Annotated in this window: 53 protein-coding genes and 4 pseudogenes (2 of these 57 cut by a window edge); 22 read left to right on the top strand and 35 right to left on the bottom strand. The window is 72.7% G+C overall.

The annotated features are described in order from the left end of the window. A protein-coding gene (locus ACZ4VT_RS17575; RefSeq protein ID WP_362804937.1) for a DJ-1/PfpI family protein crosses the window boundary here: on the bottom strand, positions 1-80 show its start. 487 nt of this gene lie to the left of the window's left edge; the window shows 80 of its 567 coding nt (coding positions 1-80); it begins with the start codon at positions 78-80; its stop codon lies beyond the left edge, outside the window. A 218-nt stretch (positions 81-298) separates the two neighbouring features. On the opposite strand from ACZ4VT_RS17575, the gene ACZ4VT_RS17570 reads away from it, so the two are divergent. Then, positions 299-1120 (top strand): endonuclease I family protein, encoded by an 822-nt coding sequence (locus tag ACZ4VT_RS17570; protein WP_467950551.1) that lies wholly within the window; start codon positions 299-301, stop codon positions 1118-1120. 100 nt (positions 1121-1220) lie between these two features. Here the strand turns inward: ACZ4VT_RS17570 and ACZ4VT_RS17565 are convergent, their stop codons facing one another. The 3 genes from ACZ4VT_RS17565 to ACZ4VT_RS17555 all read right to left on the bottom strand — a co-directional run bounded on the left by ACZ4VT_RS17565 (position 1221) and on the right by ACZ4VT_RS17555 (position 4651). Further along, the gene (locus tag ACZ4VT_RS17565; protein ID WP_467950634.1) at positions 1221-2843 is read right to left on the bottom strand and encodes a beta-N-acetylhexosaminidase; all 1623 of its coding nucleotides are present in this window, start codon (positions 2841-2843) and stop codon (positions 1221-1223) included. A gap of 91 nt (positions 2844-2934) precedes the next feature. Continuing rightward, positions 2935-3369: a GlcG/HbpS family heme-binding protein gene (locus ACZ4VT_RS17560; protein WP_467950549.1), complete on the bottom strand. Its 435-nt coding sequence runs from the start codon at positions 3367-3369 to the stop codon at positions 2935-2937. A 46-nt stretch (positions 3370-3415) separates the two neighbouring features. Further along, on the bottom strand, positions 3416-4651 hold the full coding sequence (locus ACZ4VT_RS17555; RefSeq protein ID WP_467950548.1) for an MFS transporter: 1236 nt from the start codon (positions 4649-4651) through the stop codon (positions 3416-3418). 188 nt (positions 4652-4839) lie between these two features. Here ACZ4VT_RS17555 and ACZ4VT_RS17550 point away from each other — a divergent pair, with 188 nt between their 5' ends. Next, on the top strand, positions 4840-5292 hold the full coding sequence (locus tag ACZ4VT_RS17550; RefSeq protein ID WP_351300388.1) for a MarR family winged helix-turn-helix transcriptional regulator: 453 nt from the start codon (positions 4840-4842) through the stop codon (positions 5290-5292). A 15-nt stretch (positions 5293-5307) separates the two neighbouring features. Here the strand turns inward: ACZ4VT_RS17550 and ACZ4VT_RS17545 are convergent, their stop codons facing one another. The 3 genes from ACZ4VT_RS17545 to ACZ4VT_RS17535 are packed head-to-tail and all read right to left on the bottom strand — an operon-like array spanning position 5308 to position 6988. Next, the gene (locus tag ACZ4VT_RS17545) at positions 5308-5853 is read right to left on the bottom strand and encodes a hypothetical protein (RefSeq protein WP_467950546.1); all 546 of its coding nucleotides are present in this window, start codon (positions 5851-5853) and stop codon (positions 5308-5310) included. Next, on the bottom strand, positions 5850-6524 hold the full coding sequence (locus ACZ4VT_RS17540; RefSeq protein WP_467950544.1) for an RNA polymerase sigma factor: 675 nt from the start codon (positions 6522-6524) through the stop codon (positions 5850-5852). The genes ACZ4VT_RS17545 and ACZ4VT_RS17540 overlap by 4 nt, the downstream gene beginning before the upstream one ends. Positions 6525-6532: 8 nt before the next feature. Continuing rightward, a complete protein-coding gene (locus ACZ4VT_RS17535; protein WP_467950543.1) occupies positions 6533-6988 on the bottom strand; it encodes an LAETG motif-containing sortase-dependent surface protein in 456 nt (151 codons plus the stop codon). Between the two features lie 116 nt (positions 6989-7104). Here ACZ4VT_RS17535 and ACZ4VT_RS17530 point away from each other — a divergent pair. Beyond that, positions 7105-7389: pseudogene (locus tag ACZ4VT_RS17530) on the top strand (AraC family ligand binding domain-containing protein); the annotation flags it as partial. 81 nt (positions 7390-7470) lie between these two features. Here the strand turns inward: ACZ4VT_RS17530 and ACZ4VT_RS17525 are convergent. After that, on the bottom strand, positions 7471-8100 hold the full coding sequence (locus tag ACZ4VT_RS17525; RefSeq protein ID WP_467950541.1) for a class I SAM-dependent methyltransferase: 630 nt from the start codon (positions 8098-8100) through the stop codon (positions 7471-7473). Between the two features lie 127 nt (positions 8101-8227). Between ACZ4VT_RS17525 and ACZ4VT_RS17520 the strand changes: the two genes are divergently transcribed. Continuing rightward, on the top strand, positions 8228-10048 hold the full coding sequence (locus tag ACZ4VT_RS17520; RefSeq protein ID WP_467950539.1) for a serine/threonine protein kinase: 1821 nt from the start codon (positions 8228-8230) through the stop codon (positions 10046-10048). Between the two features lie 149 nt (positions 10049-10197). Next, on the top strand, positions 10198-10464 hold the full coding sequence (locus ACZ4VT_RS17515) for a hypothetical protein (protein WP_467950537.1): 267 nt from the start codon (positions 10198-10200) through the stop codon (positions 10462-10464). Positions 10465-10546: 82 nt separating this feature from the next. Here ACZ4VT_RS17515 and ACZ4VT_RS17510 read toward each other — a convergent pair whose 3' ends face one another. From ACZ4VT_RS17510 to ACZ4VT_RS17485, 6 genes are all read right to left on the bottom strand, one after another. Next, on the bottom strand, positions 10547-10789 hold the full coding sequence (locus ACZ4VT_RS17510; protein WP_467950632.1) for a hypothetical protein: 243 nt from the start codon (positions 10787-10789) through the stop codon (positions 10547-10549). Next, on the bottom strand, positions 10786-11730 hold the full coding sequence (locus tag ACZ4VT_RS17505) for a carbohydrate ABC transporter permease (protein WP_467950535.1): 945 nt from the start codon (positions 11728-11730) through the stop codon (positions 10786-10788). The genes ACZ4VT_RS17510 and ACZ4VT_RS17505 overlap by 4 nt, the downstream gene beginning before the upstream one ends. Next, entirely contained in the window at positions 11727-13058 is a 1332-nt protein-coding gene (locus ACZ4VT_RS17500; protein ID WP_467950533.1) for a carbohydrate ABC transporter permease, read from the bottom strand. The genes ACZ4VT_RS17505 and ACZ4VT_RS17500 overlap by 4 nt, the downstream gene beginning before the upstream one ends. A gap of 10 nt (positions 13059-13068) precedes the next feature. Further along, on the bottom strand, positions 13069-14397 hold the full coding sequence (locus tag ACZ4VT_RS17495; RefSeq protein WP_467950531.1) for an ABC transporter substrate-binding protein: 1329 nt from the start codon (positions 14395-14397) through the stop codon (positions 13069-13071). 142 nt (positions 14398-14539) lie between these two features. Continuing rightward, complete coding sequence (locus ACZ4VT_RS17490) at positions 14540-16222, bottom strand: glycoside hydrolase family 13 protein (protein ID WP_467950529.1); 1683 nt, start codon at positions 16220-16222, stop codon at positions 14540-14542. Between the two features lie 217 nt (positions 16223-16439). After that, entirely contained in the window at positions 16440-17720 is a 1281-nt protein-coding gene (locus tag ACZ4VT_RS17485) for an ABC transporter substrate-binding protein (protein ID WP_467950527.1), read from the bottom strand. Between the two features lie 168 nt (positions 17721-17888). On the opposite strand from ACZ4VT_RS17485, the gene ACZ4VT_RS17480 reads away from it, so the two are divergent. From ACZ4VT_RS17480 to ACZ4VT_RS17470, 3 genes are read left to right on the top strand one after another with little or no spacing between them, the layout of a single operon-like run. Then, the gene (locus tag ACZ4VT_RS17480; protein ID WP_362804994.1) at positions 17889-18395 is read left to right on the top strand and encodes a PadR family transcriptional regulator; all 507 of its coding nucleotides are present in this window, start codon (positions 17889-17891) and stop codon (positions 18393-18395) included. Next, positions 18392-19177 carry an ABC transporter ATP-binding protein gene (locus ACZ4VT_RS17475; RefSeq protein WP_467950525.1) on the top strand — a complete coding sequence of 262 codons (786 nt, stop codon included), beginning with the start codon at positions 18392-18394 and terminating at the stop codon, positions 19175-19177. Before ACZ4VT_RS17480 ends, ACZ4VT_RS17475 begins: the two co-directional genes overlap by 4 nt. 2 nt (positions 19178-19179) lie before the next feature. Beyond that, on the top strand, positions 19180-21519 hold the full coding sequence (locus tag ACZ4VT_RS17470) for an ABC transporter permease (RefSeq protein WP_467950523.1): 2340 nt from the start codon (positions 19180-19182) through the stop codon (positions 21517-21519). A gap of 154 nt (positions 21520-21673) precedes the next feature. Here ACZ4VT_RS17470 and ACZ4VT_RS17465 read toward each other — a convergent pair whose 3' ends face one another. Together ACZ4VT_RS17465 and ACZ4VT_RS17460 are read right to left on the bottom strand one after the other, a co-directional pair. Further along, on the bottom strand, positions 21674-22048 hold the full coding sequence (locus ACZ4VT_RS17465) for a YbjQ family protein (protein WP_467950522.1): 375 nt from the start codon (positions 22046-22048) through the stop codon (positions 21674-21676). Between the two features lie 52 nt (positions 22049-22100). Next, positions 22101-22766: a response regulator gene (locus ACZ4VT_RS17460; protein ID WP_467950519.1), complete on the bottom strand. Its 666-nt coding sequence runs from the start codon at positions 22764-22766 to the stop codon at positions 22101-22103. A 375-nt stretch (positions 22767-23141) separates the two neighbouring features. On the opposite strand from ACZ4VT_RS17460, the gene ACZ4VT_RS17455 reads away from it, so the two are divergent. After that, complete coding sequence (locus tag ACZ4VT_RS17455; protein ID WP_467950518.1) at positions 23142-23600, top strand: hypothetical protein; 459 nt, start codon at positions 23142-23144, stop codon at positions 23598-23600. 7 nt (positions 23601-23607) lie between these two features. Here ACZ4VT_RS17455 and ACZ4VT_RS17450 read toward each other — a convergent pair whose 3' ends face one another. The 5 genes from ACZ4VT_RS17450 to ACZ4VT_RS17430 all read right to left on the bottom strand — a co-directional run bounded on the left by ACZ4VT_RS17450 (position 23608) and on the right by ACZ4VT_RS17430 (position 28836). Then, positions 23608-23958 (bottom strand): NYN domain-containing protein, encoded by a 351-nt coding sequence (locus tag ACZ4VT_RS17450; RefSeq protein WP_351585262.1) that lies wholly within the window; start codon positions 23956-23958, stop codon positions 23608-23610. 5 nt (positions 23959-23963) lie between these two features. Then, positions 23964-26279: a phosphatase domain-containing protein gene (locus ACZ4VT_RS17445; protein ID WP_467950515.1), complete on the bottom strand. Its 2316-nt coding sequence runs from the start codon at positions 26277-26279 to the stop codon at positions 23964-23966. 57 nt (positions 26280-26336) lie between these two features. Continuing rightward, positions 26337-27023 carry a Rossmann-fold NAD(P)-binding domain-containing protein gene (locus ACZ4VT_RS17440; RefSeq protein WP_467950512.1) on the bottom strand — a complete coding sequence of 229 codons (687 nt, stop codon included), beginning with the start codon at positions 27021-27023 and terminating at the stop codon, positions 26337-26339. A 19-nt stretch (positions 27024-27042) separates the two neighbouring features. Further along, a complete protein-coding gene (locus tag ACZ4VT_RS17435; RefSeq protein WP_467950510.1) occupies positions 27043-27477 on the bottom strand; it encodes a VOC family protein in 435 nt (144 codons plus the stop codon). 378 nt (positions 27478-27855) lie between these two features. Then, positions 27856-28836 (bottom strand): tellurite resistance/C4-dicarboxylate transporter family protein, encoded by a 981-nt coding sequence (locus tag ACZ4VT_RS17430; protein WP_467950508.1) that lies wholly within the window; start codon positions 28834-28836, stop codon positions 27856-27858. 1039 nt (positions 28837-29875) lie between these two features. Here ACZ4VT_RS17430 and ACZ4VT_RS17425 point away from each other — a divergent pair. Beyond that, entirely contained in the window at positions 29876-30331 is a 456-nt protein-coding gene (locus tag ACZ4VT_RS17425) for a DoxX family protein (protein ID WP_467950506.1), read from the top strand. A gap of 42 nt (positions 30332-30373) precedes the next feature. On the opposite strand, the gene ACZ4VT_RS17420 is transcribed toward ACZ4VT_RS17425, so the two are convergent. Together ACZ4VT_RS17420 and ACZ4VT_RS17415 are read right to left on the bottom strand one after the other, a co-directional pair. Next, positions 30374-31072: a response regulator gene (locus ACZ4VT_RS17420; protein WP_467950503.1), complete on the bottom strand. Its 699-nt coding sequence runs from the start codon at positions 31070-31072 to the stop codon at positions 30374-30376. After that, on the bottom strand, positions 31069-32433 hold the full coding sequence (locus ACZ4VT_RS17415; RefSeq protein ID WP_467950500.1) for a sensor histidine kinase: 1365 nt from the start codon (positions 32431-32433) through the stop codon (positions 31069-31071). The genes ACZ4VT_RS17420 and ACZ4VT_RS17415 overlap by 4 nt, the downstream gene beginning before the upstream one ends. A gap of 132 nt (positions 32434-32565) precedes the next feature. On the opposite strand from ACZ4VT_RS17415, the gene ACZ4VT_RS17410 reads away from it, so the two are divergent. Beyond that, entirely contained in the window at positions 32566-33513 is a 948-nt protein-coding gene (locus tag ACZ4VT_RS17410; RefSeq protein WP_467950497.1) for an ABC transporter ATP-binding protein, read from the top strand. Positions 33514-33517: 4 nt separating this feature from the next. Continuing rightward, positions 33518-34084 (top strand): YdeI/OmpD-associated family protein, encoded by a 567-nt coding sequence (locus ACZ4VT_RS17405; RefSeq protein ID WP_467950495.1) that lies wholly within the window; start codon positions 33518-33520, stop codon positions 34082-34084. 78 nt (positions 34085-34162) lie between these two features. Here ACZ4VT_RS17405 and ACZ4VT_RS17400 read toward each other — a convergent pair whose 3' ends face one another. Beyond that, positions 34163-34567 (bottom strand): DUF5997 family protein, encoded by a 405-nt coding sequence (locus ACZ4VT_RS17400; protein WP_467950493.1) that lies wholly within the window; start codon positions 34565-34567, stop codon positions 34163-34165. Between the two features lie 58 nt (positions 34568-34625). Here ACZ4VT_RS17400 and ACZ4VT_RS17395 point away from each other — a divergent pair, with 58 nt between their 5' ends. From ACZ4VT_RS17395 to ACZ4VT_RS17375, 5 genes and pseudogenes are all read left to right on the top strand, one after another. Then, positions 34626-35417, top strand: coding sequence for a LysR family substrate-binding domain-containing protein (locus ACZ4VT_RS17395; RefSeq protein ID WP_467950491.1), 792 nt, complete (start codon positions 34626-34628; stop codon positions 35415-35417). A 150-nt stretch (positions 35418-35567) separates the two neighbouring features. Continuing rightward, entirely contained in the window at positions 35568-36707 is a 1140-nt protein-coding gene (locus ACZ4VT_RS17390; RefSeq protein WP_467950489.1) for a PP2C family protein-serine/threonine phosphatase, read from the top strand. A 55-nt stretch (positions 36708-36762) separates the two neighbouring features. Next, positions 36763-37134 (top strand): VOC family protein, encoded by a 372-nt coding sequence (locus ACZ4VT_RS17385; protein WP_362805043.1) that lies wholly within the window; start codon positions 36763-36765, stop codon positions 37132-37134. A gap of 45 nt (positions 37135-37179) precedes the next feature. Next, a pseudogene (locus ACZ4VT_RS17380) lies at positions 37180-37870 on the top strand (HAD-IA family hydrolase). Between the two features lie 112 nt (positions 37871-37982). Further along, positions 37983-39479, top strand: a complete 1497-nt coding sequence (locus ACZ4VT_RS17375; RefSeq protein WP_467950487.1) for a glycoside hydrolase family 18 protein — start codon at positions 37983-37985, stop codon at positions 39477-39479. Positions 39480-39536: 57 nt separating this feature from the next. Here ACZ4VT_RS17375 and ACZ4VT_RS17370 read toward each other — a convergent pair whose 3' ends face one another. After that, positions 39537-40184, bottom strand: coding sequence for a hypothetical protein (locus ACZ4VT_RS17370; RefSeq protein ID WP_467950485.1), 648 nt, complete (start codon positions 40182-40184; stop codon positions 39537-39539). 270 nt (positions 40185-40454) lie between these two features. Here ACZ4VT_RS17370 and ACZ4VT_RS17365 point away from each other — a divergent pair. Next, positions 40455-41119 (top strand): annotated as a pseudogene (locus tag ACZ4VT_RS17365) (carbonic anhydrase). A 66-nt stretch (positions 41120-41185) separates the two neighbouring features. Here ACZ4VT_RS17365 and ACZ4VT_RS17360 read toward each other — a convergent pair. Next, positions 41186-41425 carry a chaplin gene (locus ACZ4VT_RS17360; protein WP_467950483.1) on the bottom strand — a complete coding sequence of 80 codons (240 nt, stop codon included), beginning with the start codon at positions 41423-41425 and terminating at the stop codon, positions 41186-41188. A gap of 297 nt (positions 41426-41722) precedes the next feature. Continuing rightward, complete coding sequence (locus ACZ4VT_RS17355; RefSeq protein ID WP_467950482.1) at positions 41723-42172, bottom strand: hypothetical protein; 450 nt, start codon at positions 42170-42172, stop codon at positions 41723-41725. Positions 42173-42317: 145 nt separating this feature from the next. Here ACZ4VT_RS17355 and ACZ4VT_RS17350 point away from each other — a divergent pair. Then, positions 42318-44721 (top strand): annotated as a pseudogene (locus ACZ4VT_RS17350) (polysaccharide lyase 8 family protein). Between the two features lie 185 nt (positions 44722-44906). On the opposite strand, the gene ACZ4VT_RS17345 reads toward ACZ4VT_RS17350, so the two are convergent. From ACZ4VT_RS17345 to ACZ4VT_RS17330, 4 genes are all read right to left on the bottom strand, one after another. Beyond that, positions 44907-45851: a carbohydrate ABC transporter permease gene (locus ACZ4VT_RS17345; protein WP_467950481.1), complete on the bottom strand. Its 945-nt coding sequence runs from the start codon at positions 45849-45851 to the stop codon at positions 44907-44909. Then, positions 45848-46798: a carbohydrate ABC transporter permease gene (locus ACZ4VT_RS17340; protein ID WP_467950479.1), complete on the bottom strand. Its 951-nt coding sequence runs from the start codon at positions 46796-46798 to the stop codon at positions 45848-45850. The genes ACZ4VT_RS17345 and ACZ4VT_RS17340 overlap by 4 nt, the downstream gene beginning before the upstream one ends. Before the next feature lie 217 nt (positions 46799-47015). Next, positions 47016-48320 carry an ABC transporter substrate-binding protein gene (locus ACZ4VT_RS17335; RefSeq protein WP_467950477.1) on the bottom strand — a complete coding sequence of 435 codons (1305 nt, stop codon included), beginning with the start codon at positions 48318-48320 and terminating at the stop codon, positions 47016-47018. A 118-nt stretch (positions 48321-48438) separates the two neighbouring features. Then, complete coding sequence (locus tag ACZ4VT_RS17330) at positions 48439-49455, bottom strand: hydroxyacid dehydrogenase (RefSeq protein ID WP_467950475.1); 1017 nt, start codon at positions 49453-49455, stop codon at positions 48439-48441. 205 nt (positions 49456-49660) lie between these two features. Between ACZ4VT_RS17330 and ACZ4VT_RS17325 the strand changes: the two genes are divergently transcribed. Continuing rightward, positions 49661-50578, top strand: coding sequence for an NUDIX hydrolase (locus ACZ4VT_RS17325; protein WP_467950474.1), 918 nt, complete (start codon positions 49661-49663; stop codon positions 50576-50578). 44 nt (positions 50579-50622) lie between these two features. Next, the gene (locus tag ACZ4VT_RS17320) at positions 50623-51132 is read left to right on the top strand and encodes an NUDIX hydrolase (RefSeq protein WP_467950472.1); all 510 of its coding nucleotides are present in this window, start codon (positions 50623-50625) and stop codon (positions 51130-51132) included. A gap of 4 nt (positions 51133-51136) precedes the next feature. Here the strand turns inward: ACZ4VT_RS17320 and ACZ4VT_RS17315 are convergent, their stop codons facing one another. Continuing rightward, positions 51137-51289 carry a hypothetical protein gene (locus ACZ4VT_RS17315; protein WP_467950471.1) on the bottom strand — a complete coding sequence of 51 codons (153 nt, stop codon included), beginning with the start codon at positions 51287-51289 and terminating at the stop codon, positions 51137-51139. A gap of 224 nt (positions 51290-51513) precedes the next feature. On the opposite strand from ACZ4VT_RS17315, the gene cpt reads away from it, so the two are divergent. Next, on the top strand, positions 51514-52047 hold the full coding sequence (gene cpt / locus ACZ4VT_RS17310) for a chloramphenicol phosphotransferase CPT (protein WP_467950469.1): 534 nt from the start codon (positions 51514-51516) through the stop codon (positions 52045-52047). A 37-nt stretch (positions 52048-52084) separates the two neighbouring features. On the opposite strand, the gene ACZ4VT_RS17305 is transcribed toward cpt, so the two are convergent. The 3 genes from ACZ4VT_RS17305 to ACZ4VT_RS17295 form a co-directional block, all read right to left on the bottom strand. Further along, positions 52085-52225, bottom strand: a complete 141-nt coding sequence (locus tag ACZ4VT_RS17305; protein ID WP_467950468.1) for a hypothetical protein — start codon at positions 52223-52225, stop codon at positions 52085-52087. Between the two features lie 175 nt (positions 52226-52400). Next, entirely contained in the window at positions 52401-54128 is a 1728-nt protein-coding gene (polX, locus tag ACZ4VT_RS17300; RefSeq protein WP_467950467.1) for a DNA polymerase/3'-5' exonuclease PolX, read from the bottom strand. Between the two features lie 60 nt (positions 54129-54188). Further along, positions 54189-54719, bottom strand: partial view of an aldehyde dehydrogenase family protein gene (locus ACZ4VT_RS17295; RefSeq protein WP_467950630.1) — the 3' end only. The gene runs 807 nt beyond the window's last position; only the last 531 of its 1338 coding nucleotides appear in the window; its start codon lies beyond the right edge, outside the window — the gene reads right to left on this strand; the stop codon is at positions 54189-54191.

Here is a 54719-nt window from a genome sequence, read left to right as displayed (position 1 = left end):
TCGCGCAGGCGCTGGTATGGATACAGGACCTCCAGCGATTCGGCCGCGTCGCCGGTCACGATGAGGATCTTCACTGCCATGGGCTGCTCCCGTTGGGGCTGGTCGTGGTCGCCGCGGCCCCGCCCGGGGCCACCGCTACCCTGCCCGCGGCGGACAGCCGGCACACACGAAGATCCCCCACTGTCGACACGTGGTTTTCACCTGTTCGGCACATGACAATGTGACCCTCGCTCTGCCACTGACACCCCGCCAATTCCCCGGGCGGGGACGGTGCGTATGGAGAGGTACCCCCCACCCGATGAGAATCTCGCGCCTGACCCCCTGGGCGGTCGCCCTCGCCGCCGCCGCCCTGTTCGCCGTACCGGCGGCCGCGTCCGCCGGCCGGCAGCGCACGGCCACTGCCGAGAACGCGACGGCCGCCGCCGCGGCGGACCCGTACGCGGACTACTACGCGAGCGCCCAGGGCAAGACCGGGGCCGCGCTGAAGACCGCCCTGCACAACATCGTCAAGAACCAGTCCAAGGTGAACTACGACGGGGTGTGGAACGCCCTGAAGGTCACCGACCAGGACCCGGCGAACCCCGACAACGTCATCCTCGTCTACTCGGGCCGCTCCCAGTCGAAGTCGACGAACGGCGGCGGGGTCAACGACTGGAACCGCGAGCACGTCTGGGCCAAGAGCCACGGCGACTTCGGCACCGCCACCGGCCCGGGCACCGACCTGCACCACCTGCGCCCGGAGGACGTGACCGTCAACAGCACCCGGGGCAACAAGGACTTCGACAAGGGCGGCAGCCCGGTCAGCGAGGCCCCCGGCAGCCTGACCGACGCCGACTCCTTCGAGCCGCGCGACGCGGTCAAGGGCGACGTGGCCCGGATGCTGCTCTACATGGCCGTCCGCTACGACGGGGGCGACGGCTTCGCCGACCTGGAGCTGAACGACAGGGTCAACAACGGCTCCGCGCCCCTGTTCGGCCGGCTCAGCCTGCTGAAGCAGTGGAACCAGACGGACCCGCCGGACGCCTTCGAGCAGCGCCGCAACCAGGTCATATTCGACACCTACCAGCACAACCGCAACCCGTTCATCGACCACCCGGAGTGGGTCAACTCCATCTGGTGACCCGGTGCGGCCGCCGTCTCGGCGGCCGCCCCCTCCGGCCGTCCCGTCAGGCTGTCCCGTCAGGCCGTCCCGTCAGGCCGTCCCGTCCGGCCGTCCCCGCTCAGAGCCGGTCGGCGAGGGCCTGGAAGCCGGACCAGGGCAGCTGGGGTGCGCGGGAGTCCCAGACCTTCTGGGAGAGCGCGGCCAGCGGCAGCCGGATGCCGTCCGCCACCTGGGCCTGGGTCTGGGCGCCGGACAGGTCGGCCCAGACGGCGAGGCGCCCGCCCAGGATCTGGTTCGCGTACGAGGCCGGGACGGCGGTGGTGCCGCGCAGGACCAGCGGGTTCCACTCCTCGTAGATCCGCCGGCCGGTGGGGTAGGTGAACTGGTTCGGCTCGCCGAGCACGTAGTACAGGTACTCGTCGTTGAGGTTCACCAGCTTGCGGCCCTCGCGCAGGTACTCCAGCGGCGGCCGGGCGCCGATCTCCTTGCCGGTCCAGTACTCGACCTGGATGTCCTTGGCCGCGCTCGTCACCCCGCCCGCGAAGAAGCCGTCGTTCCACGCCTTGAGCGCCTTGCCGGACGGGCGGACCACGTCGGCGCGGTCGTTGAGCCAGCCCGTGGCCAGGTCCTGCACGCGCGCCGAGGGGCCGTACCGCTGCTGGGCCGCGCGGGCGAGCTGCGGGAAGGAGGCCTGCGGGTCCCGGTAGACCAGCGCCTGGTACTCGTCTGCGCCCAGGTGCCAGGCCCCGCCGGGGAACAGCGGCTGGTACTCGCGCAGCAGTTCGTCGACGAGCTTCGCGGCCGCCGGGTTGGATATGTCCACCGCTCCCTTGACCGCCCTGCCCTGTACATCACGCAGTTGCAGGTCGGGGTGGGCGCGCAGCACCGCGCCGAGGTGTCCGGGCGAGTCGATCTCGGGAACCACCGTGATGTGCAGCCGGGCGGCGAGCGCCGTGATCTGGCGGACCTGCGCCTTGGTGAGGTGCGGATTCGAGACGATCTCGGGGTGGGTGTCGGACTGGATGCGGAAGGCCTGGTCGTCGGAGAAGTGCAGGCCGAGCTGGTTGAGTTTGAGGTCGGCCATCTCGCGCAGCCGGTCCTCTATCCAGTCGGGGGTGAAGTGCTTGCGCGCTATGTCGAGGTTGAGGCCGCGCTGGGGCTTGGCCGGGGCGTCGTTCACCGTGCCCTCGGGGGCCGAACCGGCGCTCTTCACCGCCTGCTTGAGGGTGCGGGTCCCGTAGAAGACCCCGGCCTCGTCGGGGCCCTTGATCCGGACCGTGCCGTCCTTCACGGTGAGGGTGTACGACTCGGGCTTGCCCGCCCCCTCCACGGAGAGCTCCACATCGCCCGCGCGCGGCGCCGTCGAGTCGCCGTACTTGAGGCCCAGTTCCCCGGCGAGCAGCTTGGCCTCGTCCGACAGGGCGGCGGCGTCGCCCTGCGCGACGACCACGCGGGCGTCGGGGGCGGGCTTCCAGCCGGGGCCTCGGGCGGGCACGTGCTCCCGTACGGCGGGGATGGTGCGCGGGGCCGTGGACAGGGCGTAGGACGGCGTCGGGGTGGGAGCGGGCGGCGGCGGGGCGGCATCCGTCGGCGCGGCCGCCGTCGTGGAGGAGCCGGGGGCGGCGGGGGCGCGCGCCTCGTCCGAGGCGGCCGTGCAGCCGGGGACGGCGAGGGTGACCAGCGCGGCGGCCGTTGCCGTCGCGATGGTCTGGACCCTCCTGTGAAGCCTCGGTTTCCGCATCATGCACCTGTGTCCCCCGTACCCAACCTGGCACGGGGGACACGGGCGCGCGACCCGGGGGCCTCAGACCAGAGCTCTCGGACTGGGCGTCTCAGACCAGGGCGTCGAGCGCCGCGGCGGCGAAGGCGTGGTCCTGCTCGGGGGCCGCGCCTCCGACGCCTATGGCGCCCACGAGCCGGCCGTCACGGTGGACGGGCAGCCCGCCCGCGATGAACAGCAGGGGCCGGTCCAGGGCCGTGGGCAGCGTGTGGAGGGGACCTCCGGGACGGACCGCTTCGACGAGGTCGGCGGTGGGCGCGTTCAGCTGGAGGGCCGTGTAGGCCTTGCGGGTACTGGTCTCGCCGGAGATCAGTACGGCCCTGTCGTCGCGCCGGAAGGCGAGCAGGTGGCCGCCGGCGTCGAGGACGGTGACGCTGACCGTGACACCGGCCGCTTCCGCGGCGGTCTTGGCGACGCCGACGAGCAGCTCGGCGTCCTCGGTGGTCAGGGCGGCGACGGCGGTGCGGGTGGGGGTGGGGGCGGACATGGTGGTTTCTCCTTGCGGGGGTCGCGTACGGGGAACAGGGGGTGGATCAGTGGCGGGCGGGTGCGGCGGCGGTCGCCTCGCGGGCCGCGGCGGACGCGACCACCCGGCCGGCGCCGGCGGCGGCAGCACGCCCGGTCGTACGGCGTTCCAGTGCGCCGGAGGCGAGGGCGAGCACCAGGGCGGAGGCGGCCAGCGCCGCGCCGACCCAGTTCGGGGCGGTCCAGCCGAGGCCGGCGGCGATCACGAGGCCGCCGAGCCAGGCGGCGAGCGCGTTGCCGAGGTTGAAGGCGCCGATGTTGACGGCGGAGGCCAGGGTGGGCGCCCCGGCGGCCTGGTCCAGGACCCGCTTCTGGAGCGGCGGCACGGTCGCGAAGCCGAGGGCGCCGATCAGCACCACGGTGACGGCGGCGCCGGCCTTGGTGTGGGCGGTGAGCGTGAAGACGGCCAGGGTGACGGCGAGCGCGCCGAGGGACACGTACAGCATCGGCATGAGCGCGCGGTCGGCGTACCGGCCGCCGATGAGGTTGCCGGCGACCATGCCCAGGCCGAAGAGGACGAGGAGCCAGGTGACGGAGGAGTCGGCGAAACCGGCGACGTTGGTCATCATCGGGGTGATGTAGGTGATCGCGGCGAAGACGCCGCCGAAGCCGAGGACGGTCATCGCCATCGCGAGCAGCACCTGGACGTTGCGGAAGGCGGCGAGTTCGCGGCGGATCCGTACGCCGCCCGCGGGCCGGGGAAGTTCGGGTACGAGCCGGGCGATGCCGAGCAGACCGGCGACACCCAGCGCGGCGACGATGAGGAAGGTGACGCGCCAGCCGAGGGTCTGCCCGACGAGGGTGCCGAGCGGGACGCCGACCACGTTGGCCACGGTCAGGCCGGTGAACATCATGGCGATGGCTCCGGCCTTCTTCTCGGGGGCGACGAGCTCGGCGGCGACGACCGCGCCGATGCCGAAGAAGGCGCCGTGGGCGAGGGAGGCGACGACGCGGCCGGCGAGCATGACGCCGAAGGAGGGGGCGAGTGCGGAGAGCACGTTGCCGGCGATGAAGAGGCCCATGAGAAGCATGAGCATGCGCTTGCGGGGGATGCGGGTGCCGAGCACGGTCATGAGCGGGGCGCCGAGGACGACGCCGAGGGCGTAGCCGGTGACCAGGAAGCCCGCCGTGGGGATCGAGACACCGTACGCGCCGGCGACCTCGGGGAGCAGGCCCATGATGACGAATTCGGTGGTGCCGATCCCGAAGGCCCCGACGGCGAGGGCGAGGAGTGCGAGAGGCATGGGGGGAGGTGCCCTTCAGGGGAGGGAGTGGTGCGGGGGCGGTCCGTCCGCCAGCACGGTTGCGGTCGCTGCTTACGTGCGTCCACATTAATTGCAGACGCGGGATATTTGCAAGCGCGGGCTATTGCAGGCGTGGCCTATCCTGGGAGTCACACCGCTCGCACGGCACGCTTCGACGGAGGAAGCCCATGACGGCCACGGACAGCGCGCTCACCGCCCTTTCCCAGGGCTGGTGCGCCCTCTCCCTCCTGCACGGGCGGATCGAGTCGCACATCGAGCGGGCCCTGCAGGCCGGGCACGGCCTGAGCGTGCGCGAGTACTCGCTCCTCGACGTCCTCAGCCGCCAGCACAACGGGCCGGGCGGGCACCTGCGGATGCACCAGGTCGCCGACTCGGTGGTGCTCAGCCAGAGCGCGACGACCCGCCTGGTCAGCAGGCTGGAGGACCGCGGCCTGCTGAACCGCTACCTCTGCGACACCGACCGCCGGGGCATCTACACCGACGTGAGCGAGGCGGGCCTGGCATTGCTGGCCGCGGCCCGGCCCACGAACGACACCGCGCTGCGCGAGGCCCTGGACGAGGCCGCGCGCAACCCGGAGCTCGCCCCGCTGGTGTCGGCCGTGGAGAACCTCCGCCGCTGAGCCGGGCGGGCTCCCCTAGCGCGGACCGCCGGTGGCCGGCGGTGAGGAGGTGGCCGCCCGGCCCGACGGGGTGGAGGGGACCGCCGACGGCGAGACCGACCCCGCGCCCTTCGGCGCGGCGGATGACGAAGGGCTGGGGCTCACGGACACGGCCGGTGGCGACGACGGCGACGGCTGCCCCTGGCTCCCCGACGCGTCCACGCCCGGGCTCGGCTCCGCCGGCCCGGCGGACCGCTGCGACGGCGACGGCGAGGACTCCGGCGACGGACGTGACGGGCCGGGGCCCGTGACCTTCGGCGGGGTGGCCGGCGGCGTCGGGCCGGGCGCCGGATCCGGGGCGAGCAGCAGGTAGCCGATCCCGGCGGCAGCGGCCGCGGCCAGCCCCGCCAGGGGCAGCGCGAACCGCCGCAGCCTTTCCACGGGCAGCCGCCTCACCTGCGGTCCGGGCGGATCCGCGGGGCGCAGCCGGCGGACGTCGATGCTGTCCGCGCGCGCGTCGAGGGCCTGCCGCAGCCGCCGCTCGACCGGGCGTTCGGCGAGGCGTTCGCCGTCTCGCGTCATATCCGTCCCTCCAGAATCCGTTCCAGCGCGTCCAGGCCGCGGCTCGCGTTGGACTTGACCGCTCCCCGGCTGATCCCGAGGGTGGCCGCGATCTCCGCCTCGCTGAGGTCGGCCCAGTACCGCAGCACCAGGACCTGCCGGCGGCGCGGTGTCAGCCGGCCGAGCGCGGTGAGTACCTCGCGGTGCGCCTCGTCCAGGACCACGTGGTCCTCGGCGGACGGTACGTCGACGGGCGGAGGCGGGGTCCAAGCCCGTACGGTGCGCCGGCGGCGCAGGACGGAGCGCGAGGTGTTGACGACGGCGGTGCGCAGGTAGCCGAGGGCGTTGTCGACCTCGGCTATCTGCTCCCCGTGACGCCGGTACAGGGCCGTGAAGGCGTCCTGGACCACGTCCTCGGCCGTGGCCAGGTCGTCGACGAGCAGCACCGCCAGCCGGACCATCCGCAGCCGGTGCGCGTGGTAGAGCTCCGTGACGGTGGGCGGCTGCGGCTCTCCGTGGCCGGCGCGCCCGTACGTGTGCGAGGACCCGTACGAGGGCCCGTACGGGTCCCCGTACGGGCGCGGGGAGGCCGGCGGGGCGGAACGCTCGCCGCGCAGCAACGACCACAGGCCCCGCCACGCCCGGCCGAAACCGGGCGTGAGGGGGCTGACGGGTGGTGCGAGGTGGAGCACGTAATTCCTCAGTTCGCGCGGCGCCGCACGGCGTACAGGGCTGCCGCGCCGGCGAGGACCAGGCCGGCGGCCCCCGCCCCCAGGGCCGTGGTGGTCGAAGAGGAGCCAGTATGCGCGAGCTCGGCGCCCTCGGCGGCGGGGCCCGGCTCGGACGGGGAGGCACTGGGCTTGGGACCGGCCGTTCCCGGGCTCGACGCGGAAACGCTGGGCGCGGCGCTGGGGGCCGCGCTCTTCGCCCCCGAACCCGCGCTCGGCGGGGCGCTGACCGAGGGAGAAGGCCTGGCCCCGCCCTCGCTGGGCGAGGCACTGGCCGGGACGCTGACCGCCGGAGCCGGCGCGGACGAGCTGCCGCTCGCGGCGGAGGCCGGTCCGGCGAGGGAGACGGCCACCGCGGCCGCGGCGGCGGTGACGGCCGCCCGGCGGACGGCCAGGGGGACGCGCTGGACACGCTTCAGGTTCTTCAAGGTGGTTCTCCACGGTCGGGTCGAGGGCACGGAACCGCGCCCTTCACCCCCGCACGACGCGCGACCCCCCGGGAGGTTGCCGCCGATCCGGAAAAAGTTCCCGGCCGGTTTCCGGCCTGGTCGTCACCCGCGGCCGGGGCTGGTTCAGCCACGGGGGCCGGCCGCCGCAGCCGGTGGCCGCGCCCGCGCTGCTGTGGCTGGTGCCGGGAGCGGAACACCCCTACGGACCCGATCCGCTGACCGGCTGGGACGAGTGCTTCGTGGACTTCGCCGGGGCCGCCGTGGCGGCGTACACCGGCCTGGGCTACCGCACTCCGGACCGCCCGCCGGTGCCGCTCGGCGGCACGGCCGGGGTGCAGCACGCCGTCGACGGGATCGTCCGGGCCGCCCGGCGCGGCGGACCGCTGCTGGCCGCCGCGTGGGCATGGCACCCGTGCGCTTCGGCGCCCAGCAGTCGGTGCGGGGGCCGGTCCGCTGACCGGTCACGGGCTCCGCCGCGCGTAGCAGAAGAGGTGCTCCTCGGGGCCGGCCAGCGGGTCGGCGGGGTGGAAGGGGGCGGTGTGGTGGTGCAGCACCTCCAGGCCCCGGTCGGCGAGCCGGGCCAGGTGGTCCGCCGTGGACAGGCTGCTGACCGTCACCTCGTGGCCCATCCATTCGATGTCCAGGCCCCGGATGTCCCCGGGCACGGTGGCCATCACGAAGTACCCGCCCGGCACGATCCAGGAGGCCATGCGGTCGAGTGCCCCGGCGACCTCCGGCTGGTCCATCACCAGGAGGGGGAAGAAGGCGCACACGGCGTCGAACCCGCCCGGTTCGGGTGTGTACGTCCGCACGTCGGCCTGTTCGAAGCGCGCTCCCGGGACCCGGGCGCGGGCCAGGGCGACCATGGCCGCCGAGACGTCGATGCCGGTCACGTCGCAGCCGGCCCGGACGAGCGACTCGGCGGTGGGCCGTCCGGTGCCGCTGCCCACGTCCAGCACGCGGGCTCCGCCGGGGAGCCGGGCGGTGAGCCAGTCGAGCGCCGCGAGCTGGCCGGGCACCCGCCCGAACGCCTCCTCGTAGCGCTCCCCCAGCGCGTCGAACACCTCTGCCGCCGACTTGCGTTGACTCATGGGTCCGCCCTCCGTCTCGGGGAGACCACCGTACCGGGCCCGGTACGGGGGGTGTTGGTGGACCGCCCGCGACCTCCGCTCCGGCACGTGACAGCATGCACCGTCCGCGTTACGCCCAAGGAGCACCGTGCAGAGCCTCACCGACGACGACCCGTCCCGCATATCCTCGTACCGGTTGCTCGGACGCCTCGGCGCCGGGGGCATGGGTACGGTCTACGCTGCTGCCACCCCGGACGGCTCGAAGGTGGCCGTGAAGGCCATGCACTCCGCGTTGGCCTCCGATGACGACCACCGGGCCCGGTTCGCCCGCGAGATGGACCTTCTCCGGCGCGTGCACGGCCCGTACGTGGCCGCCTTCGTCGACGGCGACGCCACGGCGTCGCGGCCCTGGCTCGCCTCGCAGTACGTTCCCGGCCCGACTCTGCGCGAGCGTCTGACCGCCTCCGGCCCACTGCCGGACGCCGTACTCCGCTCGCTGGCGGGCGCGACGGCGCATGCGCTCGCGGGTTTCCACTCCGCCGGAGTGGTCCACCGTGACATCAAGCCGGAGAACGTCATCCTCGCGCCGGCCGGTCCGAAGGTCCTGGACTTCGGCATCGCCCACCGTCTCGGCGCGCCCGCCATCACGGACCCCCACGCGCGGACCGGCACCCGCGGGTGGATGGCGCCCGAACAGTACACGGCCGCCGTCGCCAGTCCCGCCTCCGACGTGTTCGCGTGGGGGCTCCTGGTGGCCTACGCCGGCACGGGCCGGCACCCCTTCGACGACCGGGCCCGTGATACCGGCGCCACGGGCGGCGGCGAACCCGACCTGCTCGGCCTACCCGACGTGTTGCGCCGGTTGGTGGCATCGGCACTCTCGATGGAGCCGTCGCGGCGCCCGTCCGCGGCCCGGCTCGCCCACGCCATCGCGGAACCGGAACCCTGCGCGGACACCCTCGTCTTCCCGACCGTCGCGTACACCGCGGTCGAACCGCTCACGGAACCGCTCGCCGCCGCACTGGTCGACGTGGTGCGTGCCGGATGGGACGTACGGGAAGAGCCCGGGGAGGAAGAGGAACGGCAGGCCCCGACAGACCGATCAGAGCCGCCCCGTCCCCGGCCGGCCCTGCCGGTCCCGCCACGGGTGGTGGGGCCCGCCGTCCGGGAAGAGCGGGCCACAGCGTGGACGACGGTCGTCGGCGCCGTCGCGGTGGCCGCGACCGTCGTGGGCGTCGGGTTCTCGCCGCTGTGGGCGGGCGATGACGGTGAGCGGGCCGCCGCGCCGCCGGGCGCACGGGCCACGCCCCCGGCCCCGGCCCCGCCGCCCCTGACACCCACGCCGTCCGCGACCCCGACACCCACCCCGGCCGCCACCCCGACGCCATCCCAGTCGGCGAGCCCGTACCCGTCACTGGGCGGCATCCCCACGACCACGCCGGCGGCTGCCTTCTGGCTGCCCACCGCGGAGCAGTGGAAGGCGGCCGAGAGGATCGACCCGCTGCCCGAGGGTTCCGGGGAAAGACGCACCCGTGCCCAGGATTTCGCCATGACCATCGCCTACGACCGGAACCTCACCCCGTCCACCGGCGAGATCCGGATCCGCCTGGACCCTGCCACCGGCACCATCTTCGCCCTGGGCGCACCCTCGATGGGTATCCGCACCCCGGACGACACCAAGCCCGGCCACCTGCCGATGCCGATCTACGCGGGATCCTTTCTACGCGACTCGGTCACCGGAGGTTCCAAGTGGCTCGAACCGGGCTACGGGCAGGATGAGCCCACCCCTGCCACGACGGGGCCCAAGGTGTTCCGGCGGTACGCCGTCGGCTACTTGGGAGCCGACGGCGTACCCGTCTTCGTCTATGCGGGCGGGTTGGACGATCAGGGGAGCGAACTCGGATCGGGCCTCCTGGCTCCTTGGGACAAGGTACTGGCCGAGGCCGAGAAGCCGCTGATCACCGACTGAGGCACGTCCGGGACTCGACTGGGAGGGCCGCGGGGTCGGGGCAGGGGTGCTTCTTCACGGGCGGCAGCCGATGTCGAGTTCCGCGGCCGGGGTCCATGGCCGGCCGGCGACCTCGCCCGTGCGGTGGCGGCGTACCACTGGGTGTGCCAGTGGGTGGCGGCGTCGCCGTCGAGGACGTTGGCGGCGACGCCGTCCTCACCGGTGGTCTCCTGGCTGTCGACCGCCTTGACGCTCATCTGTCCTTGGGGGACGAGGAGTTGGCCGCCGCCGGCCGGTCTGAGGTCGTCCACGGTCAGGTCGTCGAGGATCAGGTCGGCCTCGTTGCGGGAGTTCTCGGGGATGACCTTCCGTACGCCGATCCAGGCGTCGGCGCCCGCGGTGAAGGCCGGGTGAAGACGGTGGACGTACGGGCCTGATCCCGGGCGGCGGCGGTCTCGGTGGTCCCGGAGCCGGTGACGAACCGGTAGTCGCCGCTGAAGCCGATCTCGTAGGAGGAGGTCACCTTGTACGAGTGGCCCGGGGTGAGCCGCAGGTCTGCGGGAGGGTGCGGTAGACGAGCCCGGGCCGCTCCTCGTGCGACTGGAGGGAGTTCCGGCCGCCGATCACGTCGTCGACGAGCTTGCCGTTCCAACCGGCTTGCGTGTACGGCGCGTTGCGCTGGGCGATGTGGGTGCGCGCCCGCCATACCGCCGGCCCAGGAGTGACCCTAAGGGGCCGGTGCCCGAAGGGTGCGGCGGCTATTTCACCGACCCCGCCATCACCCCCTGGACGAAGTGGCGTTGGAAGGCGAAGAAGACGATCAGCGGGACGACCAGGGACAGGAACGCCCCCGGCGCCAGGACGCCGATGTTGCTTCCGAACTGGCGCATCTGGGACTGCAGCGCGACCGTGAGCGGCTGGGACCCGCTGTCCGCGAAGAGCAGCGCCACGAGCATGTCGTTCCAGACCCAGAGGAACTGGAAGATGGCCAGGCTCGCGATGGCCGGGCGGCCGAGCGGCAGGACCAGCCGCGAGAAGATCCGCCACTCGCTGCCGCCGTCCATCCGGGCGGCTTCCAGCATTTCGCGCGGTATCTCGGCGAAGTAGTTGCGCAACAGGAAGATCGCGAACGGTAGACCGTAGGCGACGTGGAAGAGGACGACGCCCGCGACCGTGCCGAACAGCCCCATCGCGCCGAAGAGTTTGGCCACGGGCAGCAGCCCGATCTGCACGGGTACGACCAGGAGTCCGACGACCACCAGGAAGATGGCGTCCCGGCCGGGGAACTCCAGCCACGCGAAGGCGTATCCGGCGAGTGCCGCGATCGCGACCACCAGGGCGGTGGTGGGCACGGAGATGAGGACGGTGTTCCCGAAGGCCTCCGCAATGCCGGAGTCCTTCAGGAGGGCGCCGTAGTTGTCCAGGGACAACTGGGACGGGTCGGTGAGGGCGGTCCACCAGCCGTCGGAGGCGTTGTCGCCCTCGGAGCGCATGGAGGAGATGAGCAGGCCCGCCAGTGGAGTGATCCACACGAGGGCGACCAGGATGAGGGCACCCTGGACGAGGGAGTTGCTCAGCAGGCGCGCCAGCCGGTTTCCGCCCCGGCGCCGGAGCCCGGAACTCGGCGCGGACGGGTCGGGGATGGGGTGGACCGCTGCCGAAGGCCGGGGCGGTCGGCGCTCGATGGTGCCGTGGCTGCTCATGATCCACTCCTTCGGAAACGCCGGATGTTGAAGATCATCGCCGGGACGACCAGCAGGAGGAGCACCACGCTGAGCGCGCTGCCGAGTCCCTGGTCGTTGCCGCCGCCGAATGAGACCAGCCACATTCGGGTGGCCAGCACGTTCGCCTCTTCCTGGACCGGTCCGGGCGCGATGATGTAGACGAGGTCGAAGACCTTCATCACGTTGATCACCAGGGTCACGAAGACGACCGTGAGTACGGGTCCGAGCAGCGGCACGGTGATCTTGCGGAAGATCTGGCCCTCGGAGGCACCGTCCATGCGCGCGGCCTCCAGAGCGTCGCGTGGGATGGCCGCGAGGCCGGCGCCGATCAGGACCATCGCGAAGCCGGTCCACACCCACAGGTAGGCGCCGATGATGGCCGGTGTCACCAGCGCCGGGCCGAGCCAGTTAACCCCCTGGTACGGGGCCTCGAAGTTGGTCGCGGGGAGTCTGACGGTGTACGCACCCTCGGCCAGGCCTGCGAAGTGGAAGGACCCGTCGTCGACGGTGACGGCGGTCGCGGCCACCCGTCCGTCCCGTACGGCCTCGACCGTCATGCCGGGCAGACCGTTCTCACCCGGGTCGACCTTGCCCGGTGTGCCGGCGCCGCCGGGGGCGAAGTCGAGGTAGACGACACCGCCGATTCCGTCCGCTCGGGGCGCGTCTGTGGACGCGGCCTTCGCTCCGGTGGGCAGCGAGCCGGGTGGCACCCCGATGAGGCCGAGACTGACCGAGCGGCCGGGACGTACGACGTGCTCGGTGCTGTACGGGCCCCCGGCGCTGCCGGTCAGGCCTTGGCCCTCCCGGGCCCGGGCCGTCGGATAGGCAGCGGTGTCCTCGAAACCGTCGTGGACGCCGACCACGGCCGCGTTGAGCACGCCCCGGGCCGGGTCCTGTTCGTAGGCGAGCCGGAAGATGATGCCCGCGGCGAGGAACGACACGGCCATCGGGAGGAAGAGCACCAGCTTGAACGCGGTTGCCCAGCGCACCTTCTCAGTGAGCACGGCGAGCATCAGCCCGAGCCCGGTCAGCAGGGTCGGGGCGACGACGACCCACACGGCGCTGTTGCGGATCGCCTTGAGGGTGGCCGGGTCCTGCACGATCGCCGCGTAGTTCCCGGCTCCGACGAAGCGGTCGCCGTCGGCGTCGAAGAGGCTGCGGCCCAAGGAGAAGAGGACCGGGTAGGCGACCAGCGCGCCGAGGAGCAGCAGGGCCGGCAGGACGAAGAGGACCGCGAGGCGGCGCTTCCTTCGCTGGGCCCGGCGCCGCCCGTCGGCCGCGGCGCGGGCGGTCGGGGTGTAGGCCATGGAAGTCGCCTCAGTTCCCGTAGGCCTTGGCGGCCTCCGCCTCGAGCTGTGCGGCCGTGCCCTGCGGGGTCGACGGGTCGCGCAGGAAGTCCTGGAGGAGCTTCCACTCGCCGGCGCCCTTGGTGCCGCCGAACGCGGCCGGGGCCTGGTCCGACATGTCGAAGCGGATCGAGTCGCCTGCCGCGATGAGCGAGTTGGCGGTGCTGCGGGTGATGTCGTCGCCGTACGAGGCGATGTCGACCTCGTTGTTGGGGGACAGGAACCCGCCGGCGCCGGCCCAGACCTCCGCCGCCTCGGAGCCGGCGAGGAATTCGAGCAGCTTCATGCCGGCCTTGCTGTTCCTTCCGTCCTTGAGGACGACGGCCGCGTCACCGCCGCTGACGACCGGCGCCCTGCCGCCGTCGACCGAGGGGAACGGGAAGAACTTGGCGTCCGTTCCGAGCTTCTTGCCGAACTGGTCCTTGGCGACCCCGCCGACGAAGTCACCCTCGTAGACCATGCCCGCCTTGGGCTCGGGTCCGAAGACCTGCGCGACCGACGAGGGGAAGTCGGTACCCAGGGCCGTCTGGGCACCGCCGGCGACGAGCTGCTTGTCCTTGAACAGTTCACCGAGGGTGGTCAGCGCCCTGACGACGCTGTCGTCGGTCCACTTGAGCTTGTGCTGGGCGAGCTGGTCGTACTTCTCCGGCCCGGCCTGGGAGAGGTAGATGTTCTCGAACCAGTCGGTGAGGGTCCAGCCGTCCTCGCCGGCTATGGCGAAGGCCGGGCGGCCGGAGTCGGCGAGGGTGCGGCCGGCCTTCAGCATGTCGGTGTAGCTCTTGGGCTCGTTGACGCCGGCCTGCGCGAAGGCCTCGGGGGCGTACCAGACGGTGGACTTGTGGGCGGCCTTGAAGTAGAGCCCGTAGTACGTGCCGTCGACGGTGCCGTAGTTCCTCCACACCGGGGAGAGGGTGGAACCGGCGGTCTGCGCGGCCTGGTCGGACAGGGGCTGGAGCCAGCCCTTCTTTGCGAACTGCTGGAGCACGCCCACCTGGGGAACCATGACCAGGTCGGGCGCGTTGCCACCTTCGATCTTGCTTCCGACGAAGGTGGAGACGTTGTCGCCGGACGGTACGAAGACCGTCTTGGCGCCGGTCTTCTCGGTGAAGGCGTCCAGGACCTTCTTGAAGTTCTTCTGCTCGCTGCCGGTCCAGACGCCTGCCACGGTCACGGTCTGGCCGCTCAGTTCGCCGCCGCCGGCCGGTCCGGTGCTGGCGCAGGCGGTGGCCCCGAGGGCGAGGGCGAGGGCAGCCGATGCGGCGGCCGCGGTCCGGCGGGGCGTCTTGCTGGGTCGTCCCATGAGGGGTCCTTTCGTGGAAGTCCGGGGCCACGGGGGCATGTCCCGGATTCACTGGGAGGGGTCGCGTACGAGGAAGAGGGAGAGGAGAGGGGAGGAGGAGGTCAGGGGTGGGGGGCCGGATCCGGCATGGGATTCCGGGTGGTCACGGGCCGGGACACTCGGCCGTCCACCATGCGGCGGTCGCCGCGGGGAGCACCCCGTCGGGACAGGGGCCGCTGGTGAGCAGCGGAGTCCCGGGGACCGGGGCGGGCACCGGCTCCGTGCCGAAGTTCACCGCGCAGATCAGGCCGTCGCCGCGGGCGATCGCCAGCACCTGCGGTGGCGCGTCCAGCCAGCGCAGGGCGCCGTCGCCGAGCTGCGGCAGGCTGCGCCGCAGCTGGAGGCCGTCGCGGTAGAGGTGCCAGAAGGAACGGGTGTCGGCCAGGGCGCGGTCGGTGGCGTGCTCGGCGAACCACTCGGGCTGCGGCAGCCACGGTTTGGCGCCGGCCGCTTCCCGGGTGAAGCCGAACGGGGAGGCGTGCCCGGACCAGGGCAGGGGCACGCGGCAGCCGTCCCGGACGTGCTTGCGACTGCCCGTGCGATGGAAGATCGGGTCGGTGAGGACCTCGTCGGGCAGGTCGAGGACCTCGGGGAGGCCGAGTTCCTCGCCCTGGTAGATGTACGCGGCGCCGGGCAGCGCGAGCATCAGGAGGGCCGCGGCGCGGGCGCGGGCGGCTCCCAGCCCGCTGCCCTCCACCCCGGGCTCCCCCGCGTAGCGGGTGACGGTGCGGACCTGGTCGTGATTGTTGAGGACCCAGGTGACGGTGGAGCCGGTGCCCGCGATGTCGCGTACCGCTGCGGTGATCGTCGCGCGGAAGGCGTCGGCGTCCCAGGCGGCGCTGAGCAGGTCGAAGAAGAACGCCTGGTGCAGTTCGTCGGGGCGGACGTACTCGGCGTGTTCGCGTGCGGTGGGCACGGACACCTCCCCGACCAGCAGCCGCTCGCGACCGTCCCGGGCGGTGTACTCCTCGCAGACCGAGCGCCAGCGCCGCCACACGTCGTGGACCTCGGGCTGGTTCCAGGCCAGCTGGTTGACGGCGTCGCGGGCCCGCTCGTCGGCTCCGGGGTCGTCCGAGTCGGGCAGCTCGGGGTGCTTGAACAGTCCGGCGGCGACGTCGATGCGGAAGCCGTCGACCCCGCGGTTCAGCCAGAAGCGCAGCACGTGCTCGAACTCGTTTCCCACGGCGGGGTCGCGCCAGTTCAGGTCGGGCTGCTCGGGGGTGAAGAGGTGCAGGTACCACTCACCGGGGGTGCCGTCGGGCTCGGTGATCCGGCTCCAGGCGGGACCGCCGAACATGGCACGCCAGTTGTTGGGGGGCACCGACCCGTCCGGGCCGCGGCCGGGCGCGAAGTGAAAGCGGGAGCGCGGCGCGCTGCCCGGTCCCGCAGCGAGCGCGGCGCGAAACCACGGGTGCTCGCTGGAGCAGTGGTTGGGGACGATGTCGAGCAGCAGCTTGAGCCCGAGTCTGCCGGCGTCGGCCACCAACCGGTCGAATTCGGCGAGGTCACCGTAGACGGGGTCGACACCGCAGTAGTCGGCGACGTCGTAGCCGTGGTCGTGCTGCGGCGACGGGTAGAACGGGCTGAGCCAGATGCCGTCGACACCGAGCTTCCTCAGGTAGGGGAGCCCGGCCCGGACGCCGGCCAGGTCGCCGATGCCGTCCCCGGTGCTGTCGAGGAAGCTGCGGACGTAGACCTGGTAGATCACCGCATCGCGCCACCAGGGGGCGGATGCGCCGGCGGCGGGTGAGGGGTGGCCGGTGGCGGCCGGAAGGGTGCTGAGCATCTCGCGTCGACCTGTCTACTGAATGCGAGAGCGCCCCGGATCGGTGCGCTGTTATGCATGCATGTTAAGTAGCAGCGACTGGAAGGTGTCAACGATGTGTCCAAAAATAGCGAAAGAGTGGGGTAGTTTGCACTGAATTACCCGCATGCATGAAGAAGGGCCTATACTTAACATGTAAGTAGAGGCCCTGACAGGGTGGAGGAGCGGAGCGGTGCGATCAGCCCTTGCCGGAGAGGGTCCCGAGTTCGCGCGAGAGCCGCGCCGCCGCCTGCTCGGGCGTCTGGCGCAGGGCCATCAGGTCCTGCGCCACGGCCTGCACGGCGAGGCTCACCTGGTCGTAGCGCGGACTTTTCGGGCGTGGCACCGCCGACAGCACGCTCTGGCGCAGCGTGGGCAGATACGGATACGCCCGGATCAGCTCGGGATCCTCGTACAGCGCGGCGCGCACCGGCGGCAGCGCGCCCGTGGTGAGCACTTGGCGCTGGACGCGTTCACTGGTGAGGTAGGAGATCAGATCGGCCGCCGACGCCGGATGCCGCGCATGGCTGCTCACGGCGAGGTTGGAGCCACCCAGCACGCTGGTGCCGGGCCCGTCGGGGCCCGGCAGCGGCACCGCGCCGAACCTGCCCGCGACCTTCGACCCCGCGGCGCTCGCGTCCGCGTAGGCATAGGGCCAGTTCCGCAGGAAGAGCAGCCGACCGTCCTGGAAGGCCTGCCGCGACTCCTCCTCCTTGTAGCCGAGCGCCTCGTGGGCGATCCAGCCGTCCCGCACACCCTCCGCGAGGAACCGCAGTCCGGCGCGCGCCGCGTCGGAATCCACGGTCACCCTGTCGCCGTCGTCGCGCAGGATCGATCCACCCGCCGAGTGCACGGCCTCGGTGACGTTGACGGTGAGCCCCTCGTACGGCAGGAACTGGCCGGCATAGCCGTCCAATCCGTACTTCGGGGCGATCGTGCGTGCCTGGCGGACCAGGTCGTCCCAGGTGCGCGGCGGTTCCTCGCCCTCCCGGTCCAGGATGTCCCTGCGGTAGTAGAGCAGTCCCGCGTTGGTGACGTACGGGACCGCGTACAGCCGACCGTCGAAGGTCGCGGTGTCGACGACCGGCCGCAGGAAGGCGTCCAGGGGGAAGCGGTCACGCTGCAGCGGGGAGATCAATCCGGCCGCGGCGAACTCGGAGGTCCAGGCGACGTCGATGTTCAGTACGTCGAACCTGTCGCGCCCCGATCGCAGTTCGCTGATCATCTGGGCCCGCGTCTCGTCCGCCGAGTCGGGCAACTCGACGAGCGTGACGCGCTCGTCGGGATGGGCCTCGTTCCAGTCGTCCAGGAGCGGCGGGAGGTAGTCCGTCAGATCGCCCGCCGTCACGAGCGTCAGGGGGCCGCGGTCGCGCTCCCCGGGAGCTGCGCCCGCGTCGACGCGGACGCCGAACCCGCTGAATCCCGTCAGTACGACCGCCCCCACCAGGAGGGCTCTACCCGCGGCACGCATCCACCGCATAGATTCCTCCCAGTGCACGATCCGGCTGCGCCGCCGACCATCGTGGCCTATATATACCCGTTAGGCATGGGCGATACTAGACGCCCAGGCAGACGAGCCGGACGGCGGCACACATCGGCCCGCCGCCGAGTGAACCGTTGACTACGGAGCGGGAAGGAGGGGGAGCGAGTGCGGCTGGCGCTCCTTGCGCTCCTCACCCGTAGCCCTGCGCACGGTTACGAGCTGAAGCAGGACCTTGAGAAGCTCCTGGGCGCCGCGTACCCTCACCCCAACGTCGGCCAGATCTACGTCACCCTCGGCCGGCTGGAGAAGAGCGGCCTGATCGAGGGCGAGGACGTCGAGCAGTCGGGGCGGCCCAACAAGCGCACGTACAGGCTGACGGACGCCGGGCGCGAGGCCGCACTGGCATGGTTCGAGGACACCACCGAGGAGCCCCGGGTACGGGACGAGTTCTTCATGAAGCTCGCACTCGCACCGCAGTCGGGTCTGGCCGACCCTGTCGCACTGATCAACAAGCAGCGGCGGCAGTACCTCAACACCATGCGGGACCTGTCCAAGCTGGCCGCGGCCGAGGACCGCGACAACAAGATCTCCCAACTGCTGATCGAGGGCGCCATGCTGCACCTGCAGGCCGACCTCGACTGGCTGGAACGCTGCCAGGAGGAGCTGGAATGAGCGACGACGCCGGCACCACCGCTCCTGCCGTATCCGTCCAGCCCATCGTGCGCGCCGAGGGCCTGACCAAGACGCACCACGGCGAGGGCACGCCGGTGCATGCCGTGCGCGGGGTGGACCTGTCCGTCCAGCCAGGCGAGTTCGTCGCGGTCACTGGGCCGTCGGGAGCGGGCAAGTCCACGCTGCTGCACCTGATAGGCGGCCTCCAGCGCCCCGACAGCGGGAAGCTGTGGCTCGGCGGAGAGCGCGTGGACGAATACCGCGAGGCCCGCTGGGCGGTCCTTCGGCGCCGCAGCGTCGGCGTCGTCTTCCAGTTCTTCAACCTGGTCTCGAACCTCACCGTCGCCGACAACGTCGAACTGCCCGCCCTGCTCGCCGGAGCCTCCCCGAAGGCCGCCCGGGAGTCCCGCGCCGAACTGCTCGCCGAACTCGGCCTCGAAGGCCGGGAGCGGTCGATGCCCGGCGAGCTGTCCGGCGGCGAACAGCAGCGGGTCGCGCTCGCCCGCGCCCTGGTGAACCACCCCGCGCTGCTGCTCGCCGACGAACCGGCCGGCAGTCTCGACAGCAAGGGCACCCGCGAGGTTCTGCGGCTTCTCTCCCGGTTCCACCAGCGCGGTCAGACGATCATGATGGTCACCCATGACGCCCGGATGGCCAGCGCCGCCGACCGCGTCATCAGCTTCTTCGACGGGCGCATAGCCGACGACGCGCAGCTCGGCAGCGGGCGCCGGGGGCCGGCCCGCGGCGTGGCCGGCGTACTGGATCTGGAGCTGAAGGAGTGACCGTGCGGGCCACTCTTCGCTGGGCGCACGCCGACTTCCGCGCACACCGCGGCGAAGCCCTCTTCGTCGTGTTGGCCAGCGCCGGGATCATCGCCTCGCTCCTGCTGGCCGGCGCGCTGTTCAGCTACGCCGCCAACCCCTGGCAGCGTGTCTTCAACCAGTCCCACGGCGCGCACGTCTGGCTGCACACCCGGGCCGGGGCGGACACTGCCGCCCTGTCCCGCGTGGACGGGGTCGCAGCCGTCTCCGGGCCCTACCGCACGGCGGCGACCACGGTCGAGTCGCGTGGTGCTCGGGCCGGGGTGACGCTGCGTGCGGCCGCGCAGGCGCCCCCGGAGACCGGGCGGCCCCTCGTCACCACCGGCAGCTGGCTCCCCCGGCCGGACGAAACCGGCGGCGGTGCGGGGGTCGGCAACGGCGCCGTCGTACTGGAGGCCTCGGTCGCGCGCGCCCTGTGGGCGGAGCCGGGCGACACGGTACGGGTCACCGGCCCGGACGGCGCGCCGCACGCATTGCAGGTGAGCGGGATCGCCGAGGTGGCCGAGCCCCGCTACCACCCGGGGGGCGGGCCCGGCCTCGGCTGGGTGCTCTCCGGCACCCTCGACGACATTGCCCGCGGCGCGACCGGGCAGAGCGTGGGCCTGCGCCTGAAGGATCCGGACGACACCGACTTCACCGTCCAGCGTGCCGTGACCGTCCTCGGTGCCGACCGGGTCGCCCACGTCACGACGTGGCAGCAGGCGCGGGCGGAGGCGGGCGGCGACGACCGGCTGCTCGGGCAGATGTTCGCCGTCTTCGGGCTCGGTGCGCTGCTCGCGGCGGCGCTCGCCGCTGCCGGAGCGATCGGCGCCCGGGTCCGCGGCCAGCTCAGGGACATCGCGATCCTCAAGGCCGTCGGCTTCACCCCCGGCCAGGTGACCCGTGGCTTCCTCGTACAGCATCTGGCCTTCGCGCTCCTCGGCGTGGCCCTCGGCACGGCGGCGATCGCTCTGCTGGGCGCCCGGATACCCGGGCGGATCGGGCAGGCGGCGGCGGTGTGGCAGGACCTGCCCGGCCACACCGCGCTGATGATCGGCGTCCCCTGCGGCGCGGTGCTGCTGATCGCGGCCGCGACCGGGCTCTCGGCCTGGCGGGCCGGACGGGTCCCACCCGTGCCGGTGGCCCGCGCGGCGCTGCCGTCCGCCGCACCGATGACCGCGCTCGGCAGGCGGGCTCTCGGAGCACGCGTGCCTCCCGCCCTGGTCCTGGGATGGCGCGCGGCGTTCCCACGGCGCGGCCGGACGCTCGTACCCGTGGCCCGGCTCGCCCTGCCGCTCGTCCTCATCACGGTCGCGCTCGTCGCCTGGTCGACGCTGGACCAGTTCCGCAGCCGGCCCGCACAGATGGGGCTGCCCGCTGCACTGACCGTACGGGCCGGAGCGTCCCCGGGGCCGTCCGCAGCGGAACTGGAGAAGACCCTCGCGGCGACCCCGGGCATCGCCGCGGTCCACCCGGGCGCCGAGATGGCGGCGCTCGTGCCGGGGCAGACCGGCACGATCACGCTCCGAGGGCTGGGTACGACCCGGGACCCGTACCCCTCCAAGGTGGTGGAAGGGCGCGCGGTCGGCGGTCCGGACGAGGCAGTGGCCGGGCAGGGGCTGCTCGACCTCCTGGGGGTACGCGTCGGCGCGTGGGTGCGGATGACCGTCGAGGGACGGCCGCAGATCCTGCACGTCGTCGGCCGCACCATCGAACCCGAATCCGGGGGCCGGGTGATCACCACGACGATCGACGCACTGCGGGAGCGCGATCCAGGGCTGCGGCCCGACTACCACGCCCTCGTACTGCGCAAGGGCGCAGACCCCCGGGCGGTGAGCGCCGAACTCGCCGGGGCGGACGCCGGCATCCTGGAGGTCCGCGAGGCGTCGAACCCTGTCGACCGACTGGAACCGGCGCGCGGAGTGATCGCCGCCCTGATCGCGATCCTGGCACTGATCGGGCTGATCGAGCTGCTGACGCTGATCAGTACGGGCGTACGGGACCGCAGCCGGGATCTGCTCGCGCTGAAGGCGATCGGGCTGACGCCCCGACAGATCGGCTCGATGATCGTGACGGCCGCCGGACTGACCGCGCTGGCATCCGCCGTGGTGGGCACGACGGTGGGGGTGCTGTCGGGCCGATGGCTCGTGGACACGCAGGGCGCGTCGAGCGGAATCGGCGCGGGCATAGCCCAGCCACCCACGTGGCCGGTGTTGTTGACGGTGATCGCCGGGGCGGTGCTGGGCGCGGTGGCCGCGGCCGCGCTCCCGGCGGCCCGGGCGGGCCGGCGACGGCCGGCGGACTCGCTGAGCGAGACGCTCTGACCGCTCCGGGAGCCGGTACGTGCCCGATCCCCGAGAGAGGACCCGGCTCCCCGCCGCACCGGTACGCCCCGGCCTCCCGGGTCATCCCCTCGGTCCGCGTCACCGGGATGTCGCCGCCGGAGAGCCGATGATCGACAGGACCCTGTCCGGGGGGTCAGGCGGAGGCGGGGACGAGGACCACGGCCGTCCCGTACGCGCACACCTCGGTCCCTACGTCGGCGGCGTCGGTGACGTCGAAGCGCATCATGAGCACGGCGTTCGCGCCGCGCGCCTTCGCCTGCTCGATGAGCCGCTCCATGGCCTGGTTGCGGGTCTGCACCAGGGTCTTGGTGAGGCCCTTCAACTCGCCGCCGATCATCGACTTCAGGCCCGCGCCGATCTGGCTGCCCAGGTGGCGGGAGCGCACGGTGAGGCCGAAGACCTCGCCGATGACCTGCTCGACCCGGTAGCCGGGGACGTCGTTGGTCGTGACGACGAGGACGCCGGTCTCGTGTGCCCCGGCCCCGCCGCCGTAGTCTTCGATACCCATGGCCCCCACTCTCGCCCGGGCCGCCGCCGCCCGCATCCGGGGAGCCGCGCGGTCAGCGCATTCGGGCGGCGAGGCCGAACTCGTGGGCCACGACCACGGCCTGGGCGCGGCTGGACAGGGCCGGCTTGCTCATGCAGCGGTGGACGTGCGTCTTGACGGTGGCGGGGCTGAGGACGAGCCGTACGGCGATCTCGGCGTTGGGCAGACCGGCGCCGACCAGGGCGAGCACCTCGCGCTCGCGCGGGGTCAGTGTGTCCAGGCCGGGGTGCGGGGCGCGGGCGGCCGGGGCGGCGTAGGTGTCGATCAGTCCGCGCAGGGCCCGGGGGCTGAACAGCATCTCACCGGCGTGCACGGTGGAGATGGCGGCGAGCAGCCGCTCGGGCGGGGTGTCCTTGACGAGGAAGCCGCTGGCGCCGACCCGGAGCGCTCGGAAGACGTGCTCGTCGGAGTCGAAGGTGGTCAGCACGAGCACCTTGGGCCCGCCGTCCGCGGGGTCCTGGCGGCCGGCCAGGATCCGCTCGGTGGCGGCGATGCCGTCGGTGCCGGGCATCCGGATGTCCATGAGGACGACGTCGGGCCGGGCCTCGGCGGCGAGCCGGACCGCTTCCTCGCCGTCGCAGGCCTCGCCGACGACCTCGTAGCCGGGTGCGGCGGTCAGCAGCGCGGTCAGTCCGGACCGGATCAGGAACTGGTCGTCGACGACGAGTACGGACGGCATCCGCGTCACCCCCTCCCGCGGTAGATCATCGCCGTGTACACCCCTGGTTGTACAGCCTCGCCATCCAAGGGGGTAGGCCGGTCTCAACCCGTGGAGGGGCGCGGCCGGGAGCCGTCCGCCCGTAGATTTGCGTGCGCCGGTCCACCGGCCGGTGCCGGCCCTCCCCCCGGGGCCCCGCTGCGCGGCCGTGCCCGTTCGGGGGCGGGCACGGCTGCCGCGCCACGACAGGACAGATTGGTCATATCGGGCTAAAAGCCGGTGAGCCACCGGGGCTACGGCCTCCAGCCTCGTCATAGTCGTCCCTGGCAACCGCCTGGTTGCCGCCACCGCGCCGCGCGACGCGGCGGGCGGACGTCTTCGTAGAGGAGCCGGCTCATGCTGAAGCCCACCAGAACCATCCTCGCTCTCGCCACCGGAAGCCTGGTTCTCGGTCTGGTCGGAGCGGGCGCCGCCGTGGCGGACGACGGTGACAACGTGCCGCCGCGTGAGATCGTCGTCGGCGACGGCCAGCCCGGCACGTACCCGCACTACAAGCACGCCATCGGCAAGGTCGTCTCCAAGGGCCCGCTGAAGGTCCGCAGCAAGCCGACCACCAAGTCGCGGTCCGTCGGCCACGTGTACCCGCACAGCAAGCTCGAGATCGCGTGCAAGAAGTACGGCGAGAAGGTCGACGGGAACCGCGTCTGGTACCGCCTGTACGACGAGAAGAACGAGAACCACAACGAGAACCTGGACAACGGGATGGACGCCCCCAACCGCGCCGCCTACGAGAAGGAGCGCTGGGTCTCCGCCCGCTACGTCAAGAACCTCTCCGAGGTGAAGTACTGCCACTGACCCCGGGTCAGTCCGCCGGGCGTACGGTACGGGGTCCCACGCACTCCGCTCCGTACGCCCGGACCCGTTCGCGCAGTTCCCGGTCCGCCGTGACCACGACGCAGCCGCGGTCCGCGTGGGCCGCGGCCAGTTCCACGATCCGGTCGTCCCCGCTCCCGGGGGCCGCGTCCACGCGGACCCCGGGAACGGACTCGACGCCGCGGGCGGCGCCTTCGACGACGAGGATGATCTCCTCGTCCCCGCCGCGGCGGGCCAGGCGGTCCCGCAGCCGTTCGGCCGCGCCCCGCCGGTCCCGCCACCAGCCGTCGGGCACCGAGCCGACGACGTTCGCGCCGTCCACGATCAGGACGCCCGCCATGACGGCTAGAAGTCCCCGTAGTTGACCTGCCAGGTGGGCAGGCCCATCCGGCGCCAGACCGCGACCACCCGGTCCCGGTCGTCGAGCGAGACCCGTACCGCGTACCGGTGACGCACGTGGGCGTCGAACAGCTCCGCCTTCACCACGTCGTCGCGGCGCGTGTCGCCCGCCGCCCGCATCCACAGCTCGTCGTACGGCACCTGGTGGCGCCGCAGCCAGGACTCGGTCTGCGGACGGTGCTCCTCGCCGCGCCCCGACAGCAGCACGATCACATCGCCGTCGGCCCGCTTGAAGGCGTCCAGCGCGTGCCGGACCGACGCGTTGAGCAGGTCGAGCTCGCAGCGCGAGAAGTCGTACGGCCCGCGGTCACCGGTCAGGGCGAGCGTGCCGTCGATGTCGCACATCACCGCCGACGGCAGCGCCGGGTCGGGGACGTACGCGGTCACGGGCGGCACGGCCGCCGCGCCGGACGTCGTCCCGTTCAGCCACTCGGCCGTGAGCCGCCAGCCGCCCTTGCGGGCCTTCTCGTGCTTCTCGGCCAGGATCCGGATGATCTCCTCGCCGACCTGCCGTTCGCGGGCCGCGTCACGGCGCAGGCACTCCTCCAGCGGGACGTCGGTGAAGTCGTGCACGACGAAGGTCGCGAGCCCGCCGACGGCCGCCTTGAGCCGCTTCGGGATGTGCTTCGTCAGGTGCGTGTTGTCGACGACCACGTCGAAGCCGCCGTCCACGGCCGCGCGGACCGCCGCGTCCTGGACCTCCAGCACGGTCTGCTCGTGCGCCCAGGACCGGCCCCGCTCGGGGTCCGGCAGGTCGAACATGGCGCGCAGATCGTCCAGGTTGACGCGCCGCATCCGGCCGCCGGACTGCGCCTGGAGGGCGCGGGCCGCGGTGGTCTTGCCGGAGGCGGGCAGGCCGGTCATGAGGTGCACGACGGGCAGCGCCGCCTCCTCTGCCCCGCCCTCGGCCTCCTGCGGACCCGTCTCCCGCACGACGGTGTGCCGCGCGGGCTGCCGGACGGCGGGGGCCGGGTCCACCGGACGGGCCGCGGCCGGTACGACGGCGCGCGGCGCGACACCGGGCGAGGGCCGGCCCGTGCCCTCCGGCTCCTCCCGGCCGTCCCCGTCGGTGGTGTACGAGTCGGCCACCTCCGGCCGTACGTGGCGCCAGGTGGTGAGCTCCGTCGTCCGGCCGTCGAGCCGCAGGAACATCGCCGGGCGGACCTCCCGGTCCGGCAGTTCCTTGACGGCGCGGGCGAAGGCGCCCCGGTCGGCGGCCAGGTGCACCAGGCCCGCGTAGGCCTCGTCGATGGCGCGCTCGTGCGCCGCGGCCCGCTCCTCCAGGCGGGTGATCACCTCGCGCACCCAGGCGTCGAACTCGTCGGGCACCTGCTCCAGCAGCGCGTTCAGCGGCTTGCCGCCCGAGGCCTCGACCTCGGCGACGGTGCAGTTCAGCGCCTGCGCGAGCCGGTTGACCGGCAGGCCGGCGAACCGCTGGATGCCGTGACCGCGCCAGATGTCCCGCTCGTTGACCCCGGTGAGCACCCCGTGGAGGCGCACGTACTCGGACAGCTTGGCCTTGGCGCGCACACCGGAGGCGAAGCGCAGGACGAAGCCCTCGGCGTCGGTGCCGGTGGCCGCGGCGCCGCCGGGCATGGTGTTGGACTCGGTCAGCGCGATCAGCTCGTCGAGGGGCATGGCGGGCCACACCTTGACGACGGAGCCGATGCCCTCCCAGTGCGGCGCGGCCTCGGCGAGCGGGACTTCGGTGCCGTCCGCGCCGAAGGCCGCGAGGAGGACGAGGTCCCGGCGGTCGCCGTAGTTCACGACGATGCGGTTCTGCGGGTAGAGGATCTCCGCGAGGTACGTGACGCCCGGGCGCAGCGCGGAGGTGTCCTTGCCGTCGAGGCGCCGCTGGGCCCAGGTCGCCTGGGAGCTGATGAAGGAACCCTTGGAGGCGACCCGCCAGCGGCCCGCGTAGTGGAAGACGACCGCGAGGCTGCCGTCGACCTTGTCGTACACCTCGAACGGCTCGTCGGGGAGCGCGGGCGCGTACGGCATTCCCGCCTCGTGCTCGCCGACGTTGAAGAACTTCGGCAGCGGCAGGGCGACGATCGCACCGGTGGTGTCGTCGGCGACGAGTCCGCGGCAGCGCGTGGTGACCTCGTCCCAGACGCGCTCGTACTGGGCCGTCCGCGTGTACGTGTAGATGGACAGCGGCAGCTCGGGGTGCGACTTGCGGGTCACGTACCCGGCGTCGATCGAGGCCGCCAGCGCCTGGGCGGGCAGCAGGTCATGCAGAGTCAGGGTCTCCTGGCTCATGGGTTCCTCCCGGATTGAGATGGCCCATTCTCACCTGCGGGAGGGTCCGGCCGGTACTCAGTTCTGGCTGGCCGGGGCAGCGCCGAGGCGGTTGATGTCGGCGGGGCGCAGGATGTGGCCGGGCACCGCGGTGCCGGGGGTGGCGACGGCGATCATGGCACGGCCGAGGGTGTCGGAGGTGATGACGAGGTTCGGCGCGACCCGCCGCAGCAGCGGGACCAGGGGTGCGGTGACCGCGTAGAGCACGCGGTAGAGCCGGGTCTTGGAGGGCACGCCGCGCACCGGCTGGACGATGCCGGGGCGGAACATGTAGGCCCGGAAGGGCAGTTCCAGGAGGTCGTTCTCGGTCTTCCCCTTGACCCGGGCCCACATGGAACGGCCCCGCTCGGTGCTGTCCGTGCCCTCGCCGGAGACGTAGACGAAGGTCAGGCCGGGGTTGGCGGCGGCCAGCGGCCGGGCCACGGCGAGCGTCAGGTCGTGGGTGACGCGCCGGTACTCGTCCTCCTTCTTGCCGACGGAGGAGACCCCGAGGCAGAAGAGGCAGGCGTCGTACGCGGCCGCGTCGACCTCCGCGGCGGCCAGGTCGGACGGGTCCGCCTGGACGCGCTCGCGCAGCTTGGGGTGACTCACGCCGAGCGCGGTGCGTCCGATGACCAGGACGCTCTCGACGGAGTCGTCGCGCAGACACTCGCGCAGGACGCCCCGGCCGATCATGCCGGTCGCGCCGAAGAGGATGACGTTCACGGAGGCAGCCTAGGCGGGTCTAGTGGGAGACGCAGAGCTCGTTGCCCTCGGGGTCGGCGAGTGTCGTCCAGGTGCTGGGGCCCTGGTTGCCTTCGTGGAGGTGCCGGGCGCCCTTGGCGATGAGGCGTTCGACGACGGCCCGCGGGTCGTCTTCGCCGGTGCGGACGTCGAGGTGGACCCGGTTCTTGACCGTCTTGGGTTCGGTGATGAACTGGAAGAGGATGCGGGGGGCGCGGTGCAACCCCTCCGGGTGGCGGATGCCCGTGCCCGCCTTCCAGACGAGGACGCCGCGGTGGGTGGTGGTGTCCGCGTCGGTCGCCTGCCCCTCTTCGACCATGCGGCGGATGAACTTCTCGTCGCTGGGCTCCACTTCCCACCCGAGGGCGTCCGCCCACCAGTCGGCGAGCTCGTGCGGGTGGGCCGAGTCGATGGTCACCTGGAATGTGTACGCCATGCCGGGGACCCTACTGAGGGCCCACCGCGGCCGCCACCGGAACGGGCTCGTGGTACGAGGCCACGGCGGGCTGCCCGGTGCAGTTGGCTGCACAGGTCGAGCCAGGACGGGGTGTCGGAACGCGCCGCGAGGTGGGCCACCGGGTCGAGGCCCGGCTCGCGGGCCTCGGCCCTGTCCGGACGGTCCTCGCGGGCCCGCGACGTCCGGCACGGCACCTCGCCGCGCTGTCGGAGCGCGCGAGTACGGCCACGTACGAGCTGCGCTCCTCCGCCTCGCGATGCACCGCACCGGACCCCGCGGCTGTTGACGCGGTTCATCGTGTTGTTCGCGACCACCGAGCCGCGTTCCAGGTCGTGCGCGGACAGAGGTGAGGCGACGTCATCGGGCCGTTGTCCCCGGGCCGGGCGGGCGCCGGGAGCCCAGGCGGGCGTTGAGGTGGGAGACGAGCAGCGCGGCGAAGGTCAGCAGCCAGGCGCCCACGGCGATCCACAGCAGGACCTCGCCCAGGGGGCGCAGCCAGGCGATGCCGGCCGGGTCGGCCACCGAGAGGCAGGCCACGGAGGTCATGCCGAGCGGGACGACGGTGGCCCAGCGCCGGATGTCGTAGCGCGGCCGCGGGTGGCGCAGTTCGGCGATGAGGAGGACGACGTACCAGACGAGGGACAGGGCGAGGACGGCCAGGGTGACGTCGAGGAGGACCGTGTGCACCGAACCCGTCCACACGGGTGACGCCGTGAGTTTGGATCCGGCCAGGGCGGAGATGGAGAGCGCCCCGCCCGCGACCCAGTGGTCGCCCGCGCCGCCCACCACTTCGCGGAGGTCGAAGCGCAGGAAGGCGACCGCGTAGAGCACCAACCCGAGGCAGAAGGCGGCCAGCGCCGCCCAGGCCAGCCAGTCGTAGCCACCGGCGGCAGCGAGGGTCGCCGCGAGGACGGCCAGGCCCTGGGTGGCCACGCAGCCAAGGAACGCCACCCCCGGCATCCGCCGCCCCCAATGCCGTACGACGTTGACCAGCAGCCCGGGCCAGAGCGCCGCGGCGAGCGCGAACAGGGCGGCAGCCACGGTCTGCCAGCCGAGCATGGAGAGCCGGGTGCCGATGACACTGGTGGCGGCGATGGCCGTCAGCGCGGCCGGGGTGTCGGCATCGGCGCGGAACCGCCCGCGGTCGCCCAGCAGCCGGGCCGTGAAGTCGGCGGCGAGCACGAGCCACAGGGCGCCGGCGAGCACGAGGGCGACCAACGAGGACGGCTCGTGCCCGGTCAGGTGCAGGCCGACGGAGATGATGCCCGCCGCCATGACGGCGGCTCCCGCCGCCGGCGGGAGTCCGGTCCACCAACCGCTGCCGGGAGGGATGCTCACCCCTCCAGCGGACCGCACCGCTCCGCGCGGCGCCAGCGGACGGGGCCGACCGGCTCGCAGCCGGCTCAAACCCTTTGCACGCAGATCAACGGAGCCTGCACGCGATGCACATGCGGGGGCGCGGGCCGGTCCTAGGCTCGGGGAGGACGTGGACCTGCCGGTCCGTCACAAGGGAGCGGACCGGCAGGCCCCGATCGCCCCCCGCCGCGGCCCGCCGCCAGGGCTCCGCCCCGAGGCTGAAAGACCGGGGCTCCGCCCCGCACCCCGCTCCTCAAACGCCGGAGGGGCTGGATTGTGCGGGCGGGGCTGGAGCGGTGCGGCAAGGCTGAATGGTGCCGGCGGGATCGGGCCGTGCGGCTCAAAGATCGGGGCTCCGCCCCGCACCCCGCGCCTCAAACGCCGGCGAGGCTGAATGGTGCGGCGGAGGCTGGATGGTGCGGCGAGGCTGGAGAGGGTTCGGCGGGGTTGGGCGGTGCGCCTCAAAGACCGGGGCTCCGCCCCGGACCCCGCGCCTCAAACGCCGGCGGGGCTGGATGGTGCGGCGGAGGCTGAATATGGTGCGGCGAGCTGGATGGTGCCGAGGGGTCGCAGGGGCTGGGGTAGCAGCCGGGCCGGTTGGGGCGGGGTCGGGTGTGTGCCGGGGTGTCCCCGCAGGGCGCCGAACACAACAAGGCCGATCTCTCCGACCCCCCCCGACACGTTCGGCGCCCGAGGAGACACCCCGGCGCGCGCCCGACCCCGGCACAACCGGCCCCCACCCCGACCCCGCCCGAGCAGCGCAGCCACCCGGCGCCCGACCCCGGCACAACCGGCCACCCCCGCACTCCGGCCCAAGCGGCGCAGCCAACCCGCGCCCGGCCCCGGCACAACCGGCCCCCACCCCGACCCCGCCCGAGCGGCGCAGCCAACCGGCGGCGCAGCCAACCGGCCGGAACTCGCGCTTGCCAGGCCACTTAGGCGTACCTAACCTTTGGCTCGCTCCGCTTGAGCGTATCGGCACGACTTCGGGACCCGTCCCCAACCGAAGGAGCCTCCCCCCATGAACGCACGTCTCCACCACGCCCAGCCCTACGCCATCGGCCTCTTCCGGTTCGTCGTCGGACTGCTGTTCGCCTCGCACGGCGCCGCCTCGCTCTTCGGCGTCCTCGGCGGCGCGCACGGCGGCGGCACGGTCGCCACCGGCACCTGGCCGGGGTGGTACGCCGCCGCGATCCAGCTGGTCGCCGGCGTCCTGGTCCTGCTGGGCCTCGGCACCCGGTCGGCCGCCTTCGTCGCCTCCGGTTCGATGGCGTACGCCTACTTCACCGTGCACCAGCCCAGTGCGCTCTGGCCGCTGCAGAACGGCGGCGAGGCCTCCGCGATGTTCTGCTGGGCCTTCCTCCTGCTGGTCTTCACCGGTCCCGGCGCCCTCGCCCTGGACGGGCTGTTCGCCTCCCGCCCGGCCACGTCCTCCGGACGCCGGGACGAAGCCCGCGCGGGGACCGTCACCGCCTGAGGAGTCGTTTCCCCGCCACCCGCTCCGGCGCCCGGCGGCCCCTCATCGGGGCGCCGCGACCAGCCCCATCTCGTAGGCGGTGATGACGAGTTGGACCCGGTCCCGGGCGCCGAGCTTGGTGAACAGCCGCGACACGTGCGATTTGGCCGTGGCGGCCGAGATGAACAGCTCCTCGGCTATCTCGCCGTTCGAGCGGCCCCGCCCCACCAGGGTGAGGACCTCCCGTTCCCGCTCGGTGATGCCGGCGACGGACCGCAGCGCCGGCTCCGGCGCCGCGGGCCCCGGCCGTCGGACGAAGTCCGCGATCAGCCGGCGCGTCACACCCGGCGCGATCAGGGCGTCTCCGGCGGCGACGACCCTGATCGCCGCGAGGATCTCCTCCAGCGCCATGTCCTTCACGGCGAACCCGCTCGCGCCGGCGCGCAGCGCCCCGTAGACGTGGTCGTCCTCGTCGAAGGTGGTCAGGACGAGGATCCTGACGGAGTCGGTCCCGGCCGTGCCGGCGCCCTCGGTGATCAGCCGGGTGGCCTCGATCCCGTCCATGCCCGGCATCCGGATGTCCATCACCACCACGTCGGGGCGCAGTTCCGCGGCGAGGCGCACCGCCTCCGAGCCGGTACCGGCCTCGCCGACGACCTCCAGGTCGGCGGTGTCCGCGATCAGTACGCGCAGGCCGGAGCGGACCAACGGCTGGTCGTCCACGAGCAGTACGCGGACCGGCCGCGCGGGAGCCCCGGTCATCGGGCCTCACCCTCGCCCTCGGCCACCGCTGCCGGCGCGCTGACCGGCACCGAAACCTGCGCCGGCACCGACACGGGCGCGGGCGCCGACACGGGCAGCGGCAGGGCCGCCTCGACCCGGAACCCACCGCCGGGACGGGCCCCGGCACTGAACCGGCCGTGCAGCAGACTCACCCGCTCGCGCATCCCGGTGATGCCGAATCCCGTGCTCCCGATGCCCTCGGGCGTTCCACGCCCGTCGTCGACGACCTCCACGGTCAGCTCCTCTTCCCCGTATCCGATGGTGACCCGGCAGTGCCCGGTGCCGGCGTGGCGCGCCACGTTGGTCAGCGCCTCCTGCACGATGCGGTACGCCGACAGGTCGATGTCCGCGGGGAGTTGGCGCTCCTCCCCCTCCCGCCGTACGTCGACCCGCACTCCGGCGGCCGCGGTCGTGGCCACCAGGGCGCCGAGCTCCGCGAGTCCGGGGGCGGGGCCGAGCGGTGCCTGCTCGTGGGGCCCGTCCGGCTGCGCCTGGCGGAGCGCGACCAGCGTACGACGAAGGCCCGACAGGGTCTCGCGGCTGATGGACTCGATGGCCCGCAGGGCGGCGCGGGCCTCGGCCGGCTGTGTCTCGATGACCCGGCTGCCCATGCCGGCCTGGATGGCGATCACGCCGACGCTGTGGGCGACCATGTCGTGCAACTCGCGTGCGATGCGCAGTCGTTCCGCGGTCACCGCCTCGGAGACCTCCTTCGTCCGCAGTTCCACGGTGTGCTCCCGGCGCTCGCGGAACCGCAGCCCGGTCATGTAGACGGCGCCCAGGGACAGGGAGCCGATCAGGCCGGTGCTCATCATGTCGTAGGGCCCGACCGACAGCAGTCCGACGGCCGGGAGTTCGATGGCGACCACCATGGCGGTGGCGGCGAGCCTGTCCCGCCGGGAGCGCGTGGCGACGATGTAGCCGAGCACGAGGTCCGACGCCATGAACACCAGGAACCGGCCCGGGCTGTGGTCCCTGGCGGCGCCCGCGACGAGCGCGCCCCCGAGGAGCGTCAGCGTCAGCGCCACCAGGGGCCGGCGTCGCAGGAGTCCGACGAGCGGGGTCACGGCGAGCAGCAGCACCGCCCCGAGGAGCGGTCCGGCCGCGTACGGGACGCCGCCGATCAGCAGGCCCGGGACGAGGGCGTAGAGGAGGGCCCCGCCCCATGCCGCGAGGGCCGATGCCGGCTCCGGCGCGGTGCCGTCGGCGCCCTGCGCGTGCCGGCCGCCCCGCACGTGCTGTGCGCCCTGCGCGTGCTGGCCGCCCCGCACACGCTGGTCGGCGCTCTCGGCGCTCTCGGCGCGCTTCGTACGTTTCGCGTTCCTGGGTGGGATGTCCATGCCGCGACGGTAACCAGCGGGCCCACCTGGGGACATCGGCCCCCGGGCTTACACCCCAGGGTGGTGGCTCCCCCGCCCTTGCCGCCCACAGCCCGATGCCCGCGCGCCGGGTCTCCCGGCAGGGTGAGTCGTGTGATCGAGGTCAAGGAACTCACCAAGATGCACGACGGCAGGCCCGCCGTCGACCGGCTGTCCCTCACGGCCGGGCCGGGGACGGTCACGGCGGTCCTCGGCCCCGCCGGGGCCGGCAAGACCAGCGCGCTGCGCCTGATCCTGGGGCTGGACTCCCCCACCGCGGGCACGGTCACCGTGTGCGGGGTCCCGCCGCGCGGCCGACCGCGGAGCCCGCACCAGGTCGGGGCCCTGCCCGAGCCGGCCGCCCTGCGGGGCCGGCGCACCGCGAGGGCGTTCCTGCGGGCTCTGGCCCGCGAGCACGGCATCGGGTCCGGCCGGGTGGCCGAGGTCCTGGCGGAGACGGGCCTGTCGCGGGAGCCGCGGCGGCGCGTGGCGACGTACTCCCCGGCGATGCGGCAGCGGCTGCGCATCGCCGCCGCGCTGCTCGGGGATCCGCCCGTGCTGCTGCTGGACGAGCCGCTGGCCGGTCTGGACGCCGAGGGGGTGCGGTGGGCCCGCGGGCTGCTGCGCGCGCTGGCCGCGGAGGGCCGTACGGTCGCGATCACCGGCGAGCGCGCCGCGGAGGCGGCGGACACCGCCGACCGGATCGTCGTCCTCGGGCGGGGCCGGGTGGTCGTCGCGCAGTCCGCGGACGAGTTCGCCGCGCGGTGCGCCGCGGCCCGGGTCGTCGTCGGCACTCCGCGCTGCGCCGAGCTGGCCGCCGTACTGACGGGCGAGGGCGCCACGGTCGTCCGGGCCCGCCGGTCGGGGGCCGGGCGGCTCGCCGTGACCGGCATGACGGCGGAACGCGTCGGCGCGCTCGCCACCGAGCACGGCATCGTGGTGCTCGAACTCGACACCCGCAGGGCCTCGTTGGAGGAGGTACTGGACGAGCTCGCGGCCGGCGCCCGGGGGTCCGGCCGCCCCGGCGAGGACGATCAGGGGCCGGGTCGGGAGATAGCCTGAGCGCATGGACGAACTGGGCGGGGTGGAGATCGTCGGCTTCGCGGACGGCGAGGCGTTCGAGGGCTGGCTGGCCGGGCACCACACGCGGCAAGAGGGCGTGTGGATCAAGGTGGCCAAAAAGAACTCCGGCATCCCGTCGGTCACCGACGACGAGTTGGTCGACATCGGGCTGTGCTACGGCTGGATCTCCGGTCAGCGGCGCTCCCTCGACGAGCGCCACTACCTGCAGAAGTACGTGCCGCGCCGCGCCAAGAGCCTGTGGTCCCGGGTGAACGTGGACAAGGTGGCGGCGCTGACGGCCGCGGGGCGGATGCGCGAACCGGGGCTGGCCGAGGTGCGCAGGGCGCGGGCGGACGGGCGGTGGGCGAGCGCCTACGCGTCGCAGAAGACGGCGACGGTGCCGCCCGACCTCGCCGCGGCCCTCGACGCGCACCCCGAGGCCCGGAAGGCGTTCGAGGCGCTGGACAGGACCGGGCGCTACCAGCTGATCCTGCCGCTGCTCCAGGCCCTCACGCCGGAAAGCAGGAAGGCCCGGCTCGGCAAGGCCCTGCGCACCCTGACCGCGGGCTAGGGGAATCCTCCACGGAAAAAGGCGTCAGGCCCGGCGTCCCAGGGGGAAGCCGGGCCTGACGGAAGCCGGAGCCGAAGGTCAGGACTCCTGTCCGCGGGCCTTCTCGGCCCGCTCCGCGTTCTTCTCCTTGATCCGGACCGATTCCTTGCGGACCTCGGCCTGGGTGGCGCGCTCCTTCTGCAGCCACTCGGGAGATTCCTGCTTCAGGGCTTCGATCTGCTCGGTGGTGAGGGGCTCGGTGACTCCTCCGCGGGCGAGGCCGGCGATGGACACGCCCAGCTTGGCCGCGACCACCGGCCGGGGGTGCGGACCGTTGCGGCGCAGCTCCTGCAGCCACTCGGGCGGATCGGCCTGGAGCGCACTCAATTCGTTGCGCGAGACGACACCCTCCTGGAACTCGGCGGGGGTGGCCTCGAGGTACACGCCCAGCTTCTTCGCCGCGGTCGCGGGCTTCATCGTCTGGGTGTTCTGGTGCGACGTCATGGTGTCAAGAGTATCGAGCGTGTGCGCTACCTCCGACCACGACGGGTAACCTGGCGGGGTGACAGGCTCGGAAGTACCCCATTCGTTCCGGCTCGCTTATGTCCCCGGGGTGACACCTGGCAAGTGGGTGCGGATCTGGAACGAGCGACTGCCGGATGTCCCGCTGACCCTTGTCGCGGTGTCCCCCGGCGAGGCGTTCGGCGTACTGCGGGAGGGCGGCGCCGACGCGGGATTCGTCCGGCTGCCGGTCGACCGTACGGACCTCAGCGCCATCCCGCTGTACACCGAGACCACGGTGGTGGTGATCCCCAAGGACCACCTGATGGCGGCGACCGAAGAGGTGTCCACCGAGGACCTGGCCGACGAGATCGTGCTGCATCCCCTCGACGACAGCCTCGTGTGGGAGCAGCTGCCGGGACGGCCCGCGATCGAGCGCCCCGCGACGACGGCGGACGCGATCGAGCTGGTGGCGGCCGGGATCGGCGTGCTGGTCGTGCCGCAGTCGCTGGCCCGTCTGCACCACCGCAAGGACCTCACCTACCGGCCGGTCCCGGACGCGCCCGAGTCTCGCGTCGCGCTGTCGTGGCCGCAGGAGGAGACCACCGATCTGGTGGAGGAGTTCATCGGGATCGTCCGCGGCCGGACGGTGAACAGCACGCGAGGGCGCCCGCCGACGCCGCCGCAGCCCAAGGCGAGGCGCAAGCGCCCCGAGACGGGCTCCGGCGCTGGCTCCGGCGCCCAGCGGAAGACCGCGTCCGGCAAGGCCACGGGCAAGAACCCCCGGGGCGGTTCCGGCGGTGCCAAGGCGGGCAAGGGCGGCAAGAGCGGCAAGCCCCGCCGTCGGCCGTAGGCCAGGCGAGGACCGGAACGGCAGGGGAGGCGGCAGGCGAGGGCCCGGAAAGGTCTGCCACGGCCGGTCCGCCCGGCCTGGTCCGAACGACCGGCCTGGGACCGGCCTGGCCTGGGGGATCCGGATCGCCTCGCGGTGTATGCAGGTGGGATGGATCTCCGGCCGGCACACCCCCTTCACCACCGAGCCCACCACCGAGCCCTGCGGGTAAGCCACGCACAGCTGGCGGTCCCGTTCGCGCTGATCGCCCTCGTGACGCTGGTCGACGTCCTCGCTCCGCCGGACGTTCACCTCGGGCCGTTCCTGGTCGCCGCACCGGCATTGACGGCCTCGTTCGCGGGGCCCTGGATGACGGGCTTCGTGGGCCTGGGCGCGGTGCTGGCCCAGGTGGTCGTCGCGATGGTGCGCACCAGCCTGACCGATCTGAACCACACCTTCCAGATCATCGCACTCATCATGATCTCGGGGTTCGTGACCTTCTTCGCCCACCTGCGCGAGGTGCACGAGAAGGAGCTGGTCCAGCTGCGCTCGGTGGCGGAGACCGCCCAGGAGGTGGTCCTGCGGCCGCTCCGCGACCGGATGGGGCCGCTGAGCCTGGCTTCCGTGTACCTCGCGGCGGCGGCCGAGGCCCAGATCGGTGGCGACCTGTACGCGGCCGCCCGTACGGCCGTGGGGACGCGGCTGATCATCGGTGACGTCCGCGGCAAGGGCCTGGAGGCGGTCGGGGACGCCGCGCTCGTGCTCGGCGCCTTCCGGGCCGCCGCCCACCAGGAGGCCGAGCTGCCGGGCCTGGTGAACTACCTGGAGGCGGCGGTCTCCCCGGACCTGGACGGCTCGGAGGACGACGGCCGCGGCGGCGTGCCGGGCGAGGACGGCGAGAGCTTCGTGACCGCGGCCGTCCTGGACGTCCCCGACGGGGAACCGGTGCTGCACCTGGTGAGCTGTGGCCATCCGCCGCCGCTCCTGCTGCCCCGCTCCGGCGGGGTGGTGCGCCTGGAGGTGTCCCAGCCCGGACCGCCCCTGGGCCTCGCCGGGCTCGTGGCCGTGCCCGTCACGGCGCAGACCTTCGCCTTCGCGGCGGGTGACGTCCTGCTCCTCTACACGGACGGGGTTCTGGAGGCGCGTGATCGGGAGGGCACCTTCTACCCCCTCGCCGAGCGCGTGGCCGCCTGCTCCGGCATGCACCCGCGGGCCCTGCTCGATCACCTGTGCCGGGACCTGCTCGCCCACGCGACCGGCAACACCCTGGGCGACGACGCGGCGATGGTGGCGATCGAACGACCCCTGTAGGGATCGAACGGCCCGCCCCGGGGGGAACGGGATCGGGGTTTGCCAGAATCGGATCATGCTGACCATCGGAACGATCGTCATGGGCGCCTCGGACGTGCGGCGCGCCACGGAATTCTGGAGCCGGGCGCTCGGCTACGTCCCGCGCGACGGCGAGGTGGACGAGGGCTGGACCGTCCTGGTCCCCGCGGACGGCGGCGGGCCCGGCCTGGCGCTGGGCCGCAGCGTCACACCCGTACAAGAACGCCCGCGCGTCCACCTCGACCTGTACGTGGCCGACGCGGCGGAGCAGGCGGCGGAGGTGGCGCGCCTGGTGTCGCTGGGTGCCCGGCACGTCGACTGGGACTCCTATCCCGAGGACCCCGATTTCATCGTGCTGGCCGACCCCGAGGGCAACCGCTTCTGCGTCATCGACACCACCCACGGCTGATCCACTCGCGGGACGGCGGGCGCCGGCGAGCCCTGTGCTGCCGAGATGGTCAAGCCCGTTGAACTCGTGATATTCGACTGCGACGGCGTGCTGGTCGACAGGGAGCGCACCGCCGTGCGGGCCAGATCGCCCACGGTGCCGAGTTGGGCTGCCGCTCACCGAGGCCGAGGTCGTGGACCGGTTCATCGGGCGCTCGCACGCCGCCATCCGCGAGCCGGTCGCCGCTCGGCTCGGCCCGGACACGGCCGCGATCTGGTCGGAGAGGTTCGAGCAGCTGCACCGCGAGTCCGTGAGGCCGGGCTCGCCCCGGTCGAGGGCCTCCCGGAAGCACTCGACGCGCTCACCCTGCCGACGTGCGTCGCCTCCAGCGGCTCCCACGACAAGGTGCGGGATGCCCTGGGCCGCACCGGTCTCTACGAGCGCTTCGCGGGCCGCATCTACAGTGCGACCGAATTCCCGTGGCAAGCCCGCCCCCGACCTGTTCCTGTACGCCGCCCGGCAGACGGGCGTCGATCCCGCGGCCTGCGTGGTGGTCGAGGACAGCCGGCCCGGCGTACAGGCGGCACGCGCCGCCGGCATGCGAGCATTCGGCTACGCCGGCGGACTGACCCCGGCCGAACGCCTCGCCGCGCCGCGACACCGTCGTCTTCCACGCCATGCGCGAGCTTCCCCCCCTCATCGCCGAGCAGTGGCCCCGACAGCCCGCTTCCTGATCCCCCTCTTGTCCCTGCCTTAAGCGGAACCTAAGACTCACGGGGGGCGGGTCGAAACGAACGAATGTCCGTTTCGGTGCGGCTAGCGTGCTGCCGCATCACCCAACTCCCCAGTAACACAGAGGCAGGCACGCGATGGGCAGCACAGTCGGGCACCGGCGCAGGACGAGCCGCAAGGCGAAGATCACGGGAGCGATCGTGGCGGCGGCCGTGATCGGAGGCGCGGCCTTCGCCTTCACCGGAACCGCCCAGGCGGCCTCCGTCGGCGCGGTGTACACGAAGTCCAGCTCCTGGAGCGGCGGTTACACCGGCCAGTACGTCATCACCAACCACACCGGCCAGGCGCAGTCGGACTGGACGCTCCAGTTCGACCTGCCGGCGGGCACGAAGATCGACTCCCTGTGGAACGGCACCCACACCGTCTCCGGCCGGCGGGTCACCGTGAAGCCCGCGACCTGGAACCGGGAGCTCGCCGCCGGGGCCTCCGTCACCGTCGGTTTCGTCACCAGCGGGTCCGGCTCCCCCGGCGACCCGACCGGCTGCCTGATCAACGGGGTGAAGTGCTCCGTGGACCAGGGCGCGACGGCCCAGCCGAGCGGACGGCCCACCGCCCGTCCCACCGTCACCGCGACCGCGCCCGCGACGCCCACCGCGCCCACCACCTCGGCCGCGCCGACGAAGACCACGGCACCCTCCCCCACGCCGACCCCCACCGCCCCCGTCCCCGCACCCGGCGGCAGCGGCGCGCGCTTCGCCCCGTACGTGGACACCTCCCTGTACCCCGCCTACGACCTGGTCGACACCGCGGCCAAGACCGGCGTCAAGGAGTTCCACCTCGCCTTCATCACCTCCGGCGGCGGCTGCGCGCCCCTGTGGGGCGGTGTCACGGACCTCGCCAGCGACAAGGTCGCCGCGCAGATCGGTGCGCTGCGCGCCAAGGGCGGTGACGTACGGGTGTCGTTCGGCGGCGCCGCCGGACACGAACTGGCCCTGAACTGCGCCACCGTGGACGAGCTGGCGGCCGCGTACGGGAAGGTCGTCGACCAGTACCGGCTCACCAAGGTGGACTTCGACATCGAGGGCGCGGCCCTGCCGGACACCGCGGCCAACGCGCGCCGTGCGCAGGCCATCGCCCGGCTGCAGAAGTCCCACCCCGGCCTGGACGTCGCCTTCACCCTGCCCGTGATGCCCGAAGGACTGACCCAGCCGGGTGTGGCGCTGCTGGCCGACGCCAAGAAGAACGGCGTGCGGGTGGACGGCGTCAACATCATGGCGATGGACTACGGCCCGGCGTACAGCGGGGACATGGGGCAGTACGCGATCCAGGCCGCGACGGCCACCCAGGCCCAGCTCAAGGGTGTGCTCGGGCTCTCCGACGCGGCGGCGTGGAAGGCCGTGGCCGTCACACCGATGATCGGCGTGAACGATGTCACGAGCGAGATCTTCACCGTCGCGGACGCGACGCAGCTGGTCGAGTTCGCGGCGTCGAAGGGGATCGGCCGGCTGGCCATGTGGTCCTCGACGCGAGACAAGCAGTGTGCGGCCGGCGCCGTCAACTACGCCGACGCCACGTGCAGTTCGATCCTCCAGCAACCGCTGGCCTTCACCAAGGCGTTCGCCGCGCTCAAGTAGCCGCGCCGAACGGCCCACGGCCCCGCCGCACATGAGGTGCGGCGGGACCGTCACGCGCTACGCGAGGATGCCGGCGCGGGTGGCGAGGTCGAGCGCCACTGCCGGCCGCGGCGCGGGGCGGCCTTCGGTGTGGCCCGGGGCCAGCAGGGCCGCGACGGCCTCCGCGTCGGCCTTGCGCTCCCGCGCCAGCGCCTCGAACCGGACGACGGCCTCGGCCAGGCCGCGTGCGCCGTCGTACGGGGCGTCATACGACGCCACGGCGAGCCCGAGGAACTCCTCGTGCGAGCCGACCCAGGGGGCGGCCCCGTCCAGCCCGTCCTCCCTCAGCTCGTCCGGGTAGGGGATGCGGTGCCAGGCGCCGCCCTCCCACCAGTAGACGAAGCCGAAGAGGTTCCCCTCGGCGTCGTCCCTCAGGAGCTCCCAGGGCAGCCATGCGGGGCCGCCGGCCAGGAAGTCGATCTGCTCGCCGTCGGCATGGGTGTGGCTGCCGTCGGGGTCCTGGCCGCAGAACACGGCGCGTTCCCCGTCGAACAGGGTCAGCCGCCACCAGCCGCCCGCGCCGGTGGAGTGGCACCACAGGCCGTCGTCGTCGAGCGAGAATTCGGTGCTGGTCGAGCATGCGGCGTCGACCATGGCCATGGTCACCGCCCTCGCCCACAACTGCTCGGGGTGGTCGAGGTCTTCGGGCCGGCTCGGCGTGTGCATGGTGTGGTCTCCTCCCTGTGCCGGACACAGCCTCGCACGCCGGGGCCGCGCGCCCGAGCGCGGGCCCGGCCCGGCCGCCCATCGGTCCGTCAGTCCTCGTTCATCAGCCGAAATGTCGATGGTCGGGCGGGCCCGGGGGCTGGGACGCTGACAGAAGGCCGTTCGGCCCACTTCCCGCCATTCCCTCCCGAGCAGGAGCCGCTTGTCATGCTGGTCCTCGACTCTTCCCGTGCGGACACCGCGCTGGCGCGCCGCGCCGCCGTGCGCTGCCTGCAGGCCAGGTGCCCGAGGGCCGATGTGGATTCCGCCACCGCGCCGGCGGCCCCAACTCCCGCCCTCGTGTGCGGGTTGCCGTCCGACCATGCCTTCGAACACACGGACCCCCGCCGCCGTTCCGCGCAGTCGCCGCGCCCTGCTGCGCACCACTGTGGCGGGCACGGCGGCCGCCGGCGCCGGCTCGTCGAGGGGCAGCAGCCGTTCGCGGTCGTGCTGGGCTGCGCGGATTCGCGGGTGCCGCCGGAACTGGTGTTCGATCAAGGGCTGGGCGATCTGCTGACCGTACGGTCGGCGGGCGAGGTGCTCGACGAGGCGGTGCTGGGGAGCATCGCGTACGGGGTTCTGGAGCTGCGCGTACCGCTGGTGCTCGTCCTGGCCCACCAGTCGTGCGGGGCGGTGGCCGCGGCGGTCCACGCCGCGAGACGGGCGAGCCGCTCCCCGCCCACATCCGGTACCTGGCCGATCAGATACGGCCGTCCATCGATCACCGTCAGCACGGTGACGCCCGCGTCGACGCGACGATCAACGCCCACGTACGGGAGGTCCGTCGCCGGCTGGCGGCCGAGCCCGACCTCGCCGGGAAGGTCACGGCGGGCGAACTGGCCGTGGTCGCCGCCCGCTACGAACTGCGCGACCAGCAGGTGCGCACCTTGTCGTGACGGCGGCGGCGCGTACGGCTCATCCCGGCGCTGACCGCGACCGGGATGAGCCTGGCTTCACGACGGTCAGGCGTTGACGCAGACGTTGCCGGCGGCCGGGTTGAGCGCACCGATCACGTTGATGCTGTTCCCGCACAGGTTGATCGGAACGTGGATCGGAATCTGGACCACGTTGCCGGAGAGGAATCCGGGCGAGCCGATCGCGGCACCCTCGGCCTTGGCGTCCGCCGACGCCGAGGACGCACCGCCGATGACCGCCAGGCCCAGCACCAGGGCAAGACCTGCACTCTTCAGAACACGCGACACGTGACATCTCCTTGTTACCGCACAGCGGTGCCGGAGCACCGCGCGGCCCCGAGGGGGACCGCCCTCTTTCATTCGGCAGCTGACCGCCGCCCGGCCTGGTTCAGGAGCCCGGTTCCCTCGAAGGGGTACCCCGGCGGCCCCCGTTTGGGGGCATCGGAGCCCGGCGGCCGTGGAGCCGTTCGACGGAGCCTTGTTCGAAAGGGGCGGCGCAACGTGCTTCCGCCGACCACCCCTTCACCGCCGGGCCTCCCCGGCCGTGGGGTGAAGTCGGCACGGGCGCGGAGCCGGCCCACCGGATCACCGGCGGCCTGCACGACCTACCGGGCGCGCTGTGGATCGACGCGTCCGCGGGGCGATGGCGGCCGCCGCCGGGGCGTGCGGCCGGGCGCCGGAGCCGGCCGCCGGCTCGCCGGCGCTCGGCGACGCACCCCGCCGCGGCGGGCCGGCCCCCGGCAGCCGCAGGTGCGCGTACAGGTACTCGGAGCGGCCCCGGTAGCGGCAGCGGACCACCGCGCCCGGCGGTACGAGGCTCACATGGCCCGGCCGGATGGCGTGGCGCACCCCGTCGACGGTGAGTCCGGCGGCGTACCGGGACAGGTACGGTTGCCACAGGTCCGGGAGCCGGAAGACGTCGACGGCGCTGGTGACCCCGTGCAGTCCCACCCCGATGCTCACGACGGCGGGCGGTTCGTCGAGTGGTACGGCGGCCAGGATCCCGGGCCGGACCCAGTGGGGATCGTCCGTCATGGGTGCGGGGGTACCAGACCCCATGAGCCGGCAACACCATTTCGACCGATCACTCCAAACGATCGGTTCATACGCGCCTCTTGAGCGCCATTTCGCACGCGTGCTAGAAACGGTCGGCAGGGCACCCCCCAGCTCTGGAGGTTCCATGTCCGTTCCATGGTCCCGCCGTTCCTTCCTCCACCTCTCCGGAAACGCCGCTCTGGTGACCGGAATCCCCTCGCCCTTCACCCTCTCGACAGCCGGCGCCGCGTCCGCCGCGGGCGACGAATTCGACCAACTCCGCGACAGATGGCGCGAGATGGTGCTGGGCGCCGGGTTCGACCCGACGGCCGCGCCGTTCGCCGGAAAGCTGGCGATGCTGGGCAGCGAGGCCGCCGAGCAGCGCGCGGCCATGGCGGCCGTCACCGGATCGCTCTGGCCCGACCTGCCCCTGACCCTCTCCGCCTCGATCACCGCCAGCTACGCCCGGCTGGGGACGATGGCCCAGGCGTACGCGCAGCCCGGCACGGGCCTCACCGGCGACAGTGGACTGGCCGCCGACATCAGGACGGGTCTCGATCACCTCCACGAGCAGGTCTACCACCCGGCGAAGAGCCCGTTCGGCAACTGGTGGGACTTCCGGATCGGTTCACCGCAGCTGCTGCTGGACATCAGCACCGTCCTGTACGCGCAGCTCTCCCCCGCGCAGCTCGCCGGCTACCTCGCGGCGGTCGACCGCTTCGTCCCCGACTCCGCGGTCGCCCAGTACACCGGCACCAGCACCGGCGCCAACCGGGTGGACCTGTGCCGCTCACTGGCGCTGCGCGGCATCCTCGGCCGGAGCCCGGCCAAGGTCGCGCTCGCCCGCGACGCCCTCTCCCCCGTCTTCCCCGTCGTCACCAGCGGGGACGGCTTCTACGCCGACGGGTCCTTCGTCCAGCACACCTACCTCTCCTATACCGGCTCCTACGGTGCGGTGCTGCTCGGCGGCCTGGCCGGGCTCTTCGCCCTGCTCAGCGGTTCGACCTGGGCGGTCACCGACCCCGGCCGGCAGCTGGTCCTCGACTCGGTGGAGAAGTCCTTCGCCCCCTTCCTCTACAACGGCCTGATGATGGACGCGGTGTCAGGGCGCTCCACCAGCCGCGGCAATCCGAGGACCAGCCCCTACGGGTTCCAGGGCGGTGACCACGGCCGCGGCCACGGGATCCTCGCCTCCATCGCCCTGCTGGGGACCGCCGCGAGCGGCGCGGAGCGGCAGCGCTGGCGCGGCCTGGTGAAGGGCTGGATGCGACGGGACTACTACAGCCCGGTGCTCTCGGACACCGACCTGGGCGTCGCGGCGCTGGCCCGGCTGGGGGCCGTAGTGGACGACGGCGCCGTCACGGCGATCGCCGAGCCGACCGGGCACCGGCTCTTCCCCAGCATGGACCGGGCGGTCCACCGCCGTCCCGGCTGGGCGGCCTCGATCAGCATGGCCTCCAAACGGATGGGCCTCTACGAGACGGGCAACGGGGAGAACCTCCGCGGCTGGCACGCCGGCGCGGGCATGCTCCAGTGGTGGGGGGACACGTACGGCAACGGCCAGTACACCGATGCCTTCTGGCCCACCGTCGACCCGTACCGACTGCCGGGGACCACCGTGTCGAGGAAGCCGCTCGCCGACGCGGAGGGGGGTGCCTGGGGCCTGCCGCGGCCGGACGTGAGCTGGGTCGGCGGGGCGACGGACGGGGAGTACGCCGCCGTCGGCCAGTTCGTGCGCGGACTGTCGAGCACGCTGTACGCGAAGAAGTCCTGGTTCTGTCTGGCCGACGGGATCGTCTGCCTGGCCGGGTCGGTGCGGGCCACCGACGGCGCCGTCGTCGAGACGGTGGTCGAGAACCGCAACCTCGGCGCCACCGGCTCCCAGGCCCTCACCGTGAACGGCGCCGCGCAGTCCACCGCCCCGGGCTGGTCGGCCACCCTCCCCGGTACCCGCTGGGCGCAGATCGCCGGCCACGGCGGGTACGTGTTCCCCGGCGGGGCCACGGTCAGGGCGCTGCGCGAGGCCCGGACGGGCTCCTGGCACGACATCAACACCGGCGGCGCCACCGACCCGGTCACCCGCCGCTATCTGACCCTGTGGTTCGACCACGGTGTGGACCCGGTCGATGCGGCCTGTTCCCACATCCTGATGCCGGGCGCCACCGCCGCCGCCACCGCGGCCCGGGCCGCCGACACCGGATGGCTCACGGTCCTCGCCAACGACAACACCCGGCAGGGCGTCCGGGTCGCCTCGCTGGGGGTCACCGCCGTGAACTTCTGGTTCGCCGGGTCGGCCGGCGCCCTCACCTCCGACGGTCCCGCGTGTGTCCTCGTACGGGAGCACGGAGACGGCCGGGCCACGCTGTGCGTCTCCGATCCGATGGATGCGCACCGCGCTCACGCTCACGTGGCACCGGCCGGTGGCGTCCGTTCTGTCCAAGCCGGCCGCGGTCACCTCCGCCACCACCGGCTCGGCCCTCACCCTCGTCTTCGGGGATCTCACCGCTCTGGCCGGGGCGACCCAGCGCATCGAGGTCGCGCTGGGCTGAGCCCGCGGGTCAGCGGACGAGGGAGCGGAGCAGCCGGGGGTCCGCCTCGGTCAGTCGGTCCAGGACCAGGCGGCCGTCGGCCGCCGGGATCGGCAGGGCGGAGGGGACGACGAGGACGGATCAGCCCGGTGGGGCTGTCCTCCACGGCGACGCAGGACCCGGCGGCGGGGGCTGGACGCGGGCATCTATTTCACCGCACCCGTCGTCAGCCCGGAGCGCCAGAAGCGCTGGAGGCAGAGGAAGGCGATCACCAGCGGGACCACGGCGATGAGCGAGCCGGTGATCGCCAGTGAGTACATCTGCGGGCTCTCCGTCGTCGAGATGTTCCACATGTGGAGGCCGAGGCTGACCGGGTACAGGTCCTTGTCGTTCAGCATGACGAGGGCGCCGTAGAAGTTGTTCCAGCTCGCGGTGAAGGAGAACAGGAAGAGCGTCGTGAAGCCGGGGGCGAGCATCGGCAGTGCGATCGTGCGGAAGGTCCGCAGCTCGCCCGCGCCGTCGACCCGTGCTGCCTCGATGACCTCGTACGGGACGTATCCCTCGGAGAAGACCCGGGCGAGGTAGACGCCGAACGGGTTGACCAGGGAGGGGATCAGCAGGGCCCAGTAGGTGTTGGTGAGCCCGGCCTCGGAGGCCAGCAGGTATGTGGGGAGGGTCAGGACCGCTCCCGGTACGAGCACGCCCGCGAGGACCACGCCGAAGAGCTTCTCCTTGCCGGCGAAGGCGTACTTGTCGAAGGCGTACCCCGCCGCGACGGATATGAGGGAGGAGAGGGCGGAGCCGACGACGGCGTACAGGACGGTGTTGAGCAGCCAGCGTCCGTAGATGCCGTCGTTGTGGGTGAAGACGTCGTGGATGTTGGAGAGGAGGTTGAACTCCCCGAAGGCGAACCCGCCGGTGGCGAAGAGGTCGCGGCGGTTCTTGGTGGCGGCGATCAGCAGCCAGCTGATCGGCATCAGCGTGTAGAGCGTCAGCATGATCAGTACGGTGTTGACGGCGGCCTTGGAGGCCCAGGCGCGGGGGGCGCCGGGCCCGGACCGGCGGGAGCGCCGGCGCGTCGCCGTGGGGCGGTCGTGCGGCGGGGCGCCGTGCTCGGCGGCGGCGCGGGGGCGGACGGTCTCCGTGGTCATGCTTCCTGCCACCGCTTCCCGATCCGGGTCACCGCGTAGGACAGCGCTCCGGCCACCAGGGCCAGCAGCAGCGACGCGGCGGCCGCGCTCGCGTAGTCCTGGTCGATGAACGCCTTGCTGACGATGTACATCGTGGGTGACCAGTCGTTGCCGAGGGCCTGCGCCTTGTCGGAGAGCAGCTTGGGCTCGGTGAAGAGCTGGATCGCTCCGACACAGGTGAACAGGACGGTCATGACCACCGAGGAGCGGATGACCGGGACCTTGATGCGCAGGGCGATGCGCCAGGCGCCGGCGCCGTCGACCGTGGCGGCCTCGATGACCTCGCGGGGAACTGCCTGGAGCGCGGCGAAGAAGATCACCATGTTGTAGCCGACCCACTGCCAGACGGCGATGTTGACCATCGACGAGAGGGAGTTGCCGGGTGAGAAGAAGTTCCAGCTGCCGCCCGCGCCGTCGATCCACTCGATCACCGGGCTGAGTCCGGGGGTGTAGAGGTAGATCCAGGTGATCGCGGCGATCAGTCCCGGCACGGCGTGCGGCAGGAAGAAGGCGAGCTGGAAGAAGCGCTTGGCCCGGGCGTAGGCGGAGTCGACGAGGAGGGCCAGGCCCAGTGCGCCGCCGATCATCACCGGGATGTAGGCCAGGCAGTACGCGGCGACGTTCAGGAAGGACGTGCGGAACGCCGGATCGGCCAGCACCGCCGCGTAGTTCGCCACGCCGGAGAAGGTCCGCTTGACGCCGCCGAACCCGAGCCCCGAGGACTGTTCCCGGTACAGGCTCATCCATCCCGCGTAGACGACCGGCGCCACCGTGACGACGGCGAAGAGCGCGAAGAAGGGGGTGAGGAACAGGGCGACGGCGCCGTGTCGGCGGCGGCGGAGCGGGCGTGCGGGGCGTACCCGCGTGGGGGACGGTGTACGCGGCGGGGCGCTGGGGGGTGAGGCCACGGGAGGCTCCTTGGCGGTGCGGTGGTTCCGGGTTCGGTTCCGGGTCCGGGCTTCGGCGGTCCGGGCTTCCGCGGTCGGGAGGTCCGCGGTCGGGAGGTCCGCGGTCCGGGCTTCCGCGGTCGGAAGGTCCGCGGTCCGGACGTCCACGGACCCGGCTTCCGCGGTCCGGGTCCGGGGAGGGGGGCCGGCGGATCGGGCGGGCCACCCCCGGCCGGGCCTACTTGGCGAGCTTGAGACCGCGGCTCTCGATCGCCGTACGGGCCGACTCCTGGGCCTTCACGAGTCCGCCGGCCAGGCCGTTCTTGGCCGCCTCGTCCTTGAAGTCGGCGTTGACCTTGCCCCAGACCGGGCCCCAGGTCCACCCGGGGACGATCACGGCGACCTGCTGACCGGTCAGCCCGTAGAAGTCCTGGCCGCCGAAGTACGAGGTGTCGAAGGCCTTCGCGGCCACCGCCGCCATGGCCGGGTTCGCGGGCAGGGCGCTGCTCGGGTTCTTCAGAGCCCCGATCCGGGCCTCCATCGAGGCCGGGTCCGTGGTCACCCACTTGATGAACTCGGCGGCGGCCTTGGCGTGCTTGCTGCCCTTGGTCACGGCGAAGCTCGTGCCGCCGTACATGCCACTGGCCGGAGTGCCCCAGTGGGGGATGGGGGCGACGCCCCACTTCTCCTTCAGGTCGGGCATCGTGGAGACCATGCCGCCCGCGCTCCACGCGGCGCCCAGGACGCTGACGGTCGTGCCGTCGGCCTTGGACTTGTTCTCCTCGGGGGTGCCTGCGCCGTAGTTGAAGACCAGGTCGTCGTCGAGCATGCCCTGCCAGAACGCGGCGACCTTCTGCGAAGGCGCGTCGTTGATCTCGGGCTTCCAGGCGCCGTCGGCGATCTGGAACCACTTCGCGCCGGCCTGCCAGGACAGGGCCGCCTGCAGCGGGGCGTCGGTGGGGAAGGAGCCCAGGCGCGCCCTGGGGTCGGCGGCCTTGATCCGCTCGGCGGCGGCGCGGTACTCGTCCCAGGTCTTCGGCACGGTCACGCCGTACTTCTCGAAGAGGTCCTTGCGGTAGAAGTACACCTGCGGGGTGGCGTCGAAGGGGACCGACCAGGTCTTGCCGCCGAAGGTCACCAGGTTCTGGACTCCCGCCGGGAAGCTCTTCTCGACCAGTTCGCCGGAGGAAGCGGTGAGGTCCTCCAGGTAGCCCTGGCTCGCGAACTCCGGGACCATGCTGTATTCGATGGTCGCCACGTCCGGCGCGTCGCCCGCCTTGATCGCGTTGCTGATCTTGCTGTAGCCGTCGGCGCCGCCGGGTATCTGGGAGAACTGCACCTGGATGTCGGTGTGCGTCTTGTTGAACGCGGCGGCCGCGGCCTCGGCGCCGCCGGTCCAGGTCCAGTACGTGAGGGTGACGGGCTTTCCGTCGTCCGCGGCGGCAGGTGAGTGGGTGGAACCGGCACCGCAGGCGGAGGTCAACAGTGCGAGGGACACCGCTGCGGCCACCGCGCCGTAGGCACGCAAGGACTGAACCTTCATGTCAACTGCTCCTTGGCGAGTGGGCTGAACGGGGTGAATCATTCGCTCAGGCGTCTTGAACGTCAAGACCAATTGAACTATTGATCGATACGATCAGTTCGGCGGAGGCCGTGGCCGCTCAGGCGGTCCGGTGGAGGTCCGCGCGGTGCACCGGGTGCGCGAACGGCAGCCCGGCGGCGTAGCGGGCGATCTCGTCGATGGCGGAATCCGCCATCCTGTGCAGCTCGTTGCCGAGGGAGCCCGCGATGTGCGGGGTGAGCAGTACGTTCGGCAGGTCGTACAGCGGGGACTCGGCCGACAGGACCTCCGGCTCGGTGACGTCGATGACGCCGTGCAGGCGGCCCGAGGCCAACTCGTCAGTGAGCGCGGGCCCGTCGACCAGGGAACCGCGGGCCGTGTTGATGAGGGTGGCGCCGTCGCGCATCAGCGCCAGCCGCCGGCGGTCGATCATCGACCGCGTCTCCGGCAGGGCGGGCGCGTGCAGGCTGACCACGTCGGAGATCCGGCAGAGTTCGTCGAGCCCGACGCCGCGGGCACCGAGACTCCTCGCTTGATGGTCATGCAGATACGGGTCGTGGACGAGGAGTCGGAGATCGTACGGGCGCAGGAGCTCGATCACCCGGCGGCCGATCCGGGAGGCGCCGACGATGCCGACGGTCCGGCGGTAGTTGCCCACGTCACCGTAGTGCCGGTGCCAGTCGTGGTGGCTGCCGCGGACGCGGCGGTACTCCTCCCGCAGCTGGAGCACGCGTTTGTTGGAGAGGAGGACCATGGCGACGGTGTACTCGGCCACCGGGAGGGAGTTGGCCAGGGCGGCGGAGGAGACGACGACGCCCCGGTCCCAGCAGGCATCGGTGACCAGCTGTTTGACGGAGCCGGCCGCGTGCACGACGGCCTTGAGACGGGGCGCGGCCGCCAGCGCCCGGGCGTCGACGGTCGGGGCGCCCCAGAAGGTGAGCAGGACCTCCGCCTCCGCCAGCACCCGCGCGGCCTCGGGTGTGCCGAAGTCGGTGGCGACGAAATACGGGTCGAGATCGGCCACTTCGCCGAGCCTTCGGGCGCTGGTGTCGTCCAGCAGGCGGGACCGGAGCTCGGGGGCCATCGCGAGCAGGGTCCGCGGTCGTCGAACGGGCATCTGGGACTCCTTGCGGCTGAGTGAGGCCGCGCCGACTCTATGAATCCAGATTCCGAGCGTCAAGATCTATCAATCGAATAGCTCTATATGCTCATAACGATCGCCGAAAATTGACGGACCCGATGGCCGCGCATTCGACGTCCGGCGGCGGGGCAGGATGTCGCCCGTGACGGGCCCGGATTCGAGGCACGAGGAGGAGACCGCCATGTCGTCCACCCCTTCCGGCGAACCGAGCGGTACGGCCGCCCTGTTGGTCAATCCGCGCGGCCAGTACCTGCTCCACCTGCGCGACGCGAACAAGCCCCACATCTGCGACCCGGGGACGTGGAGCATTCCGGGAGGCGGCCGCGAGGGGAACGAGACCTCGCAGGAGGCGATCGCGCGGGAGCTGAAGGAGGAGACCGGGCTGACGGTCCCGCTGGAACCGTTCACGGTCGTCGACTGCCACGGGCCCGGCGGCACCACCGGCCGGATCCAGGTCTACCTCGGTGCCTGGGACGGCGATGCCGACGCCCTTCCGCTCAGCGAGGGGATCATGCTGCGCTGGTTCGACGCCCGTACGACCGCGTACCTGACGATGTGCCCGTGGACGCAGCAGGTCATCGACCAGCACCGGGCGCAGGTGGACCGGGCGGAACCGGGCCCGCCCACGTCGATCGCGGTGCCCGCCGGGAAACCGGGCGGCGGGGCCCTCCTGAACATCATCGGGGCCCACCTGTACCTGGAGCGCGACGGGCGCGTCCTGCTCGGACTGCGCCACCCCGACTCGGCGTTCGGCGCCTCGCACCACCACTTCCTGGCCGGGCACTGCGAGCAGGAGTCCGCGGTCGCCTGCCTGATCCGCGAGGCGCGGGAGGAAGCGGGACTGGTGCTGCGGGCCGGGGACATCGAGCTCACGCACGTCGTGCACCTGGTCGACCCCCCGGGTTCGCGGCCGCGCCTGCAGCTGGTCTTCCGCGCGCACCGGTGGGAGGGGACGGAGGAGGTCCGCGAGCCGGAGAAGTGCGTCAGCTGGGACTGGTGGCCTGCGGACGCGCTGCCGGAACCGATGGTGCCGTACGCCCGGGCGGCGGTCGAGGGCATCCGGGCGGGGCGCCTCTACACCGAGATGGGCTGGCCGTGACCGCCGGCGGGCACCCGGGAGCAGTGGGCCGGTACACCGTCCCGGTGGACGTGCACCTGATCCTGCGCCGCGACGGCGAGCGGGGGCCGGAGGTCCTGCTGTCCCGGCGGGCGGGCCCGGTCTACGCGGCCGGGATGTGGCACCTGCCCTCCGGGCACCTCGACGGCCCGCACGAGGACGTGGTCGAGGCCGTGGTCCGCGAAGCCCGGGAGGAGACGGGCGTCCGCATCGCCCTCGGGGACGTGGCCTCCGCGGTGACCGTCCATCACCGCGGTCCCCGGGGCCACGCCAGGCTCGGCCTGTTCTTCGAGGTCAGGTGCTGGACGGGTGCGCCGGAGGTGCGGGAGCCGCAGGTGTGTGACGCGATGGGCTGGTACCGGCTCGACGACCTGCCGGAGCCGATCATCGCGTACTGCCGGGCCGGCCTCGACGCGTACGCGGCCGGGCGGCCGGCGGCCGTCCACTTCCAGCACCTCGGCGATCCGATCCCCTACAGGCCCGACGGCCCCCGGCGCACCCGGCTCCTGGACGGAGCGGGGCCCGCGGCCCCCTGACCCGTCACCGCAGGTCGGCGGGGACCTGTCGCTGGGACAGGGACACCGTGCGCCGCACGCGGTCGGCCTCGGTGATGACCACCTTCATCCGGTCGCCGGCCTGGACGGCCCTCCCGGGACGCCACGGGCTCCCCCGCGAACTCCCGGAGGTGTCCACGGGCGGCGTGTCGGGGTGCCCGGGCCGCTTCGCCCAGGGGGAAGACGCTGTCGATGCCGACCCGGAGCCGGCCGGTCTCCGGCAGCCGGGCCGGCTCCGACAGCCGGGGTGGTAGGCGCGGGGGAAGACGGGGGCGATCCGGCCGCCGTCGCGCAGCGGGGAGCCGGGGCGGGCGCGCCGTAAATCGCTTCGAGACCGACGGCGGCCGCCCCTACGGTGGCCTGGTGACAACTCAGGTGATCGTGTTGAACGGTGGGTCCAGCTCGGGCAAGTCCGGGATCCTCCGGTGTCTGCAGGCGGTCCTGCCCGTTCCGTGGCTCGCCGCCGCCGTCGACTCTCTGGTCGAGGCGATGCCCGCCTCGCTGCGGGCATCAGACGCGGGAATCGGGTTCGCGGCGGACGGCGGCGTGCAGATCGGATCGGAGTTCCGGCGGCTGGAAGCGGCGTGGATGGCGGGAGTCGCCGCGACGGCCCGTGCCGGCGCCCCCGTCATCGTCGACGACGTCTTCCTCGGCGGAGGGGCGTCCCAGGAACGGTGGCGCAAGGCCCTCGACGGCCTGGAGGTTTTGTGGGTCGGTGTCAGGTGCGAGAGCGCGGTCGCCGCGGCGCGCGAGGTCGCCCGCGGGGACCGGGCCCTGGGGATGGCCGCCTCCCAGGCCGAGCGGGCCCACCACGGCGTGGTGTACGACCTGGAGGTGGACACCACGCACACGGAGTCCCTGGACTGCGCCCGGGCCATCGCCGCCCGAGTCACCTGACCGTCACCGCGGTTACGGCCCGTACGTTCTGCTCCCGCTAGCGGTGGTGGAGCCACCACAGCGCGAGGGTCACCGCCGAGGAGCCGCAGGCCGTGGCCGCGCCGCGGGCCAGTGCGAAGAGCGCGGTCCGCAGGAGCCGTGCGCCCGTCCGCCGCTTGTTCGTTCCCGACCCAGGCATCGGCGTCGAAGCCGTCCTCCCGGAGGGTGGCGACCTCCGCCCATTGGCAGGCCTCGGAGCTGTCCGCGGCCCGGTCGTCGGAGGTGCGCCAGTCCTTGGGCAGCTCCTTGTCGGGCCACGCCACCTTCGAGGGCCCGTCCTTGCCGGGTCCGGGCGCCGGCCGCCGGGGCCGTCCTCAGGTGGCCCTCTTGGCCAGGAACCTGCGCAGCCGGGTCAGCGGCCAGGTGTTGATGACGTCGTCCGCGGTCAGCCAGCCGCGCTGCGCGGTCGCCACCCCGTAGCGCATGTAGGGCAGATGCGTGGTGGCGTGCGCGTCGGAGTTCACGGCGAACTTCACGCCGTACCGCTTCGCGCGCAGGATGTCCTCGTCGCAGAGGTCGAGCCGTTCGGGGTGCGCGTTGACCTCCAGCGCGGTGCCCGCCCGCGCGCAGGCCTCGAAGACCGCGTCGAAGTCGGCGTCGATACCGGGACGTTTGCCGATCCGGCGGGTCGTGGGGTGGCCGATGACGGCGACGTGCGGGTTCTCGCAGGCGCGGATGAGGCGGCGGGTGAGTTCGCTCCTGCTCTGGTTGAAGTGGGAGTGCACGGAGGCCACGCAGATGTCGAACTCCGCGAGGAACTCGTCGGGCCAGTCGAGGGTGCCGTCCGGGCCGATGTTGAGCTCCGTGCCGTGCAGCAGCCGCATCCTGTGGTGCGCGCCGTCCAGTGCCCGTACGCGCTCGCGCTGGGCCAGGATCTTCTCGTTGGTCATGCGCTGCATGAAGAGGTTCGGGGCGTGGTCGGTCACGGCGTAGTACGCGTATCCGCGGGCGGCGGCGGCGGTGACCATGTCCTCCAGCGGGGCCAGTCCGTCGGTGAGGTCGGTGTGGGTGTGGAGATCGCCGCGGATGTCCTTGTCCGTGAGGAGGTCGGGGAGTTCGCCGCGCAGCCCGGCCGCGATCTCGCCGCGGTCCTCGCGCAGGGTCGGGGGGATCCAGGGCAGGCCCAGCCGGGCGTAGACCGCTTCCTCGGTCGCGGAGGTGAGGTTCTCGCCGCTCTCGGCGTCGAAGAGTCCGTACTCGGAGAGCTTGAGGCCCTGGCGCACCGCGAGTTCGCGGGTGCGGATGTTGTGTGCCTTGGATCCGGTGAAGTACTGGAGACCCGCGCCCCAGGAGGCGGGCGGCAGGACGCGCAGATCCACCTGGAGGCCGGTGGTGGTCCGTACGGAGGTCTTCTTCTGCCCGTGCGCGATGACCTCGGCCGTCTGCGGGAGGGTGGTGAGCGCCTCCATGAACGGGGCCGGCCGGCGGGCGGCCACCAGGATGTCGACGTCGCCGATGGTCTCCCTCATGCGGCGCAGGGACCCCGCGTACGTGCACCGGACGCAGCCGGGGATCTCCGAGAGTGCGGCGACGAGCTGCTCGGCGACGTCCATGGCCGCGCTGACGAGGATCCGCCCCTCGCCGGCTGCCCGCAACACCGAGATGCCGTGCAGGATGTTGTCCTCGGTCCGCTCGCCGAAGCCTTTCAGGTCGCGCAGCCGTTCCTGTCCGATGGCCTCGACCAGCTGGTCCACGGAGCTGATGCCCAGCTCCTCGTACAGCACCATGGCCTTGCGGGGCCCGAGCCCCGCAATCGCGACCAGCTCGCGCACTCCGGCCGGTACGTCGGCCCGGGCCTCGTCGACCACGGTCATGCGGCCGGTCCGCAGGTACTCGATGATCTTGTCGGCGACCGATCTGCCGACGTGGGGGATCTCGCGCAGCCCCTTGGCGTCGAGCGTGGACACGTCCTGCGGGTGCCCCCCGACGGCCCGGGCGGCCTTCTCGTAGGCGCGCGCCTTGAAGGCCTCCCCGCCCCGGATCGCGATGAGGTCCGCGTACTCCTGGAGCAGAGCCTCGACCTGGTCGTTGGCTCGGGCCATGCCTCCAGGGTGCCCCGCGGGCCGCGCCCGGGCACGTCGGGGCGGCCCGCCGACTCCGGGTCACAGCATGACGTGTTTGGCCTGGGTGTAGTCCAGGAGGCCGGACAGGGAGAGGTCGCTTCCGTAGCCGGAATGCTTGACCCCGCCGTGGGGCATCTCGGAGACGGTGGTGCCGTGGGTGTTCACCCAGACGATGCCGGTGTGGAGGGCGCGGGTGGCGCGCATGGCCCGGTCGTGGTCGGTGGTCCACACGCTCGCGGCCAGGCCGAAGCGGACGGCGTTGGCCAGGTGCAGGGCCTCGGTCTCGTCGGCGAAGGGCTGGACGGTCACCACCGGGCCGAAGGTCTCCTCCTGCACGATCTCGTCGTCCTGGCGGACGCCGGCGACCACGGTGGCCTCGTGGAAGAAGCCGGGGCGGGGCGGCCGGCCGCCGCCGGTGACGATCTCGGCGTGGGCCGGCAGCCGGTCCAGCAGGGCCCGCACCGAGGCGAGTTGGGCCGCGTTGTTGAGGGGCCCGAAGTCGACTCCGGTACGGAGCTTGGCCGCTTCGGCGGCGAAGGCCGCGAGGAAGGCGTCGTGGATCCGGCGGTG

It is taken from the genome of Streptomyces sp. NPDC029164, assembly GCF_055563995.1.
This window is presented reverse-complemented; position numbering and strand designations above follow the sequence as displayed.

Excerpts from the sequence above, each read along its gene's own strand:
- ACZ4VT_RS17570 (WP_467950551.1), top strand. The coding sequence starts at position 299 with ATGAGAATCTCGCGCCTGACCCCCTGGGCGGTCGCCCTCGCCGCCGCC.
- ACZ4VT_RS17565 (WP_467950634.1), bottom strand. The coding sequence starts at position 2,843 with ATGCGGAAACCGAGGCTTCACAGGAGGGTCCAGACCATCGCGACGGCA.
- ACZ4VT_RS17560 (WP_467950549.1), bottom strand. The coding sequence starts at position 3,369 with ATGTCCGCCCCCACCCCCACCCGCACCGCCGTCGCCGCCCTGACCACC.
- ACZ4VT_RS17555 (WP_467950548.1), bottom strand. The coding sequence starts at position 4,651 with ATGCCTCTCGCACTCCTCGCCCTCGCCGTCGGGGCCTTCGGGATCGGC.
- ACZ4VT_RS17550 (WP_351300388.1), top strand. The coding sequence starts at position 4,840 with ATGACGGCCACGGACAGCGCGCTCACCGCCCTTTCCCAGGGCTGGTGC.
- ACZ4VT_RS17545 (WP_467950546.1), bottom strand. The coding sequence starts at position 5,853 with ATGACGCGAGACGGCGAACGCCTCGCCGAACGCCCGGTCGAGCGGCGG.
- ACZ4VT_RS17525 (WP_467950541.1), bottom strand. The coding sequence starts at position 8,100 with ATGAGTCAACGCAAGTCGGCGGCAGAGGTGTTCGACGCGCTGGGGGAG.
- ACZ4VT_RS17505 (WP_467950535.1), bottom strand. The coding sequence starts at position 11,730 with ATGAGCAGCCACGGCACCATCGAGCGCCGACCGCCCCGGCCTTCGGCA.
- ACZ4VT_RS17500 (WP_467950533.1), bottom strand. The coding sequence starts at position 13,058 with ATGGCCTACACCCCGACCGCCCGCGCCGCGGCCGACGGGCGGCGCCGG.
- ACZ4VT_RS17495 (WP_467950531.1), bottom strand. The coding sequence starts at position 14,397 with ATGGGACGACCCAGCAAGACGCCCCGCCGGACCGCGGCCGCCGCATCG.
- ACZ4VT_RS17490 (WP_467950529.1), bottom strand. The coding sequence starts at position 16,222 with ATGCTCAGCACCCTTCCGGCCGCCACCGGCCACCCCTCACCCGCCGCC.
- ACZ4VT_RS17485 (WP_467950527.1), bottom strand. The coding sequence starts at position 17,720 with ATGCGGTGGATGCGTGCCGCGGGTAGAGCCCTCCTGGTGGGGGCGGTC.
- ACZ4VT_RS17475 (WP_467950525.1), top strand. The coding sequence starts at position 18,392 with ATGAGCGACGACGCCGGCACCACCGCTCCTGCCGTATCCGTCCAGCCC.
- ACZ4VT_RS17465 (WP_467950522.1), bottom strand. The coding sequence starts at position 22,048 with ATGGGTATCGAAGACTACGGCGGCGGGGCCGGGGCACACGAGACCGGC.
- ACZ4VT_RS17460 (WP_467950519.1), bottom strand. The coding sequence starts at position 22,766 with ATGCCGTCCGTACTCGTCGTCGACGACCAGTTCCTGATCCGGTCCGGA.
- ACZ4VT_RS17455 (WP_467950518.1), top strand. The coding sequence starts at position 23,142 with ATGCTGAAGCCCACCAGAACCATCCTCGCTCTCGCCACCGGAAGCCTG.
- ACZ4VT_RS17450 (WP_351585262.1), bottom strand. The coding sequence starts at position 23,958 with ATGGCGGGCGTCCTGATCGTGGACGGCGCGAACGTCGTCGGCTCGGTG.
- ACZ4VT_RS17445 (WP_467950515.1), bottom strand. The coding sequence starts at position 26,279 with ATGAGCCAGGAGACCCTGACTCTGCATGACCTGCTGCCCGCCCAGGCG.
- ACZ4VT_RS17435 (WP_467950510.1), bottom strand. The coding sequence starts at position 27,477 with ATGGCGTACACATTCCAGGTGACCATCGACTCGGCCCACCCGCACGAG.
- ACZ4VT_RS17425 (WP_467950506.1), top strand. The coding sequence starts at position 29,876 with ATGAACGCACGTCTCCACCACGCCCAGCCCTACGCCATCGGCCTCTTC.
- ACZ4VT_RS17420 (WP_467950503.1), bottom strand. The coding sequence starts at position 31,072 with ATGACCGGGGCTCCCGCGCGGCCGGTCCGCGTACTGCTCGTGGACGAC.
- ACZ4VT_RS17415 (WP_467950500.1), bottom strand. The coding sequence starts at position 32,433 with ATGGACATCCCACCCAGGAACGCGAAACGTACGAAGCGCGCCGAGAGC.
- ACZ4VT_RS17405 (WP_467950495.1), top strand. The coding sequence starts at position 33,518 with ATGGACGAACTGGGCGGGGTGGAGATCGTCGGCTTCGCGGACGGCGAG.
- ACZ4VT_RS17400 (WP_467950493.1), bottom strand. The coding sequence starts at position 34,567 with ATGACGTCGCACCAGAACACCCAGACGATGAAGCCCGCGACCGCGGCG.
- ACZ4VT_RS17390 (WP_467950489.1), top strand. The coding sequence starts at position 35,568 with ATGGATCTCCGGCCGGCACACCCCCTTCACCACCGAGCCCACCACCGA.
- ACZ4VT_RS17385 (WP_362805043.1), top strand. The coding sequence starts at position 36,763 with ATGCTGACCATCGGAACGATCGTCATGGGCGCCTCGGACGTGCGGCGC.
- ACZ4VT_RS17375 (WP_467950487.1), top strand. The coding sequence starts at position 37,983 with ATGGGCAGCACAGTCGGGCACCGGCGCAGGACGAGCCGCAAGGCGAAG.
- ACZ4VT_RS17370 (WP_467950485.1), bottom strand. The coding sequence starts at position 40,184 with ATGCACACGCCGAGCCGGCCCGAAGACCTCGACCACCCCGAGCAGTTG.
- ACZ4VT_RS17355 (WP_467950482.1), bottom strand. The coding sequence starts at position 42,172 with ATGACGGACGATCCCCACTGGGTCCGGCCCGGGATCCTGGCCGCCGTA.
- ACZ4VT_RS17345 (WP_467950481.1), bottom strand. The coding sequence starts at position 45,851 with ATGACCACGGAGACCGTCCGCCCCCGCGCCGCCGCCGAGCACGGCGCC.
- ACZ4VT_RS17335 (WP_467950477.1), bottom strand. The coding sequence starts at position 48,320 with ATGAAGGTTCAGTCCTTGCGTGCCTACGGCGCGGTGGCCGCAGCGGTG.
- ACZ4VT_RS17330 (WP_467950475.1), bottom strand. The coding sequence starts at position 49,455 with ATGCCCGTTCGACGACCGCGGACCCTGCTCGCGATGGCCCCCGAGCTC.
- ACZ4VT_RS17325 (WP_467950474.1), top strand. The coding sequence starts at position 49,661 with ATGTCGTCCACCCCTTCCGGCGAACCGAGCGGTACGGCCGCCCTGTTG.
- ACZ4VT_RS17305 (WP_467950468.1), bottom strand. The coding sequence starts at position 52,225 with ATGCCTGGGTCGGGAACGAACAAGCGGCGGACGGGCGCACGGCTCCTG.
- polX (WP_467950467.1), bottom strand. The coding sequence starts at position 54,128 with ATGGCCCGAGCCAACGACCAGGTCGAGGCTCTGCTCCAGGAGTACGCG.